Source organism: Streptomyces sp. NPDC004732 (assembly GCF_040609235.1).
Taxonomy (GTDB): domain Bacteria; phylum Actinomycetota; class Actinomycetes; order Streptomycetales; family Streptomycetaceae; genus Streptomyces.
The window spans coordinates 1-57,671 of the sequence record NZ_JBEXJR010000011.1 but is presented as its reverse complement, the minus strand read 5'-3'; the positions used below and the strand labels follow the sequence as shown (position 1 = coordinate 57,671).

The following is a 57,671-nucleotide window of genomic DNA, read 5'->3' as shown; positions in this document are numbered from 1 at the left end:
CCGGACGGAGTGCGCCGCGCGTCCACCGACAGGACGAGGACCTGGCGCCCGAACCGCTCCGCGATCTCGCGGATCAGGTCGGGGCGCGCGATCGCGGCCGTGTTGACGCCGACCTTGTCCGCGCCCGCGCGCAGCAGCTTGTCGACGTCCTCCGCGGTGCGTACGCCGCCGCCCACCGTGAGCGGGATGAAGACCTGCTCGGCGGTGCGGCGGACCACGTCGTACGTCGTCTCGCGGTTGCCGGACGACGCGGTGATGTCCAGGAAGGTGAGCTCGTCGGCGCCCTCGGCGTCGTACACCTTGGCCATCTCGACGGGGTCGCCCGCGTCGCGCAGGTTCTGGAAGTTGACGCCCTTGACGACGCGGCCGTTGTCCACGTCCAGGCAGGGGATCACGCGTACCGCGAGCGTCATGCGGGGGCTCCTCGGAAGGCTTCCAGTTCCACTTCGACCAGGATGCGCGGGTCGACGAAGCCGGAGACGACCGCCATGGTCAGCACCGGACGCACGGAGCCGAAGACCTCCTTGTGGGCCCGGCCCACCTCGTCGACGTCCCGCGCGTGAGTCAAGAGGATTCGGGTGCGGATCACGGACTCGGCCCCGAGGCCGAGCTCGCCGATCGCCTCCAGCGCGTTGTCCATGGCGACCCGCGCCTGTTCGTAGGGGTCGCCCTCGCCGTACAGGACGTCGCCCTTGAAGGAGGTGGTGCCGCCGACCACGACCCGGTCGCCCGCCTCGACGGCACGGGCGAAGCCGAAGGCCTCCTCCCAGGGGCTCCCGCTCTGCACTCGTCGCAGCCCGCTCATCGCGACACGGCCTCCAGCGCTTCCTCCAGCGTGAACGCCTTCGCGTACAGCGCCTTGCCGACGATCGAGCCCTCGACGCCCTGCGGCACGAGCTCGGCGATGGCGCGCAGGTCGTCGAGGCTGCTCACCCCGCCGGAGGCGACCACGGGGCGGTCCGTCGCCGCGCAGACGTTGCGCAGGAGCTCCAGGTTGGGGCCCTGCAGCGTGCCGTCCTTGGCAATGTCCGTGACCACGTACCGCGCGCAGCCCTCGGCGTTCAGGCGCTCCAGGGTCTCGTAGAGGTCGCCGCCGTCGCGGGTCCAGCCGCGGCCGCGCAGCGTCGTGCCGCGTACGTCGAGGCCGACCGCGATCTTGTCGCCGTACTCGGCGATGACCTTGGCGACCCACTCCGGGGTCTCCAGGGCGGCCGTGCCGAGGTTGACGCGGGTACAGCCGGTGGCGAGGGCCGCGGCGAGCGTGTCGTCGTCGCGGATGCCGCCCGACAGCTCGACCTTGATGTCCATGGCGCCCGCGACCTCGGCGATCAGCGCGCGGTTGTCGCCGGTGCCGAACGCGGCGTCCAGGTCGACCAGGTGCAGCCACTCGGCGCCCGACCGCTGCCAGGCGAGGGCGGCCTCCAGCGGGGAGCCGTAGGACGTCTCCGAGCCGGACTCGCCGTGGACGAGGCGTACGGCCTGGCCGTCGCGGACGTCGACGGCGGGAAGGAGTTCGAGGGTGCTCACAGGGTTCCGATCCAGTTGGTGAGGAGCTGGGCGCCGGCGTCGCCGGACTTCTCGGGGTGGAACTGGGTGGCGCTCAGGGCGCCGTTCTCGACGGCCGCCACGAAGGGCTCGCCGTGCGTGGACCAGTGCACGTGGGGGGCGCGCATCACCGGGTTCACGACCTCCAGGGACCAGTCGTGGACCGCATAGGAGTGCACGAAATAGAAGCGCGCGTCGTCGTCCAGGCCCTTGAAGAGCGGGGACCCCGCGGAGGCCTGGACCGTGTTCCAGCCCATGTGCGGCACGATCTCGGCCTTCAGCGGCGCGACCGTGCCGGGCCACTCGTCCAGGCCCTCGGTCTCCACGCCGTGCTCGATGCCGCGCGCGAAGAGGATCTGCATGCCGACGCAGATGCCCATGACGGGGCGGCCGCCGGACAGGCGGCGCCCGACGATCCAGTCGCCGCGCGCCTCCTTGAGCCCCTGCATGCAGGCGGCGAAGGCGCCGACGCCGGGCACGAGCAGGCCGTCGGCGTTCATGGCGGTGTCGAAGTCACGGGTGATCTCGACGTCGGCGCCCGCGCGCGCGAGGGCCCGCTCGGCGGAGCGCACGTTGCCGAAGCCGTAGTCGAAGACGACGACCTTCTTGGGAGTGCTCATGGTGCGTACGCCTCCCGTCAGTTCCAGTAGTCGAGCCGCAGGATGCCCGCGGCCAGACACATCACGGCGGCGATGGAGAGCAGCGTGATGAGGCTCTTCGGCATGCCCTGCTTGACGAAGGAGATGATGCCGCCGATCAGGAAGAGACCGACGACGATGAGGATGGTGTTGAGCCCGGTCATGGGTTACAGCGCACCCTTCGTGGAGGGGAGGATGCCTTCGGCGCGCGGGTCGCGCTCGGACGCGTACCGCAGGGCGCGGGCCAGGGCCTTGAACTGGCACTCCACGATGTGGTGGGCGTTGCGCCCGTACGGCACGTGGACGTGCAGCGCGATCTGGGCCTGCGCGACGAAGGACTCCAGGATGTGCCGGGTCATCGTCGTGTCGTACTCGCCGATCATCGGCGCCATGTTCTCGGGCTCGGTGTGCACGAGGTAGGGGCGGCCGCTCAGGTCGACCGTCACCTGGGCGAGCGACTCGTCCAGCGGGACGGTGCAGTTGCCGAAGCGGTAGATGCCGACCTTGTCGCCGAGCGCCTGCTTGAAGGCGGCGCCGAGGGCGAGCGCGGTGTCCTCGATGGTGTGGTGCGAGTCGATGTGCAGGTCGCCGTCGGTCTTGACCGTCAGGTCGAAGAGGCCGTGGCGGCCGAGCTGGTCGAGCATGTGGTCGTAGAAGCCGACCCCGGTCGACACGTCGACCTTGCCGGTGCCGTCGAGGTCGATCTCGACGACGACGGAGGTCTCCTTGGTGGTCCGCTCGATTCTTCCGACGCGGCCTTCGCGAGTCATGCGCTCTGCTCCTTCTTGAGTGTGCGTACCGCATCGAGGAACGCGTCGTTTTCGTCTGGGGTTCCGGTGGACACGCGCAGCCATCCCGGCACGCCGTTGTCCCGCACCAGAACGCCCCGGTCGAGGATCTGCTGCCACACCCGGTGGGCGGCCCCTTCGCCGTCGAACCGCCCGAACTGCACGAAGTTGGCGTCGGAGTCGGTCACTTCGTACCCCATCGCGCGCAGCTCGGTGACGATGCGGTCGCGCTCGGCCTTGAGCTGCTCGACGTACTTCAGGAGCGTGTCGGTGTGCTCCAGGGCGGCGAGCGCCGTGGCCTGGGTGACGGCCGACAGGTGGTAGGGCAGGCGCACCAGCTGCACCGCGTCGACGACCGCCGGGTCGGCGGCGAGGTAGCCGAGGCGCAGCCCCGCCGCGCCGAAGGCCTTCGACATGGTGCGGGAGACGACGAGGTTCGGGCGCCCCTCGATCAGCGGGAGCAGCGAGTCGCCGTGGCTGAATTCGACGTACGCCTCGTCGATCACGACCATGGACGGCTTCGCGGCCTGCGCCGCCTCGTACAGCGCGAGGACGGCCTCGGCCGGGACCGCGTTGCCCGTGGGGTTGTTGGGCGTGGTGATGAAGACGACGTCGGGCCGGTGCTCGGCGATGGCGCGCGTGGCCGCCTCGACGTCGATGGTGAAGTCGTCGTGGCGGGGGCCCGAGATCCAGCCGGTGCCGGTGCCGCGGGCGATGAGGCCGTGCATCGAGTACGAGGGTTCGAAGCCGATGGCCGTGCGGCCGGGGCCGCCGAAGGTCTGCAGCAGCTGCTGGATGACCTCGTTCGAACCGTTCGCCGCCCAGACGTGGGCGCGCGTCACCTCGTGCCCGCCGGTGCGGGTGAGGTAGCGGGCGAGTTCGGTGCGCAGCTCGACCGCGTCCCTGTCGGGGTAGCGGTTGAGGTCGCGGGCGGCCTCGCGCACCCGCTCGGCGATGCGTTCGACGAGCGCTTCGGGCAGCGGGTAGGGGTTCTCGTTGGTGTTCAGGCGTACGGGCACGTCGAGCTGGGGTGCGCCGTAGGGGGACTTGCCGCGCAGCTCGTCGCGCACGGGCAGGTCGTCGATGCGGGTCCCGGGTCGGGTCTCGGAGGCGCTCACTGGCCCGGCACCTTCCAGTCGAAGCGGGCCTTCACGGCCGCCCCGTGCGCGGGCAGGTCCTCCGCCTCGGCGAGCGTCACGACGTGGTGCGCGACGTCCGCGAGGGCCTCGCGCGAATAGTCCACGATGTGGATGCCGCGCAGGAACGACTGGACGCTGAGCCCCGAGGAGTGGCAGGCGCAGCCGCCGGTCGGCAGGACGTGGTTGGAGCCCGCGCAGTAGTCGCCGAGGGAGACGGGCGCCCACGGGCCGACGAAGATCGCACCGGCGTTCTTGACGCGCCCCGCGACGGCGGCCGCGTCCCCGGTCTGGATCTCCAGGTGCTCGGCGCCGTACGCGTCGACGACCCGCAGGCCCTCCTCCAGGCCGTCGACCAGGACGATCGCGGACTGGCGGCCGCTCAGCGCGGGGACGATGCGGTCCTCGACGTGCTTGGTGGCGGCGACCTGCGGCGCCAGCTCCTTCTCGACCGCGTCCGCGAGCGCGAGGGAGTCCGTGACGAGGACGGCGGCCGCGAGCGGGTCGTGCTCGGCCTGGCTGATCAGGTCGGACGCGATGTGCACCGGGTCGGCGGTGTCGTCGGCGAGGACCGCGATCTCGGTCGGGCCCGCCTCGGTGTCGATGCCGATGCGCCCGGTGAAGTAGCGCTTGGCGGCCGCGACCCAGATGTTGCCGGGGCCCGTGACCATGTTGGCGGGGGCGCAGCTCTCGGTGCCGTACGCGAACATCGCGACGGCCTGGGCGCCGCCGACCGCGTACACCTCGTCGATGCCGAGGAGCGCGCAGGCGGCGAGGATCGTCGGGTGCGGCAGTCCGCCGAAGTCGGCCTGCGGCGGGGAGGCGAGGGCCATCGACTCGACGCCCGCCTCCTGCGCAGGGACGGCGTTCATGATCACGGAGGAGGGGTAGACGGACCGGCCGCCCGGTGCGTAGAGCCCGACGCGCTCGACGGGCACCCACTTCTCGGTGACGGTGCCGCCGGGGACGACCTGCGTGGTGTGCGGGGCGCGGCGCTGCTCGCGGTGGACGGTGCGGGCGCGGCGGATGGATTCTTCCAGGGCCGCGCGCACGGCCGGGTCGAGGCCGTCCAGGGCCTCGGTGAGCGCGGCGGCGGGGACGCGGACCCGGTCCAGGCGCACGCCGTCGAACTTCTCCGCGTAGTCGATCAGCGCCGCGTCGCCACGATGATGCACGTCCTCGCAGATGGGCCGCACCTTCTCCAGGGCGGCCGCGACGTCGAAGTCGGCACGGGGCAGCAGGGCGCGCAGGGCGGACCCGGACGGAAATTCCGTGAGGGCGTCGCCGCGCAGATCGATTCGAGAGATCACATGGCCAATTCTCTCAGACCTTCATTCGGGGCCGGACGCGCGTATCACTGGCTGATATGGACCCCGGAAGACCGCGTTCACCACTAGGGTCTCGCTGGCGTTCAGCCGGTCACCGAGCGGGCATGAAACAGGTGTACGAGAGACGCGCACCGCAGGACGGAGGGGTACAGCAGTGGTCGACGACGCCGGCACCGGGGATCCGCCGGACGGGCTGACCGCCGCGGAGATCGGCATGTGGCAGGCCTTCCGCAACGGCAGTGTCTACGACCTCAGATCGGGCGATCCGGCGGTCGACGATCCGCACGGCGGGCACCCCTGGGGTCCCGAGCGGAGCGTGCGGGCGCGCATCGTGTGCTGGCTGCTGCTCGACGGTCCGCCCGCGCTCGCGGGCCGCGTCTCCTCCCTGAAGCTGGCGGGCGTGCAGATCACCGACCCGCTCGACCTCGCGGGCGGCACGGTCGTCCCGTACACCGAGATGAAGCACTGCCGCTTCGAGAAGGAGGTCCTGCTTCCCGAGGCCCGCTTCGCGACGCTGCGGCTCGTCGACTGCTCGATCCCGCGCGTCGAGGCGGCCAGGCTGCACACCGAGGGCGATCTGCACCTGCCGCGCTGCCGGATCCACAACGGCATCCGTCTCACCGACGCCCACATCGGCACCGACCTGCTGCTGAACCAGGCGGTGGTCTACCGCGACCGGCGCAGCCACTCGATCACCGGCGACGGCCTCACCGTCGGCCAGGATCTGCAGGCCGAGATGATGGAGTCGCACGGCGAGCTGAGCCTGCGCGGCGCGAAGATCGGCGTGTCGCTGAGCCTGCGCGGCAGCAAGCTGGTGAACCAGTACGGCAGGCATGCCCTCAACGCCCCGCAGATGACCGTCGAGCGCACGCTCTATCTGACCCCGGCGGCCGTCGGCAATCCCCCGCAGACCAGCGGCACCACCCCGGCCCGCGGCACCCGCGTGCAGCGCTTCGAGTGCGAGGGCGGCATCCGCCTCGACGACGGCCGCTTCGGCGACGCCATCGACTTCGCGCACGCCCGCCTCACGCTCCAGAGCGACCAGGAGATCTCGCTGCGCCGCGTCCAGACGCCCGAGCTCCGCTTCCTCGGCGAGGCGCCGCAGCGCGGGAAGGTCGTGCTGTCCGGCGCCAGGGTCGTCAACCTCATCGACCGGGCGACGAGCTGGCCCGGGCCCGGCGGCCTCCAGATGGGCGGATTCACGTACGAGAACCTGGTGCCGCAGGGCAGCTTCCCGCTGTCCAGGCGGCTGAGCTGGGTGATGGCCGCGACGGCCGAGTACAACCCCGAGCCGTACGAGAAGCTCGCCACCGTCCTGCGCAACGGCGGCGAGGACGCCGACGCCCGCGAGGTCCTCCTCGCCAAGCAGCGCAGGCGCCGCGAGACCCTGCCGCTGGCGGCGAAGCTCTGGGGGTACGCACAGGACTGGACCGTCGCCTACGGCTACCGGCCGGGCCGGGCCGCGGTCTGGATGGCCGTGCTGTGGGCGATCAGTGCGGTGGCGTTCTCGCGCGCCGAGCATCCGGCGATCAAACCGGGCGAGCACCCGAACTGGAACCCCGCCCTGTTCTCCCTCGACCTGCTGCTGCCGGTCATCAACCTCGGACAGGACACCTACTGGCAGCTGAACGGCGGCTGGCAGTGGTTCTCGACCGCGCTGATCCTCCTCGGCTGGGTCCTTGCGACCACGGTGGCGGCGGGCGCGACCAGGCTCCTGCGGCGCAGCTGAGCCCCCCTCCCCCGCGGCCGAAACCTATGGCCAAAGGCTGAACCGTTACGCAACGGCAGGCAACCATCCCCCGCCCCGGGCCGTCATCCCTGCGACCGACAAACAACCACGACGGTGACCGGCGGATCCGCGCGAGCGGCGCCGGTCGATGCGCAAAGGAGGGCACGGTGCTGCGTGCCTTCATCCGTACCGCCCGCATGGTCCGGCACACCCAGCGGCTCGCCGCCGGACTGACCCCGGACGACGAGGTGCTCCTCGACGTGCCCGACGAGCGGCTCGCCCCCGCCCTGGTGGCCGCGGGCCGCGGTGACCACGGCCCGGCCGCCAAGCTCCTCGCCACCACCCGCGAGGCCGCCGAGTGGGAGAACCGCGACCGCTACACCACGCGGCTCGCCGCCTTCGCGCGCTCGCGCCCCGAGTGGTTCGACGACTGGCTCGGCGCGTCCCCGCACGACCCGGACGCCCTGCTCGTCAAGGCCGAGCTCGCGGTGGTGCGCGGCTGGGAGTCGCCTGCCCGCGCCGAGCTCCTGCGGGACGCGGGCCCGCTGCTCACCGCGGCCGCCGAGGCCGACCCGCGCGACCCTGTGCCGTGGCGGATCGCCCTGGACCATGCCCGCGGCACGCACGCCCCGCACACCCTCTTCGAGCAGTTGTGGGAGGAGGCGGTGCGCCGCTCCTCGTACCACTACGGCTGCCATGCCTCGGCCCTGCAGTACCTGTCGGCCGCCTGGTACGGCTCGCACCGCGAGTGCTTCGACTTCGCCGAGCGCGCCGCGGGCGACGCACTGCCCGGCTCGTTGATACAGGTCCTTCCGGCGCGGGCCGCCTTCGCCTACCTGACCAGCCCCTCGGGGCACCTGCCGCGCGAGCGCCTGGACGCGGCGGCGGACCTGGCGATCGATCTGTCGCAGTCGTACGAGGCCGGGGACCCGTGGCCCGCCGAGGTCCGCAACCTCCTCACGTACGTCCTGGTCCGCCTGGAACGGTGGGACGACGCCCTGGAGCAGCTGCGCCTGATCGGACCGTACGCGACGTCCTTCCCCTGGGACCGGATGGCGGACGATCCGCTCGGCCAGTTCCTGGAGCTGCGCGACGGCGTGCGCATAGAAGTGGCGTCGATGACACCCCTGCGCGGTCCGCGGGGACGTGACCGCTCCGGCGACCATTAGGCTTGCCGGTCGTGACCACCCGGCTTCCGCTCTTCCCGCTCAACTCGGTGCTGTTCCCCGGCCTCGTGCTGCCGCTGAACGTCTTCGAGGAGCGATATCGCGCCATGATGCGCGAGCTGCTCAAGACTCCCGAGGAGGAGCAGCGCCAGTTCGCCGTCGTCGCGATCCGCGACGGCCAGGAGGTGGCGCCGAGCGCGCCAGGGCTCCCCGACCCGACGGCGCTGCCCGACCACGGCCCCGCCGCGGGGTTCGGCGACGACCCGCTCAAGGCCTTCCACACCGTGGGCTGCGTGGCGGACGCCGCGACGATCAGGGAACGCGACGACGGCGGCTTCGAGGTCCTCGCGACGGGCACGACGCGGGTGCGGATCCACTCGGTCGACGCGTCGGGGGCCTTCCTCACGGCCGAGGTCGAGGAGGTGCCCGAGGAGCTGGGCGAGGGCGCGGGCACGCTGGGCGAGGGCGTCCTGCGCGCCTTCCGCTCCTACCAGAAGCGGCTGGCCGGGGCGCGGGAGCGCTCGCTGTCGACGGGCGCCGAGCTGCCCGACGACCCGTCCGTCGTGTCGTACCTGGTCGCCGCGGCGGCCGTCCTCGACACCGGCACCAAGCAGCGGCTCCTGGAGGCGCCGGACACGGTGTCGCGGCTGCGGGAGGAGCTGACGTTGCTGCGCTCCGAGACCGCGATCATCCGCAATCTGCCCTCGCTGCCCGCGACGGACCTGACGCGCGGGACGACGAGCCTCAACTGACGACGGGTCTCCACTCACCTAAGGCGCGAGCACCATGGCGAAGAAGCAGAAGAAGCAGCCGGCCCAGGCCGGGGGGACACCCGCGACGGTCGCGCTCACCGCGGCCGGTACGCCCTTCACGGTCCACTCCTACGAGCACGACCCGTCCCACCCCTCGTACGGCGAGGAGGCCGCCGAGGCCATGGGCGTCTCGCCCGACCGGGTCTTCAAGACGCTGGTGGCCGAGGTCGACGGCACGCTCACCGTGGCGATCGTGCCCGTGGCGGGCTCCCTGGACCTGAAGGCCCTGGCCGCCGCGGTCGCGGGCAAGCGGGCCATGATGGCCGACCCGGCGGCCGCCGAGCGCACCACGGGTTACGTACGGGGCGGCATCTCCCCGCTCGGCCAGCGCAAGAAGCTGCGCACGGTCCTGGACGACTCGGCGTCCGCGCACCCCACGGTCTGCGTCTCGGCGGGCCGCCGCGGCCTGGAGGTCGAACTGGCACCGGGCGACCTGGCGTCCCTCACGGACGCGGTGCTCGCGCCGATCGGCCGGGGCTGAGCCCCCTCGTCCCTCCTGCCGCGGACGACGTGAAAGCGCCCTCGACACCCGTCCCGCACGGGACTAGTACCGAGGGCATGTCGAAAAAGACGCGCATGCGGAAGTGGCGGGCGAAGAAGCGCAAGGCCAACCACGGCAAACGCCCCGCCTAGGGCTTAGGGCCGGGGACCCGGCGACGGGACGGGGCTCGGGGCCGGGGACAAGGGCTCAGGGCGCCGGATACGGCTCCGGGTCCCGCGGGCCGAACAGACCGGTGAGGCCGAGGTGCACGGCGAGCGCGGCCACCGGCCAGGCGAGGACCGTGCCCATGGCCTTGAGTTCCAGCGGCGCGTCGAAGACGACACCCTTGCCGACGGCCCTGGCGTGCGCCGCGACGTCCGTCTCGGGTCCCAACCAGATGCCGACCCGCCACGCGAGCAGCGCGCCGAGCAGGCTGCCGACCGCGAGCCCCGCGACCAGCGGAATGCCGCCGCGCTTGCGCAGCAGGAAGACGACGACGCCGCTGACGAGACCGAAGCCGAGCGACAGGAGCGTAAACGTTCCGTCCACGCCTATGGCCTGCTCGCCCTCGGTGTCCTTGAGGTACACCAGCTTGCCGTCCGAGATGAGCGGCACCCGCGGCGAAAGCCACATCCACAGCAGTCCGAGCAGGACGCCGCCGACGGCCACCGCGACCATGATCACTGCAGCCTGCCGCACTTCGGTCTTCATGCCGGGACCCTCCTCCTCGTATCCGTGAGGAGACGTCGCTCCCGACGGCTGCGCGGGCGCCTGCCAGGGGTCGTGCGGGGGTTGTTCGTGCGGCGGTTGGGAGGGTGTCAACGGTGCGGTCACCCCCACATCGTGCCAGCACTCCCTGTGCGGCGCGTCACCGCACGGCCGCCCGGCGGAACGCCCAGGTGGCGACGGCCAGCGAGACCACGCCGACGCCCGCGCAGACCGCGAGGTCGAGGGCGACCACGGCCCAGTCCGGATCCGGCCCGAACGTACGGGCGAAGGCCTCCACGCCGTACGTCGAGGGCAGCAGGTCGCGCGCGTACTGCAGCGGCATCGGCATGCGGTCGGCCGGGAGCACCCCGAGCAGCAGCGCCGCCGACATGCCCATCTGACCGAGGAGCGTGGCCAGTTCGGGCCGTGGCGCGAGCAGCCCGAGGGCCGCGCCGAGCCCGGCCAGGGCTGCACCGGCGAGCGGAATCACCGCCAGGAGCACCCACAGGTGCGTGAAGGGCAGCCCGAAGAGCCCGCATCCGACGATCGCCGTCACGAACGTCCCCGGCACCGTGAAGGAGGCGTACGCGGCCGCGGCACCCAGGACCACGGCGGCGGGCGGCACGGGGAGCGTGGCGTAGTGGTCGAGGCCGCCGTCGGAGCGGAGCTGTCCGAAGTACTGGGCGAGCAGGTTGAGGGCGACGAACGCGACGACGAGCACGGAGGACCCGGCGACGACGGCCCGCGCCTCACCGCCCCCGTCGACGACGCCGCGCATCAGGATCATGATGCCGACGGACTGGAAGGTCGCCACGAAGAGCAGCGGTATCCGGGCGACCCGGGCCCGTGACAGCTGCGCGCGGTAGACGGCCGAGAGCGCCGGCAGCAGCCGGGCCGGCGGCCCGAGCGGCGCGGGGCCGATGTCGGCCGCCTCGGCACGCCCGTCGGCCCGCACCACGGCTTCGAGGGGAACGGCACTCACCGGGCAACCCTTCTGTCGCTGTTCCTACGCACTCTGCTCGGTGTCACGCCTTCACCAGCCCCCGCCCGCTCCCGCCCAGTGCGAGATAGACATCCTCCAGGCTGGGCGTGGCCAGCGTGAAGTCGTCCAGCGCGGCGAACGCCGCCCCGCCGGTGACCGCCGCGACGGCGGCCCGCGCCTCGTCCGGGGCGAGCCGCAGGGACCACCGCCGTCCCGACTCGACCGCGGAGGACCGCAGCGCGGCCACCTCGGGCACGTCGAGCGGCGCCCGCTCCCGCCACACCAGCTCCACCCTGACCTCGTCCGCGACCTGCTCCTTGAGCCCGGCCGGGGTGTCGCAGGCGATGACCTTGCCCTGGTCGAGCACGGCGACGCGGTCGAGGACGGTCTCGGCCTCGATGACGTTGTGGGTCACAAGGACCACCGTCGTGCCGCGCTCGGCCCTGCGCCGGTCGATCGCCGCCCAGACGGCGCGCCGCGCGACCGGGTCCATCCCGGTGGTGGGCTCGTCCAGGACGAGCAGCTGCCGCTCCGCCACCAGCGCGGTGGCGAAGCAGGCGAGCCGCCGCTGCCCGCCGGAAAGCTTCTTCAGCGGCCGCGAGGCCAGCGGCGTGAGCCCCAGCTCTTCGAGGACCGCGTCCCGCTCGGCCCGCGCCCGCGCCACTTCGAGGCCGCGCAGCCGTCCGGTCGTCTCGACGGCGAGCGACACGGTCAGCTCGTCCAGGGCGGTGGACTCCTGCCCCAGGTACGCGAGGATCCGCGCGGCCCGCTCGGGGTGGCGCACGATGTCGTGGCCGAGGATCTCGACGCTGCCGCTGTCGGGGCGCATCAGCCCGGTCAGCTGGCGTACGAGGGTGGATTTGCCGGCGCCGTTGGGGCCGAGCAGACCGAAGATCTCGCCGCGTCCGACCGTCAGACGGATCCCGTCGGTGGCGCGGACCTCGGGGGTCGCGGGCCTGCCGCGCCGGGCGCGGGCGGCGGGATAGGTCTTGACCAGGTCGCGCACCGCGCAGACGGCGTCGTTGCCGTTTTCCTGTCGGAGTCCCTGTCGGACTGCCGGTGTCGGACGCGTACTCACGAAGGACGAGCCTACGGGGTCCGCGGGCACGGACTGCGCCCGGGGCGCCCCGTACGTCCCGTGTCAGTCACCTGCGCGGTCCCCCGCGGGCGCGTGCTCGGCGGCCGTCCGCGAGTCGACCTCCCGCCAGAAACCCGCCCTGATCGCATACCGGTCGTGCTCGTCGATCTGGTCGTCCTTGTGGGCGAGCAGGCCGAACCGTGCGGCGTAACGGAGCAGCTCCCCGTCGACGCGGTGCGGGATGCGGGGGTACATCGTCGACAGCTTCTGCAGGTTGTGCTGTTCCGGGAGGCGCGCCATCCAGCGCCGCGCGAACACCTGTCCGACCTCGAAGGGGTCGCCGCCGACGGTGGTGATGTCCTCCTCACGGTCGGCCCAGCGCTGCTCGGCGGTCGTCAGCTGGGCGAGGGTGGGCAGCGCGGCGGCCTCGGCGCCCTCGGGGGCGCCGCCGGGGCGCTCGACCCAGCCCTTGTCGGAGGACCAGCGCAGCGTCGCGTTCGTGGGGTGCTGCGGGGGCTGGGTGCCGGGGCCGCGCAGGGCGGCCAGGTCCTTGGGGGTGGGCACGCCCTTTCCGGGCGGCATGCGGTGCTCGTCGGGCCGACTGCCGTTGGTGGCGGGCTCGGGGTGCCGGGCGGGGGCCTCTTCCTCGGTGTGCTGCGCGGCGGCGGCGAGGGCAGACTCCGGCAGTGGGGCGGAGAGGATCGCGGCGATCTCGGGGCGCGGCACGGGCGGGGGCGCGCAGATGCCGGAGAGCTCCTTGGGGCGCACGGCCTTGGTGATCCAGGCCCGGTCGAGCACGCGCCGCTCGTCGGCCTCCGCGACCAGGTCCTCGGACTGGTTGTAGTCGCCGTCGGCGGCCTGCACGGCCCACAGGTGGACGGCGACGCCGTGCTCCTTGGCGGCCATCATCCCGGGCAGCAGATCGCCGTCGCCGGTGACGAGCACGACGTCGGAACAGGCCCGGTTGCGGGCCAGCTCGGTCAGCTCGGCGTGCATCGCGGCGTCGACGCCCTTCTGCGCCCACCGTCCGTCGCTGCGGGTCAGGGCGCCCAGGCGGACGGTCACGCGCGGCATGACGCGCAGCCGCCGGTGCTCGGGCTGAGGGACGCGGTCGGGGGCCCCGTCGAACCAGTAGATGCGCAGCAGGGGGCGCTCGGTGTCGGATTCCGCGCGCTCGCGAAGGCCCTGGATCAGAGCGGAGTGATCGACGGTGATCCGGGACCTGGACGGTTCGCCTGCGAGGAGACTCGCGGCGGCACCCAGCAGATACCCGGCGTCCACCAGGACGATGCAGCGATCCACGCGGTCCACCCTCTTTCCCTGGAGGTTCCCTGACGTACCTGGAGGTTCCAGCACAGTGCGACGTGCCTGGAGGTCTCTGGACGTTCCCTCGAAGGCCCACGAAGACACCCTGTCTGGACAACGAATAGGGGTGCGGGTCCGCGTCGGGTTCCCTTCGAGTCTGCCCGACCCGGCGGAGGTTAACGGCCGGAACTCGATCTTCGGCGTGGCGCATCGGCGGATCGTTCTCCGACCGGCCTTATTACGCACGGTAATTCTCCGAAATGCACACTTTGCAGCCATATGTGAATCTGGTCGCATCCTGGCCCCCAGATCCCCCTCAGGAGGAAGATCACCATGGCCAAGAACAAGAACCGCAAGCAGGGCGGCCAGCAGAACCGCTCCTCGCAGGCCGAGCAGGCGCAGGAGCAGGCCAAGTCGACCGCGGTGGAGGCACAGTCGCCGCTGCAGTCGCAGGCCCAGGGCAGCCCTGCCGATGTTGCTCGTAAGCACCAGCGCCGCTTCGGTCACAACTGACGCACATCCAGGCGCATATGGCACGCATGAGGGGCGCACCCGGTTCGGGTGCGCCCCTCATGGCATGGACCGCTCCATGCAGGACGGAGGCCGGTCCATTCAGCCCGCTCAGTCCGTGAAGCCGTGCCGCTCGTGCGCGACCATGAACGAGCTCGGCCTCTCCAGCTCGGAGGGGATCGGCCGCACGACCTTGCGGCCGCCCTGGATGACGGCGTACGCGGCGCGCACGTGCCGCACGCGGTCGGTGAACTCCATCCGCGGGAAGTAGTCCCGCAGCGCCCGGCGGGTCGCCTCCGGGGACTGGTGCGTCTCACGCATCAGGAATACGGCCTTGTCGACAGCGGCACCGTTCACGGCACTCCACCCTCACCCACGAGAAGAATTAGATGCACTCTGCATCTTACTCTCCGACATGTCCGGTTTGGATAAGTAAGGGGCAGGTCAGCCCGCCAGGCAGGACGGGCCGAGCAGCACCTTCAGGTCACCGAAGAGCGCCGGGTCCGGCTTCACCCGGTGCCGGTCGAGCCGCAGCACGGTGGTCTTCTGCGCCCCCTGGAGCTTGATCCGCACCTCGCTGTTGCCGCGGTGGTGGCTGAGGACCTCGCCGAGGCGGGTGATCATCGGCGGGCTCACCTTGACCGTCGGGATGGTGATGATCACGGGTGCGTTGGTGCCCGCGTTCGACAGGTCGGGGACCTGCATCTCCATGGCGACGAGCCGGGGCACGTCCTCGCGCTTGTCGAGGCGTCCCTTGACGAAGACCACGGCGTCCTCGACGAGTTGGGTCGACACCAGCTGGTAGGTGGCCGGGAAGAACATGCACTCGATGGAGCCCGCGAGGTCCTCGACGGTGGCGATGGCCCAGGCGTTGCCCTGCTTGGTCATCTTCCGCTGCAGGCCCGAGATGATGCCGCCGATGGTGACGACGGAACCGTCGGAGAAGTCACCGCCGGTCAGCTGCCCGATGCCCGCGTCCGCCTTGTCGGAAAGCACGTGCTCCAGGCCGAAGAGCGGGTGGTCGGAGACGTACAGACCGAGCATCTCCCGCTCCTGGGCGAGCAGATAGGTCTTCTCCCACTCGTCCTCGGAGAACTCCACGTCGAGCCCGAAGCCCGGCTCGTCGCCGCCGGTCTCCTCGCCCATCCCGCCGAAGAGGTCGAACTGGCCCTCGGCCTCCTTGCGCTTGACCGCGACCACGTTGTCGATCATCGGCTCGTACTGCGCGGTCAGGCCCTTGCGGGTGTGCCCCATGGTGTCGAAGGCGCCCGCCTTGATCAGGGACTCCGTGGTGCGCTTGTTGCAGGCGGTGGCCTCGACCTTGTCCAGGTAGTCGGGGAAGGAGGTGAACTTCCCCTTCGCCTTGCGCGACCGGATGATCGACTCGACCACGTTCGTGCCGACGTTGCGGACGGCCTCCAGGCCGAAGAGGATCTCGTCGTCGCCCTGGGCGGCGAAGTTGTGCACCGACTCGTTCACGTTCGGCGGGAGCACCTTGATGCCCATGCGGCGGCACTCGTTGAGGTAGACGGCCGACTTGTCCTTGTCGTCCTTCACCGAGGTGAGCAGTGCGGCCATGTACTCGGCGGGGTAGTTCGCCTTCAGGTACGCGGTCCAGTAGGTGACCAGGCCGTACGCGGAGGAGTGCGCCTTGTTGAACGCGTATCCGGCGAAGGGGACCAGGACGTCCCACAGGGCCTGGATCGCCGCGTCCGAGTACCCGTTCTTCTTCGCGCCCTCCTGGAAGAGGACGAAGTTCTTCGCCAGCTCCTCGGGCTTCTTCTTGCCCATCACACGGCGCAGGATGTCGGCTTCGCCGAGCGAGTACCCCGCGATGATCTGCGCGGCCTTCTGCACCTGCTCCTGGTACACGATGAGGCCGTAGGTGAGGCCGAGCGTCTCCTTCAGGGGCTCTTCGAGCTCCGGGTGGATCGGCGTGATCTCCTGGCGGCCGTTCTTGCGCTCGGCGTAGTTCGTGTGCGAGTTCATGCCCATCGGGCCCGGCCGGTACAGGGCCGAGACGGCGGAAATGTCCTCGAAGTTGTCGGGCTGCATCTGGCGCAGCAGCGAGCGCATCGGGCCGCCGTCGAACTGGAAGACGCCGAGCGTGTCACCGCGGCAGAGCAGTTCGAAGGTCTTGGGGTCGTCCAGTTCGAGGGAGAGCATCTCCAGGTCGATGCCCTTGTCGTTCCGCACCATCTTGACGGCGTCGTCCATGATGGTGAGGTTGCGCAGGCCCAGGAAGTCCATCTTGAGCAGGCCGAGCGACTCGCACTGGGGGTAGTCCCACTGCGTGATGGTCACGCCGTCGGTGTGCCGCGTCCAGAGCGGGGCGTGATCGACGATGGGCTCGCTGGACATGATCACGCCGGCCGCGTGCACACCCATCTGCCGGACCAGGCCCTCGACGCCCTTCGCCGTGTCGATGACCTTCTTCACGTCGGGCTCGTTCTCGTACATCCCCCGGATCTCGCCCGCTTCGCTGTAGCGCGGGTGCTTGGGGTCGGTGATGCCGGAGAGGTCGATGCCCTTGCCGAGGACGTCGGCGGGCATCGCCTTGGTGAGGCGGTCGCCCATCGCGTACGGATATCCGAGCACGCGCGCGGAGTCCTTGATCGCGTTCTTCGCCTTGATCTTTCCGTACGTACCGATCATGGCGACCTTGTCGGCGCCGTACTTCTCGGTCACGTACCTGATCACTTCGACGCGCCTGCGCTCGTCGAAGTCGATGTCGACATCGGGCATGGAGACGCGCTCGGGGTTGAGGAACCGCTCGAAGATCAGTCCGTGCGTGATCGGGTCGAGGTCGGTGATGCCCATGGCGTACGCGACGATCGACCCTGCCGCGGAGCCTCGGCCCGGACCCACCGCGATGCCGTTGTTCTTGGCCCACATGATGAAGTCGGCGACCACGAGGAAGTACCCCGGGAAGCCCATCTGGATGATGATGTCCATCTCGTACTCGGCCTGCTTCTGCCGGTCGTCGGGGACACCGGCCGGGTAGCGGCGCTCCATGCCGACCCGGACCTCCTCCTGGAACCACGTGACCTCGGTGAAGCCCTCCGGGATCTCGAACTTCGGCATCAGGTCGCGCTTCTCGAACATGCCCGTGGTGTCGATCTGCTCGGCCACCAGGAGCGTGTTGCGGCAGCCCTCCTGCCACGCGTCCGAGGAGTCGATGGCGTACATCTCGTCCGTGGACTTCAGGTAGTAGCCCGTGCCGTCGAAGCGGAAGCGGTCCGGGTCCGAGAGGTTCTTGCCGGTCTGGATGCAGAGCAGCGCGTCGTGCGCGACGGACTCGTGCGCGTACGTGTAGTGCGAGTCGTTCGTCACCAGGGGCGGGATGCCGAGCTTCTTGCCGACCCGGAGCAGGTCGTCGCGGACCCGGCGCTCGATGTCGATGCCATGGTCCATCAGCTCCAGGAAATACCGGTCCTTGCCGAAGATGTCCTGGTAGTCCGAGGCCGCCTGCACCGCCTCGTCGAACTGTCCGAGCCGCAGCCGCGTCTGCAGCTCGCCCGAGGGGCAGCCGGTGGAGGCGATCAGCCCCTCCGACCACTGCGAGATGGTCTCCTTGTCCATGCGCGGCCACTTCTGCAGCCAGCCCTCGGCATAGGCGTCCGAGGACAGCTTGAAGAGGTTGTGCAGGCCCTTCTCGTTCGCCGCCCAGATCGTCTTGTGGGTGTAACCACCCGAACCGGACACGTCGTCGCGCTTCTGGTGCGGCTGTCCCCACTTGATCTTGCGCTTGTTCCGCCGCGACTCCGGCGCCACATACGCCTCGATGCCGATGATCGGCGTCACGCCCGCCTTCTGCGCCGAGTGGAAGAAGTCGTACGCACCGTGCAGGTTGCCGTGGTCGGACATGGCGATATGCGTCATGCCCATCTCATTGGCGGCGTCGAACATGTCCTTGAGCCGCGCGGCACCGTCAAGCAGCGAGTACTGGGTGTGCACGTGCAGGTGCGTGAAGGGCGGCTTGGTCACGGTGGAAGGCCTCCGGCGAACGAGGGGTGACAGGCTGCGGGCAGTCTGGGGGGACAGCGTGGAAGTCTAATCCGGAGCGCTGACAGCCGACGGGCACTCGGGGGTACGGTCGAGCGTTGGAAGGGACGGAACATCTGTCCCGAGGGGCGGAGCGGCCCTCTGTCCCAGGGGGCGGAGCACCCGCCCCCTGTCACGCATCACCCCTGTACCAGGAGGCACCCAGCGATGTCGGTCCCGCAGCCCACGGCTGAGCAGCGCGGCGAGGAGATCCTCGCCGTCTTCGACACCGCCTTCGGCGAGCTGCTCGCCGCGGACCCCGCCGCGTTCCGGGTGAAGTTCCGGAAGATGGCCTCCTCCGCCTTCGCGTTCTACCGCGGCACGGCCTGCCTGTTCTACGGCGACCTGGAACGCGAGCAGCACGGCGGGCCCTACCTGGACGACCGCACGGGCCGGGTGTGGATCCACGGCGACCTGCACGCCGAGAACTTCGGCACGTACATGGACGCGCAGGGCCGCCTGATCTTCAACGTGAACGACTTCGACGAGGCGTATGTCGGCCCCTTCACCTGGGACCTGAAGCGCTTCGCCGCCTCCGTGGCCCTGATCGGTTACACGAAGGCGCTCGGCGACGACCAGATCACCGACCTGGTGCGGACCTACGCAGCGGCGTACCGCGAGCGGATCCACGACCTGTCGACGGGCGCCAAGAGCGACGAGGTGCCGCCCTTCACGCTGGACACCGCCCAGGGCCCCCTCCTGGACGCGCTGCGCGACGCCCGCTCCCTGACCCGCTTCGGGCTGCTCGACTCGATGACCGAGATCCGCGACTTCGAGCGCCGCTTCGCGTCGGGCGGCGGCTCCATCGAGCTCGACGCCGCCACGCGCTACAAGGTGCTCGCCGCGTTCGACGGCTATCTGGAGACGCTGCCGGAGTCCTCGCTCACCCGCCCCGACTCGTATCGCGTGAAGGACGTCGTCGGCCGTCGCGGCATCGGCATCGGCTCCGCGGGCCTGCCCTCGTACAACATCCTCCTGGAGGGCAACAGCGACGCCCTGGAGAACGACGTCGTGATCTACCTCAAGCAGGCGCAGACCCCCGCGGTCTCGCGGCACATCACGGACCCGGCGGTCCGTGGGTACTTCCAGCACGAGGGCCACCGCACGGTCATCTCGCAGCGCGCGCTCCAGGCGCACGCCGACCCGTGGCTGGGCTGGACCGAGCTGGACGGCGCGGGCCAGCTGGTCGCCGAGGTCTCGCCGTACGCCGTGGACCTGGACTGGTCGGACATCGACGACCTGGACGAGATCTCCTCGGTCGTCGCCGACCTGGGCCGCGCCACCGCCACGATGCACGCCGCGGCGGACGACGAGAGCGGCCACTCGGACCTGGTGCCGTTCTCCACGGAGCGGGCCATCGACGCCGCGATCGCCGCCGACGAGGACGGCTTCGCGGGCCTGCTCGTCGACTTCGCACACTCGTACGGCGCACGTGCGCGTGCGGACCACCAGATCTTCGTCGACCTGTTCCGCAACGGCCGGATCCCGGGGCTGTAGAGGTCACCCACAGGAACGCATGACACACTCCTCCGCGATGGACATATCCGGGAATCAGCTCAGAGTGGTGCGCGCGGCGCTCTTCACGGCACTCGTCGTGACGCTGTCCGCCGCGTCGCACGTGCTGCTGTCCCGCGTCCCCCTGCCGCTGACCACCGTCGCGGCCATCGCCGCCGCCGTCTTCCTCATCGCGTATGCGATGGCGGGGCGCGAGCGTGGGTACGGACGGATCGCGACCCTGCTGATCCCCCTGGAGCTGGCCGCCGACACGGTCTTCACCGCGGGGCAGCACGTCTGCTACGGCGAGGCGGGCGGCCCCGTCGCGGGCCCGCTGCGCGCCGTCGGCTTCGACGTGCTGTGCGGCGGGGCGCCCGTGGGGACGCCGCTGGCCCGGATGACCGCGGAGGGGCACGGCGCGGCCGCGCTGCTCGCCGACGTGGACCCGACGGCCGCCTGGCTGCTGCTCGGGGCGCACGTCGGGGTGGGTCTCCTCGCGGCGGCCTGGCTGCGGCGCGGCGAGCGGGCCCTGGCCCAGCTCCTGCGCGCGGTCGCCGCCGCGACGTTCCGGCCCCTGCTGATCGCGGTCGCCGCGGTCACCACCTCCCGCATGCCCGTACGCCGCCTGCCGCGCCCCGCGCGCCGGGTGCGGACGGCGCGCACGCGGCTCCTCGTGCACTTCGTGGGGCGGCGTGGACCGCCGTGCTCGGCCGTCTTCGCCTGAGCACAGCACCCCACGCAGTCACCCACACGGAGAAAAAGATCATGAGCAAGCGCAACAGTCAGGCCGCCAAGTCCGCAGCACGCGAGCGCATCCGCGCCCAGCAGGAGGCCGAGCGCAAGCGCGAGAAGCGGAAGCGGGGCATCATCGTCGGCGTCTCGATCGTCGGCGTGCTCGCCATAGCCGGTGGTGTCGGCTATGCCGTCATGCAGTCCAACAAGCCCGGCTACTGGGAAGAGGCCAAGGACGCCAAGCTCGTCAAGCCGGCCAACACCTCGGGCACGAACGGCACGACCGTCGTCCTCGGCAAGGAGTCCGCGAAGAAGACCCTGAAGGTCTACGAGGACCCGCGCTGCCCCGTGTGCGCCGCCTTCGAGCAGACGGTCGGCCCGACCGTCGAGAAGGACATGAAGGACGGCAAGTACAAGATCGAGTTCATCGGCGCCACCTTCCTCGACCGGAACATCCCGGGCGAGGGCTCCAGGAACGCCATGAGCGCGCTCGGTGCGGCCCTGAACGTCAGCGACGAGGCGTTCCTCGAGTACAAGAAGGTGCTCTTCTCGGCGAAGATCCACCCCTCGGAGCAGGACGACAAGTTCAAGGACGACTCGTACCTCCTCAAGGCCGCCGACCAGGTGCCGGACCTCAAGAAGAACGCCGCCTTCAAGAAGGCCGTCAAGGCCGGGACCTACGACCGGTGGGCCCTGGAGATGTCGAAGAAGTTCGACGACAACAAGGACGGCGTCGAGGGCACGCCCTCCTTCGTCATGGACGGCAAGCAGCTGACGGGCCCCGGTTCGAAGAACGCGCCCAGCACGGTCGAGGACTACAAGACCGCGATCGACAAGGCCCTCAAGGGCTGAACAGCGCCCTTTGACAGGGCGCGTGGGAAAAGAGCGGGCGAACTCCTCGGGTTCGCCCGCTCTTTGCGATTACCACTGAGTAAGGTGATCGCCCGTGACCAGTCGAAACGATGTTCAGCCGCCGCTCAACACCCGTGCGCCAAGCCGCCGCACGGTCGTCAAGGCCGCCGCCGCCACCGCCGCGCTCGGCGCCCCGCTCGCCGCAGCCATACCCGCGTACGCCGCCGAAGGACCCGCCTTCCACCACGGAGTCGCATCGGGCGACCCGCTGCCCGACGGCGTCCTGCTGTGGACCCGCGTGACGCCCGCCCCGGATGCCGTGCCCGGCTCCGGCAAGGGTCCCGACACCGAGGTGAGTTGGGAGGTGGCCGAGGACAAGGGGTTCACCCGGGTCGTCGGCCGCGGCAGCACCACCGCGCAGGCCGGGTCGGACCACACGGTCAAGGCCGACGTAAGGGGCTTGCGCCAGGCGACCACGTATTACTTCCGCTTCTCCGTAGGGGACGTGCGCTCCCCCGTGGGCCGCACCCGCACCACCCCCGCCCACGACGCGTCCGCGCACGGCGTCCGCTTCGGTGTGGTGTCCTGCGCCAACTGGGAGGCCGGCCACTTCTCGCCCTACCGCCACCTCGCGGCCCGCACCGAGCTCGACGCGGTCCTCCACCTCGGCGACTACATCTACGAGTACAAGAGCGGCGAGTACCCGTCCGCCGAGTACGTCGTACGTCAGCACGAGCCGAAGCACGAGATCACCACGCTCGCCGACTACCGCACCCGGCACGGCGTCCACAAGACCGACCCCGACGCGCAGGCGATGCACGCCACGCATCCCGTCATCGCGATCTGGGACGACCACGAGTTCGCCGACAACGCCTGGTCGGGCGGGGCCGTGAACCACTCGCCGGAGACCGAGGGCGACTGGGCGGGCCGCATGGCGGCGGCCAAGCAGGCGTACTTCGAGTGGATGCCCGTACGCCCCTCGACCGAGGGCACCGTCTACCGCCGCGTCCGCTACGGCAAGCTGGCCGATCTGCACCTGCTCGACCTGCGGTCCTTCCGCTCCGAGCAGGCGGGGTTCGGCAGCGGCGAGGTCGACGACCCGGACCGCACGATCACCGGCCGCGCGCAGCTCGACTGGCTGAAGTCGGGCCTGGCCTCATCGGACGCGGCCTGGAAGCTGGTCGGCACCTCGGTGATGATCACGCCGGTCGCCTTCGGCTCGCTGCCCGCCCATCTCCTCAAGCCCCTCGCGGAGTTGCTCGGCCTGCCCGGTGAGGGACTCGCGATCAACACCGACCAGTGGGACGGCTACACGGACGACCGCAAGGAACTCATCGCCCACCTGCGCGACAACAAGATCCGCAACACCGTCTTCCTGACCGGTGACATCCACATGGCCTGGGCGAACGACGTACCGGCCAAGGCGGCCACGTACCCTCTGTCGGCCTCGGCCGCGACGGAGTTCGTCGTCACCTCGGTGAGCTCCGACAACATCGACGACATGCTCCACGTCGCCCCGCACACGGTCTCCCTCGTGGCGGCGGGCGCCATCAAGGCGGCCAACCGGCACGTGAAGTGGCTGGACATGGACTCGCACGGCTACGGCGTGCTCGACGTCACCGCCGAGCGCTCGCAGATGGACTACTACGTCGTCTCGGACCGGACCGACCCCGGGGCGACCTCGTCCTGGGCCCGTTCGTACCGCACGCTCACCGGCACGCAGCAGGTCGAGCGGGTGCACGCACCGGTCCGCTGACCACCCTGGGCCAGAGCCCTAGAGCGTCTCCAGGAAGCCGAGCGCCGTGCGCCACGTCGCCTCCGTGGCCTCGGCGTCGTAGTCGTCGAGGTCCGGGTCGGTGTAGAGGTGGCCCGCGCCCGCGTAGCGGTAGATCTCCACGTCGGCCCCGGCCCGGCCCATCTGGAGGTACCAGGCGCTCAGCCAGTCGTCGGACTCGAACGGGTCGGGCTCGGCGACGTGCAGCTGCACGGGCAGCTCGTCCACGGACACGTTCTCCGCGAGGTCGGAGGTGCCGTGCAGGAGCAGCAGGCCGCGCGCCTTCTCGTCGCCGAGGGCGAGGGTCTGCGCGGTCGCGGCGCCGAGCGCGAAGCCCGCGTAGACGAGACCCCGCTCCGAGTAGGGCGCGGCGGCGAGGATCGCGCGCTTCAGGATCTCGTCCTTGCCGAGCTCGTTCTGAAACGTCCTGCCTTCCTCGACGCTGTCGAAGACGCGGCCCTCGAAGAGGTCGGGGGTCCACACCTCGTGCCCGGCGGCACGCAGCCGGTCCGCCGCCGCGTGCACCGCGGGCCGCAGACCGTACGTCGAATGGAAAAGCACGATGTTCATGGGGCCATCGTGCCATCCGTGCCCTACCCCTACCCTCGGAGGCATGGAGAACGTACTGCGTCCGTTGATCGTGGTCGGCGGCTCGGTCGTGCTCACGGTGGTCGTCGGCTGGCTGGTCGACGTCCTGCTGCGCCGGGCCGACGAGCGGCACCACGAGACCCCGCTGTGGGGGCTGCTGCGCCGCTGCCGCGTACCCCTGCAAGTCGTCCTGTGCACCGCCATCCTGAGAGGCTCGTACCAGCAGACCAAGATCGCCGATGACCACTCCGCGGGCATCGGCCGCACCCTCACCCTCATCCTCATCGGCTCCACCGCCTGGCTCGTCGTGCGGATCGCGGTGGCCGTCGTCGAAGCGTCGTACGCGCGCTACGCCACTATGCACCGCGACCCGGCCCGCGTCCGCCGGGTGCGTACGCAGGTGACCCTCATCCAGCGGGTGGTCACCGCGATCGTCGGTGTCGTGGCCGTCGCCGCGATGCTCCTGACGTTCCCCGCGATGCAGGCCGCGGGCGCCTCGCTGCTCGCGTCGGCGGGCGTCCTCGGCATCGTCGCCGGTGTCGCCGCCCAGTCCACCCTCGGCAACCTCTTCGCGGGGCTGCAGATCGCCTTCGGCGACATGGTGCGGCTCGGGGACACGGTGGTGGTGGACGGCGAGTGGGGCACGATCGACGAGATCACCCTGACCTTCCTGACCGTCCGCACCTGGGACGAGCGCCGGATCACCATGCCGGTGTCGTACTTCACCTCGAAGCCCTTCGAGAACTGGTCGCGGGGCGGCGCCGAGATGACCGGCACGGTCTTCTTCCAGCTGGACCACTCCGCGCCCGTCGTGCGGATGCGCGAGCGGCTCCACGACATCCTGCGCGACTGTGCCGCGTGGGACGGCAGGGACTGGGGCCTCGCGGTGACAGACACCACACCGACCACCATCCAGGTCCGCGCCCTGGTCACCGCGAAGGACGCGGACGACATATGGACGGTGCGGGTCACGGTGCGCGAGCAGATGATCCGCTGGCTCGCCGAGCACCACGCCTACGCGCTGCCGCGGGTCACCACCGGCACCGCGGAGCCGGTGCCGAACGGCCACCGGCCGCGCCTGGAGCAGTTCTCGCCGGACGTCCCCCGGACGGGCCGCGGCTGAGCGCGGACCGCCCGGCGGTCACCTCAGGCTGCGTACGTCGAGGTGGTGCAGGACCCGGTCGACGACCTCCGGGTCGGCGCCGGGCTCGCTGCGCGCGGCGAGCACTTCGTGGCGGGCGGCGGACATCATCTCGCGCTGGATGCGCTGGACCGCCTTCAGCCGGTCGACGCGCTTGGCGTACCGCTCGCGGCGCTCGTCGTCGAGCAGATCCGGGCTGATCCTGGCCCCGATGTCGAACGCGCCGCGCAGCAGCCGCTCGGAGACGTCCTCGGGGAGCTCCTCGACCTCCTCGATCTCCTTGAGGCGGCGCTTGGCGGCCTTGGCCGCGCGGAGGGCGAGCGCGTGCTCCAGCTCGCGCTCCGCACCGGCGTCGGCGCGCACATCGAGCTTGCGCACCAGCCAGGGCAGGGTGAGTCCCTGGGCGACGAGGGTCGCCATGATGACGCAGAACGCGATGAAGATGATCTCGTCGCGGGCCGGGAACGGAGTTCCGTCGTCCGTCTTGAGCGGAATCGCGAGCGCCAGCGCCACCGAGGCCACGCCCCGCATCCCCGACCACCACATGACGACCGTCTCGCGCCAGGTGGTCGGGATTTCCTCGTCGACGTCCCGCAGCTTGTGGAGCCGCTTGGCCAGCCAGGTCGCGGGCAGCAGCCAGAGCAGTCGTACGCCGACGACGACGGCGACGATCGCCGCGCCCCAGCCGAACATCTCCCACGGGCGGCCGCTCGCGATGCCGAAGACGTTGTGCAGCTCCAGGCCGATGAGCCCGAACGCGATGCCGGTGACCAGGGTGTCGACGATCTGCCAGAAGGTCTGTCCGGTGATCCGCCCGAGCACGTCGTCGGCGTCGACGGCGTTCTCCGCGAGGTAGAGCGCGGTGGTGAGGACGGCGAGCACGCCGGAGCCGAGCAGCTCCTCGGCCAGCACATAGCTGACGAACGGCACCAGGAGCGTCAGGCCGGTCTGCAGGGTGGCGTCGCCAAGGAGACCCATGAGTTTGTTGGTGAGCCAGCCGAGCACGAGGCCGACGATGACGGCGACCACGGCCGACAGCACCAGGAGCCCCACGGCGGAGGGCCAGGAGAAGGTCCCGCTCATCGCCGCCGCGATCGCCACGTGGTAGAGCACGATCGCCGTGACGTCGTTGAAGAGCCCCTCGCCCTCCAGGATCGACACGAGCCTGCGCGGCAGCCCCAGCGATCCGGCGACCGCGGTGGCGGCGACGGGGTCGGGCGGCGCGACGAGCGCCCCCAGCGCCACGGCCGCCGCGATCGGCAGCCCGGGGACGACGGAGTTGGCGACCGCGGCGACCGCCGCCGTGGTCACGAACACCAGCGCCACGGCGAGCAGCAGGATGGGGCGGATGTTGGCCGTGAACTGCCGCCAGGAGGTGCGCTGCACCGAGGCGTAGAGCAGCGGCGGGAGCACGAGCGGAAGGATGTAGTCCGGCGGGATCTCCACATTGGGCACGAACGGCAGCAGGGCCATGCCGATCCCGACCAGCGTCATCAGGACCGGCGCGGGCAGTCCGAGGCGGTCCCCCAGGGGCACGGTGACCACGGCACCGAGCAGCAAGATGAGCACCAGCGCCAGTTGATCCACGTGTGCACTCCGGCAGTCGAGACTTGGACGATCAAGACCTCAACCCTGCCACGCATTCCCCGCCAACCGGAGCGACACGTTCTACGAACCTGCCCGGCCCGCTCTGTGGTTCTACGGGTTCTGCTGGTTCTACGGGTTCTGCTGGTTCAGCGGCTTGCGCATCGCGCGGTGCGGGATCCCGGCGTCGGGGAACTCCGGGCCGTACACCTCGTATCCGAGGCGCTCGTAGAAACCCAGGGCGTGGGTCTGCGCGTGCAGGTCCACCGCCGTCAGGCCACGCGCGCGTGCCACGTCCTCGATGGCCCGCACCAGGGCGGCGCCCACCCCGAGGCCCCGCGCGGCCCGCGTCACCGCGAGCCGTCCGAGCGCGCCCACTCCGGTGTCCCCGCCGTTCTTGGCGGCCGCCGCGGCGCCGGTCAGGAGCCGCCCGGTGCCCAGCGGGACGCCGTCCTCGCGGATGGCCAGGACGTGCACCGCCCTGGCGTCGTGCTCGTCGTACTCAAGCTCTTCCGGGACCTGCTGCTCGACCACGAAGACGTCCTTGCGGACGGCGAAGCAGGCCTCCAGGTCGTCCGTGCCCTCGGCGGTCCGGACCGTCACACCGGTCACGAGCTCTCCGCGCGGACCCGGTCGAGGGCCTTCTGAAGGTCCTCGGGATAGCCGCTCTCGTACTCCACCCACTGGCCGTCGCCCGGGTGCTCGAAGCCGAGCCGGACGGCGTGCAGCCACTGGCGGGTGAGGCCGAGGCGCTTGGCGATCGTGGGGTCCGCGCCGTACGTCAGGTCGCCCACGCACGGGTGCCGGTGGGCCGACATGTGGACGCGGATCTGGTGCGTGCGCCCCGTCTCCAGCTTGATGTCGAGCAGGGAGGCGGCGCGGAAGGCCTCGATGAGGTCGTAGTGCGTCACGGAGGGCTTGCCCTCGGCCGTGACCGCCCACTTGTAGTCGTGGTTCGGGTGGCGGCCGATGGGGGCGTCGATGGTGCCGCTCATCGGGTCGGGGTGGCCCTGGACCAGCGCGTTGTAGCGCTTGTCGACCGTGCGCTCCTTGAACTGGCGCTTCAGGGAGGTGTACGCGCGCTCCGACTTGGCGACGACCATCAGGCCGGACGTGCCGACGTCGAGGCGGTGCACGATGCCCTGGCGCTCGGCCGCGCCGGAGGTGGAGATCCGGTACCCCGCGGCGGCGAGGCCGCCGATCACGGTCGTCCCGGTCCAGCCCGGGCTCGGGTGCGCGGCCACGCCGACCGGCTTGACGATCACGACGATGTCGTCGTCGTCATGGACGATCTCCATGCCCTCGACGGGCTCGGCGACGATCTGCACCGGAGCGGCCGCCTGCGGCATCTCCACTTCCAGCCAGGCGCCGCCGTGCACCCGCTCGGACTTGCCGACCACCGAGCCGTCGACCGAGACCTTCCCCGCCGCGGCAAGCTCGGCGGCCTTCGTACGGGAGAACCCGAACATGCGCGAGATGGCGGCGTCGACGCGCTCGCCCTCCAGGCCGTCCGGCACGGGCAGGGTACGGATCTCGGGAATCGTGCTCACCCATTGAGTATGCAGGAGTGCACCGACACTCCCGCACCACAGGCCCGCACCACAGGCCCGCTGCCGCCCCCGGCCTCAGTCCTTGTGGACCGTGCCGTCCGGGTCCAGACCGCGGAAGGAGAGCAGCACGATCAGGATGCCGCCGCAGACGATCGCCGAGTCCGCGAGGTTGAAGACCGCGAAGCCCTTCGGGGCGATGAAGTCGACGACCGCGCCCTCGAAGACGCCGGGCGCACGGAACAGGCGGTCGGTGAGGTTGCCCAGCGCGCCGCCGAGCAGCAGGCCGAGCGCGATCGCCCACGGCAGGCTGTACAGCTTGCGGGCGAGCCGCGCGATCACCACGATGACCGCCGCGGCGATGCAGGTGAAGATGATGGTGAAGGCCTCGCCGAAGCCGAAGGCCGCGCCCGCGTTCCGGATCGCGGAGAGGCGCAGCCAGTCGCCGACCAGCTCGATCGGCTCGTGGTGCTCCAGCTTGGCCACCACGATCATCTTGCTGATCAGGTCGAAGGCGTACGCGACGACGGCCACCGCGAAGAGCACGGCGATCTTGCGCTTGCCCTTGTCCGCGGCCGCACCTTCGGCCGCGGTCGCACCGTCGGCCGCAGTCGCACCTTCGGCCCCGGCCTCGGCCTGCTGCCCGTCCTGTTCGGCCGCCGCCGTCTTCTCGGAGTCCGGACCGGACTGCTCCGGCTCGTCCCCGGCCGTCTCAGGGATGTCCGGCGTACCGATGATGCGCTCCGCCTCTGCCACGTGAGTCCCTCAACCTAGGTACCTGACTGGGGACGAGAGTACGGCACACACGTACGGTCCCCGGCGCCCAGGCCGGGCTCAGTAGCGGCGCTCCTGCTTCTGCTTGCACTCCACGCACAGCGTCGCGCGGGGGAAGGCCTGCATCCGTGCCTTGCCGATCGCATTGCCGCAGTTCTCGCAGAGGCCGTACGTCCCCGCATCGAGGCGCTCCAGGGCACGCTCGGTCTGCACGAGCATCTCGCGCGCGTTGGCGGCGAGCGCCATCTCGTGCTCCCGCGTGATGTTCTTCGTGCCGGTGTCCGCGTCGTCGTCGCCCGCCCCGTCACCGGAGTCCCGCATCAGGCCCGCCAGGGACTCCTCGGAGGAGTTGATCTCGCTGCCCAGCCTCAGCGCCTCGCTCTGGAGCTCCGCGCGGGCCTCCGCGACCTCTTCCGGCGTCCAGGGGTCCTCCCCGGGCCGGACCGCGAGCTCGCCGGGCTCCACCGCCGCGGCGCGCGCCTTGGGCACTGCCGTCGGCTGCTTCGCTGCTGTCGCCGTGCCCGGAGTCTTCTTCGCAACCACCGTCGTGGCTCCCGTCGTCTCCGCGGCCTCAGCCGCATCATCGGCCGCGGACGCGGCCGTCTTCTTGGCCGTGCTCTTCTTGGCCGTGCTCTTGTGCGCGGTGCTCTTCTTGGCGGCCGTCTTCTTCGCGCTCTTCGCGTTCTTCGCGGGGACGGCCTTGGCAGCGCTCTCAGGGGCCTCGTCGATCCCTGTGTCCTGAGCGGCCACCTCCTGGTCGACCGCCTTGGCGGCGGTCTTCTTGGCCGCCGTCTTCTTGGTGGCGGTCTTCTTCGCGACGGCTTTCTTGGCCGTGGCCTTGCTCGTCGTGGCCTTGCTCGGCGTGGCCTTGGCGGTCGTCGCCTTGGCCGTCGTCGCCTTCGTCGCCTTCTTGGCAGCCGTCTTCTTGGCCGCCGTCTCCTTGGCCCCGTGCGTGCTCTTCTTGCCGCTCACATCCTTGGCCGTCGCTGCGGCCGCGCCTGTGGATCTGCCGGACGCCGACTGCTGTACGGCGGTCTTCTTCGCCACCATGGCCGCGGCCCCTTCACATATTGTGATCTTGCTCGCGAATCGTGCTGGGACGATAAATCGACTCCAGGCCCGCGGCAACGGGGCACGCCGCCCGATTCCCCCGCCCCACGGGTGCCGCGAGGCGAGTCTGCATGCGTTGTGCCCAACTCCCTGCCGGGTAATCCGCCGTCCGGAGCGCGCCAGGAACCGCCCGCCCCGCATGTCGCCATTCGGGTCAGTCACCGCCTCCTCCCCCACCCGCCACAGGACTCCCGGAAAACCGGTCGGCGCCCCCTTCCCGCGCGCCGTACACTGGACGGCAGCGAGAAGCGTGGATGGGGACGAGTAGCGGCGCACGCAGCCATGAGCGACCCGGGGACGGTGCGAGCCCGGGGGCCGGCACGACGCGAAGATCACCCCGGAGCCGCCGGAAGAACGCCGAAGCGTCCCAGCCGAGGCAAGTAGACCCGGTATCGCGACCCCAATGAGGGGGCTCACCGGCGCGGACCCCGTTCCGGAGAGCCAAGGAGGGTGGTACCGCGGGAGCGCGCCGCACCAGGCGCACACGGCTCTCGTCCCTCCGACGGAAGGCAGCACATCCGCCGGAGGACTCGTTGAATACGCCGCCGCAGTACCGTCAGGTGCCCGCCCAGGTCGACCTGCCCGCCCTCGAGCACGCCGTGCTCGACTTCTGGAGCGAGCAGAAGATCTTCGCCAGGAGCCTCGAGCAGTCCGAGGGCCGCCCCGAGTGGGTGTTCTACGAAGGCCCGCCGACCGCCAACGGCATGCCGGGCGCCCACCACATCGAGGCCCGCGTCTTCAAGGACGTCTTCCCGCGCTTCCGCACCATGCGGGGCTACCACGTGGCCCGCAAGGCCGGCTGGGACTGCCACGGCCTGCCCGTGGAGCTCGCGGTCGAGAAGGAGCTCGGGTTCAACGGCAAGAAGGACATCGAGGCGTACGGCATCGCCGAGTTCAACGCCAAGTGCCGTGAGTCCGTGACCCGGCACACCGACGCCTTCGCCGAGCTCACGACCCGCATGGGGTACTGGACGGACCTCGACGGCGCCTACCGCACGATGAACCCCGAGTACATCGAGTCGGTCTGGTGGTCGCTGAAGGAGATCTTCGACAAGGATCTCCTCGTCCAGGACCACCGCGTCGCCCCCTGGTGCCCGCGCTGCGGCACGGGCCTGTCGGACCACGAGCTGGCGCAGGGCTACGAGACGGTCGTCGACCCCTCGGTCTATGTCCGTTTCCCGCTCACCTCCGGACCTCTCGCGGGCGAGGCCGCCCTCCTGGTCTGGACGACGACCCCCTGGACCCTGGTCTCCAACACCGCTGTCGCCGCGCACCCGGACGTGACCTACGTCGTCGCGACGAACGGCGAGGAGAAGCTGGTCGTCGCCCAGCCGCTCGTCGAGAAGGCGCTCGGCGAGGAGTGGGAGACGACCGGCGAGACCTTCACCGGCGCCGAGATGGAGCGCTGGAACTACCAACGTCCCTTCGAGCTCGTAGAGTTCCCGGCTCCGGCGCATTACGTCGTGAACGCCGACTACGTCACGACCGAGGACGGCACCGGTCTGGTCCACCAGTCCCCCGCCTTCGGTGAGGACGACCTCAAGGTCTGCCGTGCGTACGGCCTGCCGGTCGTGAACCCGGTCCGCCCGGACGGCACCTTCGAAGAGGACGTACAGCTTGTAGGCGGTGTCTTCTTCAAGAAGGCGGACGAAACCCTCACCAAGGACCTCGACGACCGCGGCCTGCTCTTCCGGCACATCGCCTACGAGCACAGCTACCCGCACTGCTGGCGCTGCCACACGGCACTGCTCTACTACGCGCAGCCGTCCTGGTACATCCGCACCACGGCCATCAAGGACCGCCTCCTCCAGGAGAACGAGAAGACCAACTGGTTCCCCGACTCGGTCAAGCACGGCCGCTTCGGCGACTGGCTGACCAACAACGTCGACTGGGCGCTGTCCCGCAACCGCTACTGGGGCACCCCGCTGCCCATCTGGCGCTGTGAGGAGGACCACCTCACCTGTGTCGGCTCGCGCGCAGAGCTCTCCGACCTGACGGGCACCGACCAGTCGGAGCTCGACCCGCACCGCCCGTTCATCGACGCGGTCACCTTCACCTGCCCGCAGGAGGGCTGCGGATCCACGGCCACGCGCGTGCCCGAGGTCATCGACGCCTGGTACGACTCGGGCTCGATGCCGTTCGCGCAGTGGGGATACCCCCACAAGAACAAGGAGCTCTTCGAGAGCCGCTACCCCGCACAGTTCATCTCGGAGGCCATCGACCAGACCCGCGGCTGGTTCTACACGCTGATGGCCGTCGGCACCCTGGTCTTCGACAAGTCGTCCTACGAGAACGTGGTCTGCCTCGGCCACATCCTCGCCGAGGACGGCCGCAAGATGTCCAAGCACCTGGGCAACACCCTGGACCCCGTCCCGCTCATGGACCAGCACGGCGCCGACGCGGTCCGCTGGTTCATGGCGGCCGGCGGCTCCCCGTGGGCGGCCCGCCGCGTGGGCCACGGCACCATCCAGGAGGTCGTCCGCAAGACGCTCCTCACGTACTGGAACACGGTCGCCTTCCAGGCGCTCTACGCCCGTACGTCGAAGTGGGCCCCCAGCGACGCCGACCCGGCGCCCGCCGACCGCCCGCTCCTGGACCGCTGGCTGCTCAGCGAGCTGCACGCGCTGACCGACCAGGTCACCCAGGCCCTGGAGAGCTACGACACCCAGCGCGCGGGCAAGCTCCTGTCCGTCTTCGTCGACAACCTCTCGAACTGGTACGTCCGCCGCTCCCGCCGCCGCTTCTGGCAGGGCGACAAGGCGGCCCTGCGCACCCTGCACGAGGTCGTCGAGACGGTCACGCGTCTGATGGCCCCGCTGACGCCGTTCATCACGGAGCGCGTCTGGCAGGACCTGATCGTGCCGGTCACGCCCGACGCCCCGGAGTCGGTGCACCTCTCCTCCTGGCCGGAGGCGGACCTCTCCGCCATCGACCCCCAGCTGTCCCAGCAGATGGTTCTCGTCCGCCGCCTCGTCGAGCTCGGCCGCGCCACGCGCGCGGAGTCGGGCGTCAAGACCCGCCAGCCGCTGTCCCGCGCGCTGATCGCGGCGACGGGCTTCGAGTCGCTCAACCCGGAGCTGCACGCCCAGATCACCGAGGAGCTCAACGTCTCCTCGCTGGCTTCGCTCTCCGACGTCGGCGGCTCGCTGGTCGACACCACGGCCAAGGCCAACTTCCGTGCCCTCGGCAAGCGGTTCGGCAAGGGCGTCCAGGCGGTCGCCAAGGCCGTCGCCGAGGCGGACGCGGCCGCGCTGTCCCTCGCCCTGCGCGAGGGCACCGCCTCGGTCGAGGTCGACGGCGAGACGGTGACGCTGGCCCCGGACGAGGTCATCATCACGGAGACCCCGCGCGAGGGCTGGTCGGTGGCGTCCGAGTCCGGCGCCACGGTCGCCCTTGACCTGGAGATCACCGAGGAGCTGCGCCGTGCGGGCCTGGCCCGGGACGCGATCCGGCTGATCCAGGAGGCCCGCAAGAACAGCGGCCTGGACGTCGCGGACCGGATCGCCCTGCGCTGGACCTCCACGGACCCGGCGGTCGGCACGGCCCTGTCCGAGCAGTCCGAGCTCATCGCGGACGAGGTCCTCGCCACGACGTTCCTGAACGAGGACGGCGCCCCGGGTGAGGCGGACGACACATTCGGGCAGCCGTTCACCGACGACGCCCTGAAGCTGACGTTCCGCCTCCGCAAGGCGTAACGCCTCAGGACCGACCGAAGGCCCGGCCCCGCCAAAGATCTTGGCGGGGCCGGGCCTTCGGCGTTGCGTACCCACGTACAGATGAACGTTTCTGCACGGCGGCGACGGCAGAAGGTGGCACATGACGGCAAAAGGGCCGGGCCCCCAGAAACTCTGGGGGCCCGGCCCTGAATGCTGCCGACGCCTACGGCGTGGTCATGCCCGTCAGTTGTCGTCCTCGTCGATGAGGAAGCCGCGCATCGGCGACGGAGCCTGCTGCATCGGGGCGGGGCCCTGCGGCCGCACCGGCGCCATCGGCTGCGTCATGGCGGGAGACATCTGCTGCTGGCCGCCATAGGACGGGCCGCCGGCGGGCTGGTTGTTGCCGCCCATCGACTGGTTGCCGCCGTAGGACGGGGCACCCGCACCGGCCGGAGCCATCGACGGCGCCGGGGACGGCGGCAGCGAGGCAGTGGCCGGAGTGCGCGGCGGAGCCAGCGAGTCGTCGGCCTGGGTCTCCAGCTGACGCAGCTGCGACTCCAGGTACGACTTCAGACGCGTGCGGTACTCGCGCTCGAAGCCGCGCAGGTCCTCGACCTTGCGCTCCAGCGTGGCGCGAGCGGACTCCAGGGAGCCCATCGCGACGCGGTGCTTCTCCTGCGCGTCCCGCTCCAGGGCGTCGGCCTTGGCACGGGCGTCACGCTCGAGACCCTCGGCGCGCGAACGGGCCTCGCCGACGATCTTGTTGGCCTCGGAACGGGCCTCCGCGATCGCCTGGTCGGCGGTCTGCTGCGCAAGGGAGAGCACACGGGCGGCGCTGTCGCCACCGGGGCCCTGACCGGGCTGCGGCATCTGCGGCGGGCCACCCATGGGGCCGCCCATCGGACCGCCCATGGAGCCGCCCATCGGACCCTGCCCCATCGGACCCTGACCCATCGGGCCGGGACCCTGCGGGCCGCCCTGCGGACCGTGTCCGCTGGGGCCTGCGGGCAGCTGCGGAGCGCCACCGGGCAACTGCGGCGGGCCACCCATGGGGCCGCCCATCTGCTGTTGCTGCTGCGGCGGGACCGGCTGCGGACCCGATATTGCGGCAGGCACGGGGGCGCCGGGACCTCGCTGGTCCTGGGGGCCGGGCCCGTCGGGGCCCTTGCGCATGCCGCCCTGCTGCTGGTTCTGTGCGGCGGCACGGGTGGCCGCGGCAAGCTTGGCGCGCAGGTCCTCGTTCTCACGGAGGAGTCGCGTCAGTTCGGCTTCGACCTCATCGAGGAAGGCATCGACCTCGTCCTCGTCATAGCCTTCTCGGAGGCGGACGGTCGTGAACTGCTTGTTCCGCACGTCCTCGGGGGTCAACGGCATCTCTTCACCTCAACGTAGTCGTCGGCATTCGGCAAGACCGTATTAGACATCTCGCTCACACCTGGCTCACGACGGTGATCAGGATGTAGACGATGATCATCAGTACGAAGAAGGACAGGTCGAGCGCCACGCCCCCGAGACGCAGCGGCGGAATGAACCGCCGCAGAAGCTTGAGCGGTGGATCAGTGACAGTGTAGGTGGCCTCCAGAACGACCACCATCGGCTTGCCGGGTTGCCATGAGCGGGCGAACTGGAAGACGTAGTCCATGACCAGCCGGAAGATCAGCACGATGAGGAAGCACATCAGCGCGATGTAAAGCACTTGCGTGACCACGCCCATGTTCGCGGTTCCCTCTCCCCTGTTACTTCGTGCTCGTTGTTCCGGTACTGCGTCTACGGCATCTGCTACATCACTGCGTCTCAGCTCTGGTTGAAGAACCCGCCCTCTGCGATGCGAGCCTTGTCCTCCGCCGTTACATCGACGTTAGCAGGCGACAACAGGAACACCTTCTGCGTCACTCGCTCAATGCTGCCATGCAGGCCGAAGACCAGACCGGCGGCAAAGTCGACAAGTCGCTTCGCATCCGTGTCGTCCATCTCCGTCAGATTCATGATCACCGGAGTGCCTTCACGGAAGTGTTCCCCGATGGTACGGGCCTCGTTGTAGGTCCGGGGGTGCAATGTGGTGATGCGGTAGGGCTCCCGCTCGGACACGACCTTGGGCATGATCACCGGTGCGTTCTTCTCCAGGCTCTGGCGTTCAGGTGTGATGGATGCCACGGGGGCGATTCGTGCCGGACGTCCCGATTCCGCGGCTAGCGAAGCGGAATGGGATGCCGGTTCACGCGGGGCAGGCGGCTGCACCACTCGCACCGATTCGTCCCTTTGTGACTGGTGGGACTGGTGCGACTGATGCGAGGGTTCGTGCCTCCTGCGGTCACGCTCGGGCTCCGGCTCGGGTTCGAACTCGTCATCGGGGTCGAACCCCGGACCGTCGTACCCATCGTCCTCCACGAGGCCGAGGTAGACCGCCATCTTGCGCATCGCGCCGGCCATGCTCTGAGTCCTCCGCTCTGTGGTGGATCGGCTGTCGTCACCAACTGCTCGCGATCCACGAGGTATCCCCGCCCAACAGCGAGAATGACCATATTTTCTGCTGTGGTCCGACTTCTTGGCGACGTTACCCGAGCCCGGGTCGGACTCCGAGTACCGCCGTTCCGACGCGCACATGTGTCGCTCCGGCCGCAACAGCCTGTTCGAGGTCCGCACTCATCCCTGCCGAGACCATGTTCGCAGCAGGATGAGCCGCGCGCATGAGGGTTGAGAATTCCATCAACCGCTCGAACGCCGCCTGTTGCCGACCCGCGTACGGACCGGTGAGCGGCGCGACGGTCATCAGACCATCGAGCCGCAGTCCCGGCGCCCCGGCCACGAGACCGGCCAACTCTTCGATTCCGCCCGGGCCCACGCCCCCGCGCTCGCCCCGGCCGTTCTCCTCGGCGTCGAGCGCGACCTGGATCAGGCAGCCGAGCTCGCGCTCCTCGCGCTCCGCGGCCGTCGAGAGAGCCGTGACGAGCTTGGGACGGTCCACGGACTGCACCACGTCGGCATAACCGACCACGGAACGGACCTTGTTGGTCTGCAGCTGACCCACGAAGTGCCAGCTGAGGGGGAGATCCGCGCAGTCGGCCGCCTTCGGGGCCGCGTCCTGGTCGCGGTTCTCCGCGACGTGCCGCACACCGAGTTCGGACAGGATCCGCACATCGCTCGCGGGATAGGTCTTCGTGACCACGATCAGGGTCACTTCCTCCCGCTTGCGCCCGGCCGCGGCGCAGGCCGCGGCGATGCGCTCCTCGACCTTCGCGAGGTTTGCGGCGAGTTGAGACTTTCGCTCCGTCATGCCCTATCAGTCCAGCCAGACATAGCCCGCGAGGCGACCGGTGGACCGGTCCCTGCGGTACGAGAAATGGTCACCGGACTCCAGGGTGCACACCGGCGACTGCTCCCGGTCGCACACCCCGAGCCGCTCCAGCTGGGCGTGCACTCCGGCGGTCACGTCGACCGCGGGCGTACCCCAGCTCGTTTCGGCGTACGCCGCGGGCTCGACGGCGGCGACATCGGCGCGCATCGCTTCCGGCACTTCGTAACAACGCCCGCAGACCGCGGGACCGGTGCGGGCGACGATGCGGCCGGGCTCGGCGCCGAGCCGCACCATGGCCTCGACAGCGGCGGGCACGACGCCCGCCACCATGCCGGGGCGGCCCGCGTGGGCCGCGGCGGCTACTCCCGCCACCGGATCGGCGAGCAGGACGGGGGTGCAGTCGGCGGTGAGGACCGCGAGGGCGAGGCCCCTGCGGGCCGTCACCACCGCGTCGACGGACGGGATCTCGGTGTCCGGGTCCCAGGGACCTTCGACCACCGCTACATCGCGGCCGTGCACCTGGTTCATCCAGACGACCCGGACCGGGTCGATGTCCAGGGACTTGGCGGCCAGCGTGCGGTTGGTGCGCACGGCCTCCGGGTCGTCACCGACCGCGCCGCCGAGGTTGAGCTCTTCGTACGGAACGGCGCTCACCCCGCCCCACCTGTCGGTGAAGGCGAAGTGCGCGCCGCTCACGTTGCTGTGCTTGCTTATCACTTCAAGAAGTCCGGCACGTCCAGCTCTTCTGCCTGGCTGTCCTGGTAGGGACGGGCCGGCGGAACCTGCGGCGGGGCCGAGGGCGCGGACGGTGCCTCGCTCGCCGGGGCCGCCTCTGCGGGCTCCGGGGTGGCGGGCTCGTCGCGCGGGGTGACGGAGCCGAGGCCACCGAAGGCCGGGCGGGACGATTCCGCGGGCCTGGCGGGCGTCGCGGGCTCCTCGCGCTTGGCCGAGCCGGACGATGCCGAGCCGAGGACGTTGTCCCGCTTGGACGGTGGCTGTCCGCCGTCGAAGCCCGCCGCGATGACGGTGACCCTGACCTCGTCGCCGAGTGCGTCGTCGATGACCGCACCGAAGATGATGTTCGCCTCGGGGTGTGCCGCCTCGCTGACCAGTTGGGCCGCTTCGTTGATCTCGAAGAGGCCGAGGTCCGAGCCACCGGAGATGGAGAGCAGCACACCGCGGGCGCCGTCGATGGACGCCTCCAGGAGCGGCGAGGAGATCGCCATCTCGGCGGCGGCCACCGCGCGGTCGTCGCCGCGGGCCGAGCCGATGCCCATGAGCGCCGAACCGGCCTCGGACATGACCGACTTGACGTCGGCGAAGTCGAGGTTGATCAGGCCGGGCGTGGTGATGAGGTCGGTGATGCCCTGGACACCGGAGAGCAGGACCTGGTCCGCCGACTTGAAGGCGTCGAGGACGGAGACCTGACGGTCCGAGATGGACAGGAGCCGGTCGTTGGGGATGACGATGAGGGTGTCGACCTCTTCGCGCAGCTCCGCGATGCCGTCCTCGGCCTGGTTGGCACGGCGGCGGCCTTCGAAGGTGAAGGGCCGGGTGACCACGCCGATGGTGAGGGCGCCGAGCGAGCGCGCGATGTTGGCGACGACGGGTGCGCCGCCGGTGCCGGTGCCGCCGCCTTCGCCGGCGGTGACGAAGACCATGTCGGCCCCCTTGAGGACCTCCTCGATCTCCTCGCGGTGGTCCTCTGCGGCCTTGCGGCCGACGGCCGGGTTGGCGCCGGCGCCGAGTCCGCGGGTGAGTTCACGGCCGACGTCGAGCTTGACGTCGGCGTCGCTCATCAACAGGGCTTGCGCGTCGGTGTTGATGGCGATGAACTCGACGCCCTTGAGACCGACCTCGATCATCCGGTTGATGGCATTGACACCACCGCCGCCGACACCGATGACTTTGATGACTGCGAGGTAGTTCTGCGGTGCTGCCACGTCGAAGGCCTCTCGCCTCGAGTTACGTGTCGCCGTTTCGCATCGATGCGATGCGGCGACTGATGCCGAATGGGACGGTCCGAACGCCGACCCGAACCCTAACGCTGAAGTTTAGGGTTACCAGTGTGTCTGTTCCTTGGACTCTTCCGAACAGGACACTAAGTCGACAAGTGGCGCACGTTCAACGAACACGCCGAACCTCCCGTTTTTCTTTTCACCCTATGTGATCAGCCATAGCGCTGCCGAACCAGGGTGCTGGCCTGCGACGATATGCGTCAACTCCCCGTTGATGCGGGGGCGGTGGGGACGCTCACGTCGAAGTGCCGTGCCTTGGGTACCGCTTTCATGAGCGCGGTGAGGGTAGTGGCCTTGGAACGCCCCTTCTCACCACTGCCCCAGTCGACGGTGCGCCCGCCGCGCAACTCAAGCGAGATGGAGTCGTACGAACGGACCTTGACGTTCCGGGTATCGCGGGCGACCGCTTCGGGCAGGTCACCGGCGACCCGGACCGCCTCGCGCAGCAGGCGGTCGGTGCCGAAACGGCGCAGACTGGCCGGTGCGCTCTCCCGGTCCACCCGCAATTCGAGCTTCGGCACTCCGCCGGGCGCGCGTCCGACCGTGGCGAATCGCACTCCCTTGGCGTCCACTTCGACGAACTTTCCGCCCTTCTCGATGAGCAGAACCGGCTTGCGTTCCGTCACTTTGAGTCCGATTGTGTGCGGCCACGAGCGGACGACATCAACCGAGTCAATTCGGGGCAATTTCGAGCGCAGCCGCTCTTCGAGCGCATCCGTATCGACCGAAATCAGTGGTGCCCCGACGGGTGCGTCGGCCGCCTTGCGGACTTCTTCGGGCGTCAGGACGCGGGTTCCCGACGTCTTCACGCGCTCCAGACGCAGCCACTGCGATCCGTAGAGCACCCAGACCGCCCCGGCGCCGAGCAGTACGACGAGCACCAGGACGATGATCAGAGTGCGTGAACGCGGCAGCCCGGGGCGGCGCATGCGCTGCGGGCGGGGCGGGCCGGACTTCTTCTGCTGCCGTTCGGCGGTGGTCGGTCCGGCCACGGTCCCCTGCCTTCTCACGCGTTGCGGCGTGACGCAATCGCCTCGTACACCATGCCGACGAGCAGCTCGTCGGCGTCCCTGCGGCCGAACTCCGAGGCCGCACGGGACATCTCGTACAGCCGGTGCGGGTCGGCGAGCACGGGCAGGACGTTGCCCTGGACCCACTCGGGCGTCAGTTCCGCGTCGTCGACCAGCAGTCCGCCGCCGGCCTTGACCACCGGCTGGGCGTTGAGCCGCTGTTCGCCGTTGCCGATCGGCAGCGGGACGTAGGCGGCGGGGAGCCCGACGGCGGAGAGTTCGGCCACGGTCATCGCGCCCGCGCGGCAGAGCATCATGTCCGCAGCGGCGTACGCGAGGTCCATCCGGTCCACGTACGGTACCGGGATGTACGGGGGCATTCCCGGCATCTGCTGCACATACGGCAATTCGTTCTTCGGGCCGACCGCGTGCAGGATCTGGATGCCCGCGCGCTGCAGCACGGGGGCGGCCTGCTGGACGACCTCGTTGAGCCGCCGTGCGCCCTGGGATCCACCGGACACCAGCAGCGTCGGCAGGTTGGGGTCGAGGCCGAAGGCGGCACGCGCCTCCGGACGGACCCGGGCCCGGTCCAGCGTGGCGATGGTGTGCCGCAACGGGATGCCGATGTAGCGGGAGTTGCGCAGCTTGCTGTCGGGGGTGGCGACGGCCACCCCGGAGGCGTACCGCGAACCGATCTTGTTGGCGAGGCCGGGGCGCGCATTGGCCTCGTGCACGACGATCGGCGTCCCGGTCCGCTTGGCCGCCAGATAGCCCGGCAGGGCCACATAGCCGCCGAAGCCGACGACGCAGTCCGCCTTGGTGCGCTCCAGGATCTGCTCGGCCGCCTTGATGGTGCCGCGCAGCCTTCCTGGGACGGTGATCAGTTCAGGGGTGGGCTTGCGCGGCAGCGGGACGGCCGGGATCAGCGCGAGTTCGTAGCCCCGCTCGGGTACGAGCCGGGTCTCGAGTCCACGCTCCGTGCCCAGGGCCGTGATGCCCACGGTCGGGTCCTGCCTCCGCAGGGCGTCCGCGAGGGCGAGCGCGGGCTCGATGTGGCCGGCGGTCCCCCCACCGGCGAGTACGACATGCACCGAAATTCACCGCTCTCCGGACGAACGCGCCTTGACGCGCCGTCGCATCGTGTTCCATCTCACCCGAGGTTGCCGCATGGCCAGGGCCGCCTTCGCCGCCGGGTCCGATCGCGCGAAGGCGATGAGGAGTCCGATGGCGAACATGGTCGGCAGCAGGGCCGAACCCCCGTAGGAGAACAGCGGGAGCGGGACACCGGCGATCGGCAGCAGACCGAGCACCGCACCGACATTGACCACGGCCTGCGCCGTGATCCAGGTGGTCACGCCTCCCGCGGCATACCTCACGAAGGGGTCCTCCGTGCGTCCGGCCACGCGGATACCCGCATAGCCTAGAGCCGCGAACAGAGCGAGCACCGACAGTGTCCCTGCCAGGCCGAGTTCCTCCCCGGTGATGGCGAAGATGAAGTCGGTGTGCGGTTCAGGCAGTTGACCCCATTTTTCCACACTCGCGCCGAGTCCAGAACCGAAGAATCCGCCGGAGGCCAGGGCGTAGATCCCGTGCACGGCCTGCCAGCACTGGTCGCCTGGTCCCGGATCCGTGGCGCCGATGCACCCGAGCCTGGCCATGCGGTTGGGGCTGGTCTTGATGAGAATCACACCGAGGAGCGCCGCGATGCTGAGCACCCCCGCGAAGAGCCGGGTGGGCGCTCCGGCCAGCCAGAGCAGTCCGAAGAGGATTGCGGTGAGGATGATCGCCGTGCCCATGTCGCCGCCGAGCATGATGAGTCCGAGCAGCATGAAGGCGACGGGGACGAGCGGCACCAGCATGTGTTTCCACTGGGTCAGGAGCCGCTTGTCGTGCTTGCGCGCGAGCAGGTCGGCGCCCCACAGGACCAGGGCGAGCTTGCCGAACTCGCTGGGCTGGAGTTGGAACGGGCCGCCCAGGTAGATCCAGTTCTGGTTGCCGTTGACGCTGCGCCCTATCCCCGGGATCTGCACGAGGGCCATCAGGAAGACGGTCACCGCGAGGATCGGGTAGGCGAGCGCCCGGTGCAGTTTGATCGGCATCCGCATGGCGACCAGGAGCAGGATCGTGCCGAGCACGGCCGCCACGAACTGCTTGCGGAAGAAGTAGGAGGCGGGCAGGTTCAGCTGCAGCGCCTGGATCATCGAGGCCGAGTAGACCATCACCAGGCCGAGCACGGTGATCAGCAGGCTGCTGCCGAAGATGAGGTAATACGCCGTGAGCGGCCTGTCCCAGGCCTTGCGTGCCCTGTTGTAGAGCCGCCTGGGCCCGCTCTCGCCCGGAGGGTGGGAGGCACCTCTGGCGCGTACCGGAGCCGGTCGTTTGGCGACCCGCACGGAAGACCTGGCCACGTTCCCCTCCCAAGGGTGTGCCCGGCGCCCCGCCGGGCGGAAAGCCCGGTCAGGCGCTCGTGGAGCCGAGCTCGCGGACGGCGTCCGCGAACGCTTCACCACGCTTGTTGTAGTTGGTGAACATGTCCATCGACGCACAGGCCGGAGCCATCAGCACGGTGTCCCCCGGCTGAGCCAGCTCCGCCGCCCGGCGTACCGCCTCGGACATCGCCCCAGTGTCGGTCCGGTCGAGGTCGACGACCGGGACCTCGGGCGCGTGTCGCGCAAGGGCTTCGCGGATCAGTTCACGGTCGGCGCCGATGAGGACGGCGCCGCGCAGCCGCTTCGCCGCGTTTCCGACGAGCTCGTCGAAGGTGGCGCCCTTGGCGAGCCCGCCCGCGATCCAGACGATCGACTCGTACGCGGCCAACGACGCCTCGGCGGCGTGGGTGTTGGTGGCCTTGGAGTCGTCGACGTACGCGACGCCCTCGACGTCGGCGACGTGCTCGATGCGGTGGGCGTCCGGGCGGAAGGCCCGCAGGCCGTCGCGGACGGCCGTCGCCGGTACGCCGAAGGCGCGGGCGAGGGCCGCCGCGGCCAGCGCGTTGGCGATGTTGTGCGGCGCGGGCGGCTGGACGTCGGAGACCTCGGCGAGCTCCTGGGCCTGCTTCTGGCGGTCCGGCACGAAGGCACGGTCGACCAGAATGCCGTCCACGACGCCCAGTTGCGAGGGCGCGGGCGCATTCAGCGTGAAACCGATGGCGCGGCAGCCCTCTTCGACGTCGGCCTCGCGGACCAGGTCCTCGGTCGCCGCGTCGGAGACGTTGTAGACGCAGGCGACCTGGTTGCCTTCGTAGATGCGGCCCTTGTCGGCGGCGTACGCCTCCATGGAGCCGTGCCAGTCGAGGTGGTCGGGCGCGAGGTTCAGGACGGCCGCGGAGTGGGCGCGCAGCGAGGGCGCCCAGTGCAGCTGGTACGAGGAGAGCTCGACGGCGAGCACGTCGTACGCGTCGTCGCCCGCCAGGATCACGTCCACGATCGGGGTGCCGATGTTGCCGACGGCCGCCGTGCGCAGACCGCCCGCCGTCAGGATCGAGGCGAGCATCTGGGTGGTCGTGGTCTTGCCGTTGGTGCCCGTGATGGCGAGCCAGGGTGCCGCGTCGGGGCCGCGCAGGCGCCAGGCGATCTCGACGTCGCCTACGACGTCCACCCCCGCGTCCGCGGCCGCCGCGAAGAGCGGCGAAGAGGGCTTCCAGCCGGGCGAGGTGACCACCAGGTCGGTGCCCCCGGGAAGCGTCTGAGCGTCCCCGAGCCGTACGGAGATGCCCTCGCCCTTGAGCGAGGCGGCACGCTCCTGGTGCGCCTCCGACGAGCCGCCGTCCACGACGGTCACCGTCGCGCCGAGGCCGGCCAGGGCGCGGGCGGCGCTGATGCCGCTCACGCCGAGACCGGCGACGGTGATGCTCTTGCCCTGCCATTCGGACCCAGTGGTCACTTTTCGGCTGCCCATCCCGCGTAGAAGAGACCGAGACCGACGATCACGCACATGCCCTGGATGATCCAGAAGCGGACCACCACAAGGACTTCGGACCACCCCTTGAGTTCGAAGTGGTGCTGCAGTGGTGCCATCCGGAAGACGCGCTTGCCGGTCAGCTTGAACGAGCCGACCTGGATGACGACCGACATGGTGATCATCACGAAGAGGCCGCCGAGGAGCGCGAGGAGCAGCTCCGTGCGGGAGCAGATCGCGAGTCCGGCGAGCGCGCCGCCGAGGGCGAGCGAGCCGGTGTCACCCATGAAGATCTTGGCGGGCGAGGTGTTCCACCACAGGAAGCCGAAGCAGGCACCCATGAGTGCGGAGGCGACCACCGCGAGGTCGAGCGGGTCTCTCACCTCGAAGCACGCCTGGGGGTTGGTCAGCGTGACCGCGTTGGCGCAGGACTCCTGGTACTGCCAGACACCGATGAAGGTGTAGGCGCCGAAGACCATCACGGAGGCGCCGGTGGCGAGGCCGTCCAGACCGTCGGTGAGGTTCACGCCGTTCGACATCGCGAGGATCATGAACAGCGCCCAGACCACGAACAGGACCGGGCCGATCGACCAGCCGAAGTCCGTGACGAACGACAGCTTGGTGGAGGCCGGGGTCTGGTTGCGGTTGTCCGGCCAGTTGAGCGCGAGCACGGCGAAACCGATGCCGACGATCAGCTGACCGGCCATCTTCGCCTTGGCGCGCAGACCGAGCGAGCGCTGCTTGACGATCTTGATGTAGTCGTCGAGGAATCCGACGAGGCCCATGCCCGCCATCAGGAAGAGCACCAGGAGGCCGGAGAGCGTCGTCTCCGTGCCGGTGATGACCTTCGTGAGGAAGTACGCGATGAGCGTGGCCAGGATGAAGGCGATGCCACCCATGGTCGGCGTACCGCGCTTGCTGTGGTGCTCGCGCGGGCCGTCGTCCCGGATGAACTGGCCGTAGCCCTTGCGGGCCAGGAGCTTGATCAGCAGCGGGGTACCGACCAGGGTCAGGAAGAGCCCGATCACACCCGCGAAGAGGATCTGCCTCATCGGCCGGAGACCTGCCCCTCAGAAGACACCGCGGCGTCGTCGAGAAGCGCCGTGGCGACCTTCTCGAGACCGACCGATCTGGACGCCTTCACCAGTACGACGTCTCCTGCGCGCAGCTCGCTGCGCAACAGGTCGATCGCCGCCTGTGCGTCGGACACGTGCACCGACTCCTCACCCCACGAACCCTCGTTGTATGCGCCCAGTTGGAGCCAGGACGCTTCCCTGCCCCCGACTGCCACGAGCTTGCTCACGTTGAGCCGGACGACCAGGCGTCCGACCGCGTCGTGCTCGGCGAGCCCCTCGTCCCCGAGCTCGGCCATGTGACCGAGCACCGCCCACGTACGGCGCCCCTTGCCCATGGCCACGAGCGCGCGCAGGGCGGCTCGCATGGACTCGGGGTTCGCGTTGTAGGCGTCGTTGACGATAGTCACGCCGTCCGGGCGCTCGGTGACCTCCATCCGCCAGCGGGACAGCGTGCCCGCCTCGGAGAGCGCGAGGGCGATCTCGTCCACGGACATGCCCAGCTCATGGGCGACGGCGGCCGCGGCAAGCGCGTTCGACACGTGGTGCTCACCGTACAGCCGCAAGGTCACGTCGCTGCACCCGGAGGGTGTGTGCAGCGTAAAAGCGGGCTGTCCGTTCTCTGTGAGCCGGACATTTTCCGCGCGGACGTCGGCGTCGTCGGACTCTCCGAAGAGGAGGACGCGCGCCTTCGTGCGGGAAGCCATGGCGCGGACGAGGGGGTCGTCGGCGTTGAGGATCGCGGCCCCGTCCGCGGGCAGCGACTCCACCAGCTCACCCTTCGCGACCGCGATCTGCTCGCGCCCGCCGAACTCGCCGATGTGGGCGGTGCCGACGTTCAGGACGAGGCCGATCTTCGGCGGGGTGAGTCCGGTGAGGTACTTGATATGGCCGATTCCGCGCGCCCCCATCTCCAGGACGAGGAAGCGCGTCTCGTCGGTGGCGCTCAGGGCGGTCAGCGGCAGGCCGATCTCGTTGTTGAGCGATCCCGGCGTGAAGACCGTCGGCGCCTTGCGCTGCAGCACCTGCGCGAGGAGGTCCTTGGAGCTGGTCTTGCCGACCGATCCGGTCAGCGCGACCAGCGTCGCGCCGAGCCGCTCCACGACGTGGCGTGCGAGGGCTCCGAGCGCGGCCTGCACATCGTCGACGACGATGGCGGGCACGCCGACGGGCCGCGACGCGAGCACGGCGACCGCGCCCGCGGCGACCACGTCGGCCGCGTAGTCGTGGCCGTCGACGCGCTCGCCGACGAAGGCGACGAAGAGGCTGCCGGGCTCCACCTCACGGGAGTCCCGGACGACGGATCCGGTGACCGATACGGCCGGATCCGGTATGTCGTACGTCTGCCCGCCGACGACGGTGGCGATCTCGGCGAGGGAGAGGGCGATCACAACTTCATCCCTGGGTTTGCTGGATAGCTTCGCGAAGCACCTGGCGGTCGTCGAAGGGACGCACCACCCCGGCGATGTCCTGTCCCTGCTCGTGGCCCTTGCCCGCGACCAGGACGGTGTCGCCCGGCCGGGCGCGGACGACGGCGGCGCGGATGGCGGCGGCCCGGTCCTCGAAGACGGCGACGTCGCCGCGCTCGTGGGCCGGCACGTCGGCGGCGCCGGCGAGCATCGTGGCGAGGATCGCGAGGGGGTCCTCGCCACGGGGGTTGTCGGAAGTCAGTACGGCGGTGTCGGCGAGGCGGGCCGCGGCCGCGCCCATCGGCATCCGCTTGGTCTTGTCCCGGTCGCCGCCGCAGCCGAGCACGATGTGCAGCTTGCCCTCGGTGACCTTGCGCAGGGCGCGCAGGACCGATTCGACGGCGTCCGTCTTGTGGGCGTAGTCGACGACGGCGAGGTAGGGCTGGCCCGCGTCGATGCGCTCCAGGCGGCCCGGCACGCCGGGCACCGCGCCGACGCCGTCGGCGGCCTGCTGCGGGTCGATGCCCGCGACGGCCAGCGAGACGATCGCGGCGAGCGTGTTGGCGACGTTGAAAGGACCCGCGAGCGGCGACTTGGCGGTGATCCGCTCACCCTTGGGGCCGACCGCGACGAACGTCGAGTCGAGCGGGCCGACCTCGACGTCCTCGGCGCGCCAGTCGGCGTCGGGGTGGCCCTCGGCGGAGAAGGTGGTGACGGGCACCTCCGACTCGGTGATGAGCCGACGCCCGTACTCGTCGTCGAAATTGACCACACCGAGTCGCGAGCGGTGCTTGGTGAACAGCTGCGCCTTGGCCTGGAAGTAGTCCTCCATGCCGGAGTGGAACTCCATGTGCTCCGGGCTGAGGTTGTTGAAGACGGCGACGTCGAAGACGCAGCCGTCCACCCGCCCGAGCACCAGCGCGTGGCTGGAGACCTCCATGGCGACCGCCTCGACGCCACGCTCGCGCATCACCGCGAACAGCGCCTGGAGATCGGTGGCTTCGGGGGTCGTCCGCTCCGACTTGATGCGCTCGTCGCCGATGCGCATCTCGACCGTGCCGATGAGCCCGGTCGAGCGCACGCCCTTGAGGCCGCCCTCGATCAGGTACGCGGTCGTGGTCTTCCCGGACGTGCCGGTGATGCCGATCTGCAGGAGGTCGCGGCCGGGGTGGCCGTAGACCGTCGCCGCCAGCTCGCCCATGCTGCCGCGCGGGTCGTCGACGACCATGACCGGCAGACCGGTGGCGGCGGCGCGCTCGGCGCCCGTCGGATCGGTGAGCACCGCGGCGGCGCCGAGGTCGGCGGCCTGCGCGACGAAATCGGCGCCGTGCATGCGGGCACCGGGCAACGCGGCGTAGATGTCGCCCGGGCGCACGGCGCGCGAGTCGTGCGTGATGCCCGTGATCTGCGCACTGCCCGGGGCGGCGACGCCCAGCTGGCCTGCGAGCTCGGTCAACGAGGTCGTGGAGACCCGGTCCGGCCGCGGCGGCCCCGGATATGTCACGGGAACGCCCTTCTGGGTGGTTTGGGACTGATCAGCGTGTGGCACGGCGGTGAGCGTACCGGGCGTACCCCTCTCGGAGCGAAGTGAGGGGCGTGCCGGGCGGCGGTTCCCCGGGTCGGGGGTGATCGTTGTCACGGGTGGTTCCTGGTCGGTCTCAGGGCTTGAAGGACACCGGCAGGCGGGCCGGGCCGCTTCCGGTGGGCGGGACTTGGAGCGTCTTGAGGGCGAACTCCATGACTTCCTTGTAGATGGGGCCGCAGATCTGGCCGCCGAAGTAGCTGCCCTTGGTGGCGTTCTGGATCGCGCAGTAGACCGTGACGCGCGGCTTGTCCGCGGGCGCGAAGCCGGCGAACGACGAGGTGTAGCCCTTGTAGCGGCCGGTCTCCGGATCGACCCGGTTGGCCGTACCCGTCTTGCCCGCGACGCGGTAGCCGGGGATGCGGGCCTTGGTGCCGGTGCCCTCTTCGTCGTCGACGACGGACTCCAGCATCTTCGCCACGGTCTTCGCGGTCCCGTCGCTCACGACCCGGCTCTTCTTCGGCTTGGCCGCGGGCGTGAAGCGGCCGTCCGGTCCCTTCGTGCCGCGCACCAGGGTGGGTTCGATGCGTACGCCCCCGTTGGCGATGGTCGAGTAGACCGATGCGGCCTGCATGGCGTTGATGGAGACGCCCTGGCCGAAGGGGATCGTGAACTGCTGCGAGGTGGACCACTTGTCGGGGCGCGCCAGGATGCCGGACGTCTCGCCGGGGAAGTCAAGGCCGGTCTCCTTGCCCAGGCCGAACTTGCGCAGGTACGAGTAGAGGACCTTGTTGGCCTCCTTCTGCGTCTTGCCCAGTTCGCCGGTGGCGAGGATCGTGCCGATGTTGGAGGACTTGGCGAGGACGCCGTTGAGCGTCAGGTGCCAGGTGGGGTGGTCGATGTCGTCCTGGAAGAGGCGGTCGCCGCGGTGCAGCCGGTTGGGCACCGTCACGCGCGTGCCGGGGGTGGCCACCTTCTCCTCCAGGACGGCGGCCATCGACATGATCTTGGCGGTGGAGCCGGGCTCGAAGGCGTCCTGGAGCGAGGCGTTGCCGAGGGCCGCGCCGTTGGCCTGCGAGAGGTCGTTCGGGTCGAAGCCGGGGGCATTGGCCATGGCCAGCACCTCGCCGGTCTGGGTGTCCTGCACTATCACGTAGCCGCGGTCCGCCTTGGACTTCTTGACCTGCTCGCTGATGGCGTTCTGCGCGGCCCACTGGATGTCGCGGTCGATGGTGAGCTCGACGTCGGAGCCGGGCACGGCGGGCGTCTCCGTGGAGCCCGCGGTCGGCACGCGGCGGCCGCCGGACTGGGCGTAACGGATCTTGCCGTCCTCGCCCGCCAGCTGCTTGTCGAGCTGCGCCTCCAGGCCGCCCGCCCCCTTGCCGTCGGAGTTGACCCAGCCCAGTATCCCGGCGCCGAGGCCGTCGTTCGGGTAGATCCGCTTGCTGCTCGGGTCGGCCAGCACACCGGCCAGCACGTTCGGGGCGGCCGGGTCCGTGCCCGCCCGCTCGGCGAGCGCGCCGCGCAGGTCCTTGATCTGCTTCCACACCTGGGGGGTCTGCCTGCGGGCGAGCAGGACGTACCGCGTGTCCGGGGTCTTGAGCTTCTTGGTGATCTCGGCGGTGTCCTTGCCGAGGATCGGGGCCAGGAGCGCGGCCGCCTGCTCGGGCCCGTCCTTGGTCTTCATCTCCTTCGGCGTGAACAGCGTGGGGTCCGCCGTGATGTCGTACGCGTCCACGCTGGCGGCCATCTCGACGCCGCCGCGGTCGGTGATGCGCCCGCGCTCGGCGGCCAGGGTGTGCGTGAAGTAGCGGTTCTTCTCCGCCTTGGCTGCGTACGCGCTCGCGTCGACGGCCTGCACCTGCAGCAGCCGTACGACGAAGGCGAGCATCACCAGCGTGAGGCCGAGGCTGACCATGCGCAGGCGCGGCCGCGGGCTGCCGAGGCGGATGGTGCGGGCCCTGCTCTTGCCCTTGGCCGCGGGGCGGCGGCTCGCGGGGCGGCCGCCCGGGGCCGGGCGGCGGGGTGCGCCGGGCCGTGCGGGGCGGACGGGCCTCGCGGGTCCTGGCACCCGGCGCCGCGGGGGTTCCCTGTCGGACACTTGCGTCACCTGCCGGAGGTCGTCGTGGGCCGGGGAGTCGTGGGGGCCGGGGCAGCGGGGGTTCCTGCGGGCTGCGCGGGCGGGGGTGTGGCGGCTGCCGTGGGGGCCGGGTCGGGGGCCGCGGGCGACGCCGGGGGCGTGGCCGGGGGCGTGGCCGGGACCGAGACGGTGGCGGCCGGGGACGCCACCTCCTGCGGGCGGGGCGCGGGGTAGGACAGCGACGAGGGGCGGGCCGCGGTGCCGGGCACGCCGTGCACGCTCCCGTCGGGGTCGAGGAAGGCCGGGTCGCCGCCGGGGACCATGCCGAGCTCCTGGGCGCGGCGCTGCAGGGCGTCGGGGGCGGCAAAGCCGTCGACCTCGCGCTGGAGCTCCTGCTCCTCCTCGGTGAGGTCCTTGGTCTGCTTCTTCAGCTCGCTCAGCTGGAAGGAGCCCTCGTTGAGGGAGGAGTTCAGGATGAGCAGCGTGATCAGGCCACCGCCGAGGAGCAGGACGACGAGGAGCACGAAGGGGGTGCGCGCGGCCTGGCTTGGGCCCTGTGGCAGCAGCCGCGCGAGGCGGGCGGCCCTCCCCCGCAGCTCGGGCTTCTTGCTCATGGAGCCTCCTCGCGGCCTGTGATCAGGGGTTCTGCGTGGGGCAGCGGCTATCCGACGTCCTCGCGGATGCGCTGCGCGCCCCGCAGCCGGGCAGGTGCCGCCCTGCGGTTCTCGGCGACCTCTTCCTCGGTGGGGAGTTCGGCACCTCGGGTCAGAAGCTTGAGCCGCGGCTGGTAGCGCTCGGGGACGACGGGCAGGCCGGGCGGCGCGGTCGTGGTGGCACCGGCCGCGAGCACCTGCTTGACGAGGCGGTCCTCCAGCGACTGGTAGGAGAGGACGGCGATCCTGCCGCCGACGGCGAGCGCCTTCACGGCCGCCGGAACGGCCCGCTCCAGGACGCTCAGTTCACCGTTGACCTCGATGCGCAGGGCCTGGAAGGTGCGCTTGGCGGGGTTGCCGCCGGTGCGCTTGGCGGCCTGCGGCAGGGAGTCGCGGATGAGCTCGACGAGCCGGGCGCTGTTGCTGAACGGCTCCTTCTCGCGCTCGCGCACGACGGCGCTGACGATGCGCTTGGCCTGCTTCTCCTCGCCGTACGCCCGCAGGATCCGCACCAGTTCGCCCGGTGCGTAGGTGTTGAGGACCTCGGCCGCGCTGACGCCGGTCGTCTGGTCCATGCGCATGTCGAGGGGCGCGTCCTGGGCGTACGCGAAGCCGCGGTCCGCCTCGTCGAGCTGCATGGAGGAGACGCCGAGGTCGAAGAGGACGCCCTGGACGCGCGGGATGCCGAGGCGGTCGAGTACGTCGGGGAGCTCGTCGTAGACCGCGTGCACCAGGGTGGCCCGGTCGCCGTAGGGGGCGAGCCGCTCGCCGGACAGGCGCAGCGCTTCCTTGTCGCGGTCCAGGGCGACGAGGCGGGCCGCGGGGAAGGTGGCGAGGAGTGCCTCGCTGTGGCCGCCGAGGCCCAGGGTGCAGTCGACGACGACGGCGCCCGGCTCGGCGAGCGCGGGGGCCAGCATGTCCAGGCACCGCTGGAGCATCACCGGGACGTGTCGGCTGTTGTCGCTCAAGGGGCCCTCTCAGGTCCGGCGCGGCGTGCGTACGCACCGCCGGGTCCCCACCCGCTCCGTGAAGGGGAATGGACCGCTGGCGCCGGGGAAGTGGCGTCAGCCGACCGGGAGCGGGAGGAGGCCGAGCCGTACGTACGCGCCGCGCACGTGGGGGGATTCAGGGAATCCCCGGGATGTGCGGTCCAGCAGGGAGCAGGTCGCGTCTCCCGCTTCGCGTCACTTTAGTCCACCGTGTCTCCCGGTCAATCAACCGGCCTGCGCGTCGCGGAAGGGTCCCGGACGGGGGTGCGCAACCGGCCCCGTCACCCGTTCGGCGGCATCCGCGGGGCCCCTTGTGGGTTAGCTCACAACAAGAGTCTTTGACGTTCTTTGTCCCTCCTCACAGCGGGCCCGGACGATCAGCGCGCACTAACGTCATAGCCATGTCGACTTCCGCAGCCTCCTCGGACCGCACCCCCGAGACGACCGGCGCCATATCCGTCGGAACGGTCACCGAACGCCTCGTCGAAGCCAACGGGAAGTACGCCTCCCGCTTCACCGACCCCGGGATGGACGCCCGCCCCGTCCTCCAGGTCGCCGTCGTCGCGTGCATGGACGCCCGCCTCGACCTGCACGGCGCGCTCGGCCTCGAGCTGGGCGACTGCCACACCATCCGCAACGCGGGCGGTGTGGTCACCGATGACGTCATCCGCTCCCTGACCATCAGCCAGCGCGCGCTCGGCACCCGCAGCGTCGTGCTGATCCACCACACCACCTGCGGCCTGGAGTCCCTCACCGAGGAATTCCGGCACGACCTGGAGATGGAGGTCGGCCAGCGTCCCTCGTGGGCGGTGGAGGCCTTCCGCGACGTCGACCAGGACGTACGGCAGTCGATGGAGCGCGTGCGGACCTCGCCGTTCCTGCTGCACACCGATGACGTCCGCGGATTCGTGTTCGACGTGAAGACCGGTCTGCTGCGGGAGATCGACCCTGCGTGACCGACAAAGGATCGCAAGAAGCCACAAATCGCCGCCAGTTATCCACAGGCGAGTGACACGACCCGGTATGCCCAACAACAATGCGGGGGTGGCATCACGCAGAACCATTCATGCGTGGTGCCGGTGAATTCTGGGTGGACCGGGTCTGCGCGTGAGCGTCGGCCCGGAAATGGGGTATCCCCTGCTCCTCGCGAGCGTTGGGGAAGGGCCGAGGAGGGCCGGGTGACGACCTATGACGATCGAGCGAGCCTCACAGATCTGACCACGACCGCGGAGCGTGTCCGCAGGTCGGTGGAGGGTGTGATCGAGGGCAAGCCAGAGGTCGTACGGCTTTCGCTGACTGTGCTCCTGGCCGAGGGGCACCTGCTCATCGAGGATGTGCCGGGCGTGGGCAAGACCATGCTCGCCAAGGCACTTGCGCGGTCCATCGACTGCTCCGTGCGGCGGATCCAGTTCACACCGGATCTGCTGCCGTCGGACATCACCGGCGTGTCCATCTTCGATCAGCAGCGCAGGGACTTCGAGTTCAAGCCGGGCGCGATCTTCGCGCAGATCGTGATCGGCGACGAGATCAACCGTGCGTCTCCGAAGACACAGTCCGCGCTGCTCGAGTCGATGGAGGAGCGCCAGGTCACCATCGACGGACAGACGTACGAACTGCCGAGTCCCTTCATGGTGGTGGCCACGCAGAACCCCGTCGAGATGGAGGGGACCTATCCCCTGCCCGAGGCGCAGCGCGACCGTTTCATGGCGCGCGTCTCGATCGGCTATCCGGGGCCGGAGGCGGAGCTGCAGATGCTCGACATCCACGGCGGCGCCTCACCCCTCGACGACCTCCAGCCGGTGGCGCACGCGCACGAGATCGTGAAGCTCATCGACGCCGTGCGCACGGTCCACGTGGCCGAGCCCGTGCGGAGGTATGCGGTGGACCTGGTCGCCGCGACCCGCAACCACCCGGACCTCAGACTCGGGGCCTCCCCGCGCGCGACGCTGCACCTGCTGCGCGCCGCCAAGGCCTCCGCCGCGCTCAGCGGCCGTGAGTTCGCCCTGCCGGACGACGTGCAGGCCTTGGCCGTCGCGGTCCTGGCGCACCGGCTGCTGCCCACGGCACAGGCCCAGTTGAACCGGCGCACGGCCGAATCCGTCGTCCTTGAGATCCTGCAGCACACCCCGGTGCCCGCCGCCGTGCAGCCGGGCTCCGGCGCCTACTTCAGCCAGCAGCCGCCCGGCGCCCGGAGGCTTTGATGACGGCCGGGGGAAGGCCGGCGGACCCCGCCGAAACCGAGAAGGGCGGGGTGCGCACGGCCCTCGCGGGCCTGACCACCCGCGGACGTTCCTTCCTCGCGGCCGGTATCGCCGCCGCCATCTGCGCCTATGTCCTGGGCCAGAGCGACCTGCTGCGCGTCGGGCTGCTGCTCGCCGTGCTGCCCCTGGTGTGCGCCACCGTCCTGTTCCGCACCCGGTACCGCGTCGCGGGCAGCCGCAGGCTCTCCCCCGGGCGCGTGCCCGCCGGTTCGGAGGCCCGCGTCCACCTGCGGATGGACAACGTCTCGCGGCTGCCCACCGGGCTGCTGATGCTCCAGGACCGGGTGCCGTACGTGCTCGGCCCGCGCCCCCGGTTCGTGCTGGACCGCGTGGAGGCGGGCGGGCGGCGCGAGGTGTCCTACCGCGTCCGCTCCGACCTGCGCGGCCGCTATCCGCTGGGACCGCTGCAGCTGCGCCTGACCGACCCGTTCGGGATGTGCGAGCTGACGCGTTCCTTCTCGACGTACGACACCCTGACGGTCATCCCGCGCGTGGAGGCACTGCCCGCGGTGCGGCTGACCGGCGAGGCGAAGGGGTACGGCGACGGACGGAACCGCTCGCTGGCCCTGGCCGGTGAGGACGACGTCATCCCGCGCGGGTACCGCCACGGCGACGACCTGCGCCGGGTGCACTGGCGCTCCACCGCGCGCTACGGCGAGCTGATGGTGCGCCGCGAGGAACAGCCGCAGCGCGCCCGCTGCACGGTGCTCCTGGACACCCGGGGCGCGGGCTTCCGGGGCGCGGGCCCGGACTCGGCCTTCGAGTGGGCGGTGTCGGGCACGGCGTCCACGCTGGTCCACATGCTCGAACGGGGCTTCTCGGTGCGCCTCCTGACCGACACGGGCGCCTCGGTGCCGGGCGAGGGCTCGGACGGCTTCGCGGGTGCAAGCCAGGAGTCGGCGGACGCGGCCGGACTGATGATGGACACGCTCGCGGTGGTCGACCACTCGGACGGAGCCGGGCTCTCCCGGGCCTACGACGTGCTGCGCGGCGGGAACGAGGGCCTGCTCATCGCCTTCCTGGGCGACCTGGCGGAGGATCAGGCCGCGGTGGTCGCCAAGATGCGTCGGCGCAGCGGCGCCGCAGTCGCCTTCGTGCTGGACAGCACGGCCTGGGCGCAGGGCCAGGGCGCCCTGCCGTCCGGAGCCGGTGACGCACGCGTACAGATGCTCCGCGAGGCGGGCTGGACGGCTCTGGTGGTACCGCCGGGGGCGGGCTTCGCGGACCTGTGGCGGCAGGCGGACCACGCCCGTACGAGCGCGGGCCCGGCGCCCGTGGCGGGCACGACGACCGGGGGATGGGCATGAACGGCCGGGGCCGTACGAACGCGGGGGGACCTTCATGAGCGGACGCGCGCGGCTCGCGGTGTGCGCCACGACGGCCACGCTGATGGCGTCGGGCTCGCTGCTGCCGCTCGTCGATCCGGCGACGTGGTTCCTGCAGGCGATCGTCCTGCTCGTGCTGCAGAGCGGGGTGGGCGCGCTGGCCAGGCGGGTGCCGCTGGCCAGGCCGCTCACGGTGGCGGTGCAGGCGCTGTTTTCGCTGTTCCTGCTGACGCTGGTGTTCGCCCGCGAACAGGCCCTCGCGGGGATCGTGCCGGGACCCGATGTGTTCCACCGGTTCGGCGTGCTCCTGGAGGCGGGCGGCAACGACGTCAGTCAGTACATGATCCCCGCGCCGCTCAGCGACGGCATCAGGCTGATGCTGGTCGGCGGCGTGCTGGTGATCGGCCTGGCGGTGGACGCGCTCGCGGTCACCTTCCGCACGGCGGCCCCCGCGGGGCTTCCGCTGCTCGCCCTGTACTCGGTCGCGGCGGGGCTCTCCGACGGCGGCGCCGGATGGCTGTGGTTCCTGCTGGCCGCCGCCGGATATCTGCTGCTGCTCCTGGCCGAGGGCAGGGACCGGCTCTCGCAGTGGGGCCGGGTCTTCGGTGGCGCGGCGCGCGCGCCGGGCCGGGTCACCGGCGGCCTGGAGAGCGACAGCGGGGCGCTCGCCCCGGTCCGCACGGGACGGCGCATCGGGGCCGTCGCCCTGGGCATCGCCCTGGTGGTGCCGCTCGCGCTGCCCGCCCTGGACGGCGGTCTGCTGGACGGCTCCGGCGGTGCCGGCGGTGACGGCTCGGGCGGCGGCGGGACGATCTCGGCCGTGAATCCGCTGGTGGCGCTCCAGGACAGCCTGAACCAACCAGAGGACCGCGAGGTCCTCTCGTACCGCACGAACGCCGAGGCGACCGACGAGCTGTATCTGCGGATCGTCTCGCTCGACCAGTTCGACGGCACCACGTGGAAGACCACGGTCCGGCGCATCCAGGACGTGCCGTCACCGCTGCCGACCCCGCAGGGTCTGCGCCCCGACGTCCGCAGGACCGAGATCCAGACGAACCTCGCGGCCGCCGACAGCTATGCGCAGAACTGGCTGCCGATGCCGTTCCCCGCCAGCCAGGTGAAGATCGACGGCCGCTGGCGGTACGAGCCGGTGGGCCGCGCCCTCGTCGGTGACCGGGGCCAGACCACGCGGGGCTCGCAGTACCAGGTCAAGAGCCTGGTCGTGGAGCCCACGGCCGAGCAGCTCGCGGCCGCGCCGGCGCCGCCCGACGATCTGCGGCGCGAATTCACCAAGGTGCCGGACTCGCTGCCCGGGATGGTCGCGGACCGGGCCCGCCAGGTCACCAAGGGCGCCGCGAATCCGTACGAGCAGGCGGTCAAGCTCCAGGACTACTTCGCGTCGGACGGCGGGTTCACGTACAACACCCAGGTGCGGGCGGGCAGTGGTCCCTCCGCGATCGAGCGGTTCCTGAAGCAGAAGGAAGGGTTCTGCGTCCACTTCTCCTTCGCCATGGCCTCCATGGCGCGGACGCTGGGGATCCCGGCCCGGGTCGCGGTGGGCTTCACGCCGGGCACCGTTCAGGGGGACGGTTCGATGTCGGTCGGGCTGCGGGACGCGCACGCCTGGCCCGAGCTGTACTTCGAGGGCGTGGGCTGGACCCGTTTCGAGCCGACGCCGAGCCGTGGCACGGTGCCGGACTACACCCGCTCGGACGTCCCGTCCGGGAACACGGACGACCCGGACGCGCCGGAGCCTTCCGCCTCCTCCGAGCCCTCCACGGCGCCCTCCGCCTCGGACACCTGCCCGCCCGACGTGAAGAAGCAGGGCGGCTGCGCGAGCGCCGCACCTGCGGTGGCGGCAGGTTCGGGCGGCGACGGGCCGCCCATCGGGATGATCGTGGGCATCGCTCTGGCGGCGCTGCTCGTCCTCGCCGTGCCGTTGCTGCCCTTCCTGTGGCGGACCCGGGTCCGGGCCGTGCGCCTGGGCTCCGGCGGCCGGGACCCGGCGGACGCGGCGGCGCGGACGCTGGCGGCCTGGCTGGAAGTGACCGACACGGCCTGGGACCACGGCATTGCGCCGGACGAGTCACAGACCCCGCGGAAGGCCGCCGCCCGGATCGTCCGCGTGGGGCAGCTGACGACCGGTCCCGCGGAGGCCGTCCACCGGGTGGCTGCCGCGGTGGAGCAGGTGCTGTACGCGCCGCACCCGCAGCCCACGGCGGGGCTGGCCGAGGACGTCCGGCGGGTGCAGGACGGGCTGAATGCCCCGGTGGGCCGGGTGACACGGCTGCGGGTGATGCTCGCGCCGCGTTCGGCCGCGCGGGTGGTGTGGGCGGTCTCGGACCGGTGGACAGCGTTCGGGGCACGCTGGCGCGAGCGGGCCGCGAAGCGGTGGTCGGTGCTCGCACGGAAGCTGCCGCGGCGGGCCGGTCAGGAGAGCTGAGGAGGCCGCGGGCTCCGGCCCGCGGCCCCGCGCATACAGCTGTGACCTGCACAGACAGCGGTGAGGGTGCGACCTGCGCAGACAGCTGTGAGGGGTGGGGGCCCCCGGGGGGGGCCCCCCCACCCAAAAAAAATAAAGAGGAAGGGGGAGGCGGGGGTGGGGGTAGTGGGTTGTGGGTGTGGGGTGATGAGGTA

51 protein-coding genes (1 of these 51 running past the window's edge) are annotated in these 57,671 nt (G+C 70.7%); 15 read left to right on the top strand and 36 right to left on the bottom strand.

Going from position 1 to position 57,671, the window contains the following annotated elements; genetic code table 11:
- The 8 genes in view from hisF to hisD are tightly spaced (at most 29 nt apart) and all read right to left on the bottom strand, a layout consistent with a single transcriptional unit that may run on beyond the window.
- Nucleotides 1-413, bottom strand: partial view of an imidazole glycerol phosphate synthase subunit HisF gene (hisF, locus tag ABZV77_RS30760; RefSeq protein ID WP_356263768.1) — the 5' portion only. Its footprint begins 343 nt before the window's first position; only the first 413 of its 756 coding nucleotides appear in the window; the start codon lies at nt 411-413; its stop codon lies beyond the left edge, outside the window.
- A complete protein-coding gene (locus ABZV77_RS30755) occupies nt 410-805 on the bottom strand; it encodes a RidA family protein (protein ID WP_356263766.1) in 396 nt (131 codons plus the stop codon). The genes hisF and ABZV77_RS30755 overlap by 4 nt, the downstream gene beginning before the upstream one ends.
- A complete protein-coding gene (priA, locus tag ABZV77_RS30750; RefSeq protein WP_356263763.1) occupies nt 802-1,527 on the bottom strand; it encodes a bifunctional 1-(5-phosphoribosyl)-5-((5-phosphoribosylamino)methylideneamino)imidazole-4-carboxamide isomerase/phosphoribosylanthranilate isomerase PriA in 726 nt (241 codons plus the stop codon). Before priA ends, ABZV77_RS30755 begins: the two co-directional genes overlap by 4 nt.
- Nucleotides 1,524-2,165 (bottom strand): imidazole glycerol phosphate synthase subunit HisH, encoded by a 642-nt coding sequence (hisH, locus tag ABZV77_RS30745; RefSeq protein WP_356263760.1) that lies wholly within the window; start codon nt 2,163-2,165, stop codon nt 1,524-1,526. The genes priA and hisH overlap by 4 nt, the downstream gene beginning before the upstream one ends.
- Nucleotides 2,166-2,182: 17 nt before the next feature.
- Nucleotides 2,183-2,347 (bottom strand): hypothetical protein, encoded by a 165-nt coding sequence (locus ABZV77_RS30740; RefSeq protein WP_055527442.1) that lies wholly within the window; start codon nt 2,345-2,347, stop codon nt 2,183-2,185.
- Nucleotides 2,348-2,350: 3 nt separating this feature from the next.
- Nucleotides 2,351-2,953, bottom strand: coding sequence for an imidazoleglycerol-phosphate dehydratase HisB (gene hisB / locus ABZV77_RS30735; protein ID WP_356263757.1), 603 nt, complete (start codon nt 2,951-2,953; stop codon nt 2,351-2,353).
- Nucleotides 2,950-4,056: a histidinol-phosphate transaminase gene (locus ABZV77_RS30730; RefSeq protein WP_356264486.1), complete on the bottom strand. Its 1,107-nt coding sequence runs from the start codon at nt 4,054-4,056 to the stop codon at nt 2,950-2,952. The genes hisB and ABZV77_RS30730 overlap by 4 nt, the downstream gene beginning before the upstream one ends.
- A 29-nt stretch (nt 4,057-4,085) precedes the next feature.
- On the bottom strand, nt 4,086-5,417 hold the full coding sequence (gene hisD, locus ABZV77_RS30725) for a histidinol dehydrogenase (protein WP_356263754.1): 1,332 nt from the start codon (nt 5,415-5,417) through the stop codon (nt 4,086-4,088).
- A gap of 232 nt (nt 5,418-5,649) precedes the next feature.
- Here hisD and ABZV77_RS30720 point away from each other — a divergent pair, with 232 nt between their 5' ends.
- The 4 genes from ABZV77_RS30720 (at nt 5,650) to ybaK (ending at nt 9,623) form a co-directional block, all read left to right on the top strand.
- On the top strand, nt 5,650-7,164 hold the full coding sequence (locus tag ABZV77_RS30720; protein ID WP_356264483.1) for an oxidoreductase: 1,515 nt from the start codon (nt 5,650-5,652) through the stop codon (nt 7,162-7,164).
- Nucleotides 7,165-7,361: 197 nt separating this feature from the next.
- On the top strand, nt 7,362-8,333 hold the full coding sequence (locus ABZV77_RS30715; protein WP_356264481.1) for a hypothetical protein: 972 nt from the start codon (nt 7,362-7,364) through the stop codon (nt 8,331-8,333).
- A gap of 2 nt (nt 8,334-8,335) precedes the next feature.
- A complete protein-coding gene (locus ABZV77_RS30710) occupies nt 8,336-9,082 on the top strand; it encodes an LON peptidase substrate-binding domain-containing protein (protein WP_356263751.1) in 747 nt (248 codons plus the stop codon).
- A 34-nt stretch (nt 9,083-9,116) separates the two neighbouring features.
- Nucleotides 9,117-9,623: a Cys-tRNA(Pro) deacylase gene (ybaK, locus tag ABZV77_RS30705; protein ID WP_356263748.1), complete on the top strand. Its 507-nt coding sequence runs from the start codon at nt 9,117-9,119 to the stop codon at nt 9,621-9,623.
- Nucleotides 9,624-9,830: 207 nt separating this feature from the next.
- Here ybaK and ABZV77_RS30700 read toward each other — a convergent pair whose 3' ends face one another.
- The 4 genes from ABZV77_RS30700 to ABZV77_RS30685 all read right to left on the bottom strand — a co-directional run bounded on the left by ABZV77_RS30700 (nt 9,831) and on the right by ABZV77_RS30685 (nt 13,693).
- A complete protein-coding gene (locus ABZV77_RS30700) occupies nt 9,831-10,457 on the bottom strand; it encodes a DUF2567 domain-containing protein (RefSeq protein WP_356263745.1) in 627 nt (208 codons plus the stop codon).
- A 34-nt stretch (nt 10,458-10,491) separates the two neighbouring features.
- Nucleotides 10,492-11,289 (bottom strand): ABC transporter permease, encoded by a 798-nt coding sequence (locus tag ABZV77_RS30695; protein ID WP_356264478.1) that lies wholly within the window; start codon nt 11,287-11,289, stop codon nt 10,492-10,494.
- Between the two features lie 67 nt (nt 11,290-11,356).
- Nucleotides 11,357-12,319: an ABC transporter ATP-binding protein gene (locus ABZV77_RS30690; RefSeq protein ID WP_356264476.1), complete on the bottom strand. Its 963-nt coding sequence runs from the start codon at nt 12,317-12,319 to the stop codon at nt 11,357-11,359.
- Nucleotides 12,320-12,454: 135 nt separating this feature from the next.
- Nucleotides 12,455-13,693 (bottom strand): NYN domain-containing protein, encoded by a 1,239-nt coding sequence (locus tag ABZV77_RS30685; protein ID WP_356263742.1) that lies wholly within the window; start codon nt 13,691-13,693, stop codon nt 12,455-12,457.
- Between the two features lie 336 nt (nt 13,694-14,029).
- On the opposite strand from ABZV77_RS30685, the gene ABZV77_RS30680 reads away from it, so the two are divergent.
- On the top strand, nt 14,030-14,209 hold the full coding sequence (locus ABZV77_RS30680; RefSeq protein ID WP_356263740.1) for a hypothetical protein: 180 nt from the start codon (nt 14,030-14,032) through the stop codon (nt 14,207-14,209).
- A gap of 108 nt (nt 14,210-14,317) precedes the next feature.
- Here ABZV77_RS30680 and ABZV77_RS30675 read toward each other — a convergent pair whose 3' ends face one another.
- Together ABZV77_RS30675 and dnaE are read right to left on the bottom strand one after the other, a co-directional pair.
- Nucleotides 14,318-14,563 (bottom strand): hypothetical protein, encoded by a 246-nt coding sequence (locus tag ABZV77_RS30675; protein WP_356263737.1) that lies wholly within the window; start codon nt 14,561-14,563, stop codon nt 14,318-14,320.
- Between the two features lie 87 nt (nt 14,564-14,650).
- On the bottom strand, nt 14,651-18,193 hold the full coding sequence (gene dnaE, locus ABZV77_RS30670; protein WP_356263734.1) for a DNA polymerase III subunit alpha: 3,543 nt from the start codon (nt 18,191-18,193) through the stop codon (nt 14,651-14,653).
- Between the two features lie 225 nt (nt 18,194-18,418).
- On the opposite strand from dnaE, the gene ABZV77_RS30665 reads away from it, so the two are divergent.
- The 4 genes from ABZV77_RS30665 to ABZV77_RS30650 all read left to right on the top strand — a co-directional run bounded on the left by ABZV77_RS30665 (nt 18,419) and on the right by ABZV77_RS30650 (nt 23,084).
- The gene (locus ABZV77_RS30665; RefSeq protein WP_356263732.1) at nt 18,419-19,747 is read left to right on the top strand and encodes a DUF2252 domain-containing protein; all 1,329 of its coding nucleotides are present in this window, start codon (nt 18,419-18,421) and stop codon (nt 19,745-19,747) included.
- Between the two features lie 37 nt (nt 19,748-19,784).
- Nucleotides 19,785-20,468, top strand: coding sequence for a hypothetical protein (locus ABZV77_RS30660; protein WP_356264473.1), 684 nt, complete (start codon nt 19,785-19,787; stop codon nt 20,466-20,468).
- Nucleotides 20,469-20,509: 41 nt separating this feature from the next.
- On the top strand, nt 20,510-21,328 hold the full coding sequence (locus ABZV77_RS30655; RefSeq protein WP_356263729.1) for a DsbA family protein: 819 nt from the start codon (nt 20,510-20,512) through the stop codon (nt 21,326-21,328).
- Nucleotides 21,329-21,422: 94 nt separating this feature from the next.
- Nucleotides 21,423-23,084 (top strand): alkaline phosphatase D family protein, encoded by a 1,662-nt coding sequence (locus ABZV77_RS30650; RefSeq protein ID WP_356263726.1) that lies wholly within the window; start codon nt 21,423-21,425, stop codon nt 23,082-23,084.
- Between the two features lie 18 nt (nt 23,085-23,102).
- On the opposite strand, the gene ABZV77_RS30645 is transcribed toward ABZV77_RS30650, so the two are convergent.
- Nucleotides 23,103-23,672 carry a dienelactone hydrolase family protein gene (locus ABZV77_RS30645; protein WP_356263723.1) on the bottom strand — a complete coding sequence of 190 codons (570 nt, stop codon included), beginning with the start codon at nt 23,670-23,672 and terminating at the stop codon, nt 23,103-23,105.
- 43 nt (nt 23,673-23,715) lie between these two features.
- Between ABZV77_RS30645 and ABZV77_RS30640 the strand changes: the two genes are divergently transcribed.
- Nucleotides 23,716-24,813, top strand: coding sequence for a mechanosensitive ion channel domain-containing protein (locus tag ABZV77_RS30640; protein ID WP_356263721.1), 1,098 nt, complete (start codon nt 23,716-23,718; stop codon nt 24,811-24,813).
- Between the two features lie 18 nt (nt 24,814-24,831).
- On the opposite strand, the gene ABZV77_RS30635 is transcribed toward ABZV77_RS30640, so the two are convergent.
- The 5 genes from ABZV77_RS30635 to ABZV77_RS30615 form a co-directional block, all read right to left on the bottom strand.
- Nucleotides 24,832-26,418 (bottom strand): Na+/H+ antiporter, encoded by a 1,587-nt coding sequence (locus ABZV77_RS30635; protein ID WP_356263718.1) that lies wholly within the window; start codon nt 26,416-26,418, stop codon nt 24,832-24,834.
- Between the two features lie 129 nt (nt 26,419-26,547).
- Nucleotides 26,548-27,027 (bottom strand): GNAT family N-acetyltransferase, encoded by a 480-nt coding sequence (locus ABZV77_RS30630; protein WP_356263715.1) that lies wholly within the window; start codon nt 27,025-27,027, stop codon nt 26,548-26,550.
- Complete coding sequence (locus ABZV77_RS30625) at nt 27,024-27,965, bottom strand: RluA family pseudouridine synthase (RefSeq protein WP_055565226.1); 942 nt, start codon at nt 27,963-27,965, stop codon at nt 27,024-27,026. Before ABZV77_RS30625 ends, ABZV77_RS30630 begins: the two co-directional genes overlap by 4 nt.
- 75 nt (nt 27,966-28,040) lie before the next feature.
- A complete protein-coding gene (lspA, locus tag ABZV77_RS30620) occupies nt 28,041-28,718 on the bottom strand; it encodes a signal peptidase II (RefSeq protein WP_356263712.1) in 678 nt (225 codons plus the stop codon).
- Nucleotides 28,719-28,796: 78 nt separating this feature from the next.
- Complete coding sequence (locus ABZV77_RS30615; RefSeq protein WP_356263710.1) at nt 28,797-29,786, bottom strand: TraR/DksA C4-type zinc finger protein; 990 nt, start codon at nt 29,784-29,786, stop codon at nt 28,797-28,799.
- A gap of 593 nt (nt 29,787-30,379) precedes the next feature.
- Between ABZV77_RS30615 and ileS the strand changes: the two genes are divergently transcribed.
- A complete protein-coding gene (gene ileS, locus ABZV77_RS30610; protein WP_356263707.1) occupies nt 30,380-33,541 on the top strand; it encodes an isoleucine--tRNA ligase in 3,162 nt (1,053 codons plus the stop codon).
- A 204-nt stretch (nt 33,542-33,745) separates the two neighbouring features.
- Here ileS and ABZV77_RS30605 read toward each other — a convergent pair whose 3' ends face one another.
- From ABZV77_RS30605 to rsmH, 16 genes are all read right to left on the bottom strand, one after another.
- On the bottom strand, nt 33,746-34,876 hold the full coding sequence (locus ABZV77_RS30605) for a DivIVA domain-containing protein (protein WP_356263704.1): 1,131 nt from the start codon (nt 34,874-34,876) through the stop codon (nt 33,746-33,748).
- 55 nt (nt 34,877-34,931) lie between these two features.
- On the bottom strand, nt 34,932-35,216 hold the full coding sequence (locus tag ABZV77_RS30600; RefSeq protein WP_356263701.1) for a YggT family protein: 285 nt from the start codon (nt 35,214-35,216) through the stop codon (nt 34,932-34,934).
- Nucleotides 35,217-35,296: 80 nt separating this feature from the next.
- On the bottom strand, nt 35,297-35,932 hold the full coding sequence (sepF, locus tag ABZV77_RS30595) for a cell division protein SepF (protein WP_356263698.1): 636 nt from the start codon (nt 35,930-35,932) through the stop codon (nt 35,297-35,299).
- A gap of 124 nt (nt 35,933-36,056) precedes the next feature.
- Nucleotides 36,057-36,776 carry a YggS family pyridoxal phosphate-dependent enzyme gene (locus ABZV77_RS30590; RefSeq protein ID WP_356263695.1) on the bottom strand — a complete coding sequence of 240 codons (720 nt, stop codon included), beginning with the start codon at nt 36,774-36,776 and terminating at the stop codon, nt 36,057-36,059.
- A 6-nt stretch (nt 36,777-36,782) separates the two neighbouring features.
- Nucleotides 36,783-37,493 (bottom strand): peptidoglycan editing factor PgeF, encoded by a 711-nt coding sequence (gene pgeF / locus ABZV77_RS30585; protein WP_356263692.1) that lies wholly within the window; start codon nt 37,491-37,493, stop codon nt 36,783-36,785.
- A 17-nt stretch (nt 37,494-37,510) separates the two neighbouring features.
- A complete protein-coding gene (gene ftsZ / locus ABZV77_RS30580; RefSeq protein ID WP_306333884.1) occupies nt 37,511-38,740 on the bottom strand; it encodes a cell division protein FtsZ in 1,230 nt (409 codons plus the stop codon).
- Nucleotides 38,741-39,015: 275 nt separating this feature from the next.
- Nucleotides 39,016-39,807, bottom strand: coding sequence for an FtsQ-type POTRA domain-containing protein (locus ABZV77_RS30575; protein ID WP_356263689.1), 792 nt, complete (start codon nt 39,805-39,807; stop codon nt 39,016-39,018).
- 14 nt (nt 39,808-39,821) lie between these two features.
- Nucleotides 39,822-40,916, bottom strand: coding sequence for an undecaprenyldiphospho-muramoylpentapeptide beta-N-acetylglucosaminyltransferase (murG, locus tag ABZV77_RS30570; RefSeq protein WP_356263686.1), 1,095 nt, complete (start codon nt 40,914-40,916; stop codon nt 39,822-39,824).
- A gap of 6 nt (nt 40,917-40,922) precedes the next feature.
- Nucleotides 40,923-42,233, bottom strand: a complete 1,311-nt coding sequence (gene ftsW, locus ABZV77_RS30565) for a putative lipid II flippase FtsW (RefSeq protein WP_356263683.1) — start codon at nt 42,231-42,233, stop codon at nt 40,923-40,925.
- A gap of 49 nt (nt 42,234-42,282) precedes the next feature.
- The gene (gene murD, locus ABZV77_RS30560) at nt 42,283-43,707 is read right to left on the bottom strand and encodes a UDP-N-acetylmuramoyl-L-alanine--D-glutamate ligase (protein WP_356263680.1); all 1,425 of its coding nucleotides are present in this window, start codon (nt 43,705-43,707) and stop codon (nt 42,283-42,285) included.
- Nucleotides 43,704-44,774, bottom strand: a complete 1,071-nt coding sequence (mraY, locus tag ABZV77_RS30555; protein WP_055565239.1) for a phospho-N-acetylmuramoyl-pentapeptide-transferase — start codon at nt 44,772-44,774, stop codon at nt 43,704-43,706. The genes murD and mraY overlap by 4 nt, the downstream gene beginning before the upstream one ends.
- Complete coding sequence (murF, locus tag ABZV77_RS30550; protein WP_356263677.1) at nt 44,771-46,186, bottom strand: UDP-N-acetylmuramoyl-tripeptide--D-alanyl-D-alanine ligase; 1,416 nt, start codon at nt 46,184-46,186, stop codon at nt 44,771-44,773. The genes mraY and murF overlap by 4 nt, the downstream gene beginning before the upstream one ends.
- A 4-nt stretch (nt 46,187-46,190) precedes the next feature.
- On the bottom strand, nt 46,191-47,843 hold the full coding sequence (locus ABZV77_RS30545; protein WP_356263674.1) for a UDP-N-acetylmuramoyl-L-alanyl-D-glutamate--2,6-diaminopimelate ligase: 1,653 nt from the start codon (nt 47,841-47,843) through the stop codon (nt 46,191-46,193).
- Nucleotides 47,844-47,862: 19 nt separating this feature from the next.
- Entirely contained in the window at nt 47,863-49,827 is a 1,965-nt protein-coding gene (locus ABZV77_RS30540) for a penicillin-binding transpeptidase domain-containing protein (protein ID WP_356263671.1), read from the bottom strand.
- A gap of 5 nt (nt 49,828-49,832) precedes the next feature.
- Nucleotides 49,833-50,420 carry a septum formation initiator family protein gene (locus ABZV77_RS30535; RefSeq protein ID WP_356263668.1) on the bottom strand — a complete coding sequence of 196 codons (588 nt, stop codon included), beginning with the start codon at nt 50,418-50,420 and terminating at the stop codon, nt 49,833-49,835.
- Nucleotides 50,421-50,467: 47 nt separating this feature from the next.
- On the bottom strand, nt 50,468-51,427 hold the full coding sequence (gene rsmH, locus ABZV77_RS30530) for a 16S rRNA (cytosine(1402)-N(4))-methyltransferase RsmH (protein WP_356263665.1): 960 nt from the start codon (nt 51,425-51,427) through the stop codon (nt 50,468-50,470).
- Nucleotides 51,428-51,849: 422 nt separating this feature from the next.
- Here rsmH and ABZV77_RS30525 point away from each other — a divergent pair, with 422 nt between their 5' ends.
- The 4 genes from ABZV77_RS30525 (at nt 51,850) to ABZV77_RS30510 (ending at nt 57,477) form a co-directional block, all read left to right on the top strand.
- A complete protein-coding gene (locus ABZV77_RS30525) occupies nt 51,850-52,404 on the top strand; it encodes a carbonic anhydrase (protein WP_356263662.1) in 555 nt (184 codons plus the stop codon).
- A gap of 222 nt (nt 52,405-52,626) precedes the next feature.
- The gene (locus ABZV77_RS30520; protein WP_356263659.1) at nt 52,627-53,649 is read left to right on the top strand and encodes a MoxR family ATPase; all 1,023 of its coding nucleotides are present in this window, start codon (nt 52,627-52,629) and stop codon (nt 53,647-53,649) included.
- Nucleotides 53,649-55,016 carry a DUF58 domain-containing protein gene (locus tag ABZV77_RS30515; RefSeq protein ID WP_356263656.1) on the top strand — a complete coding sequence of 456 codons (1,368 nt, stop codon included), beginning with the start codon at nt 53,649-53,651 and terminating at the stop codon, nt 55,014-55,016. Before ABZV77_RS30520 ends, ABZV77_RS30515 begins: the two co-directional genes overlap by 1 nt.
- 34 nt (nt 55,017-55,050) lie before the next feature.
- Nucleotides 55,051-57,477 (top strand): DUF3488 and transglutaminase-like domain-containing protein, encoded by a 2,427-nt coding sequence (locus tag ABZV77_RS30510; RefSeq protein WP_356263653.1) that lies wholly within the window; start codon nt 55,051-55,053, stop codon nt 57,475-57,477.
- Nucleotides 57,478-57,671: the final 194 nt, after the last annotated feature.

Coding starts and splice junctions, on each gene's coding strand:
- ABZV77_RS30615 (WP_356263710.1), bottom strand. CDS start 29,786: ATGGTGGCGAAGAAGACCGCCGTACAGCAGTCGGCGTCCGGCAGATCC.
- ABZV77_RS30645 (WP_356263723.1), bottom strand. CDS start 23,672: ATGAACATCGTGCTTTTCCATTCGACGTACGGTCTGCGGCCCGCGGTG.
- ABZV77_RS30535 (WP_356263668.1), bottom strand. CDS start 50,420: ATGAGCAAGAAGCCCGAGCTGCGGGGGAGGGCCGCCCGCCTCGCGCGG.
- ABZV77_RS30525 (WP_356263662.1), top strand. CDS start 51,850: ATGTCGACTTCCGCAGCCTCCTCGGACCGCACCCCCGAGACGACCGGC.
- ABZV77_RS30665 (WP_356263732.1), top strand. CDS start 18,419: ATGTCGGTCCCGCAGCCCACGGCTGAGCAGCGCGGCGAGGAGATCCTC.
- hisH (WP_356263760.1), bottom strand. CDS start 2,165: ATGAGCACTCCCAAGAAGGTCGTCGTCTTCGACTACGGCTTCGGCAAC.
- ABZV77_RS30715 (WP_356264481.1), top strand. CDS start 7,362: ATGGTCCGGCACACCCAGCGGCTCGCCGCCGGACTGACCCCGGACGAC.
- ABZV77_RS30740 (WP_055527442.1), bottom strand. CDS start 2,347: ATGACCGGGCTCAACACCATCCTCATCGTCGTCGGTCTCTTCCTGATC.
- ABZV77_RS30720 (WP_356264483.1), top strand. CDS start 5,650: ATGTGGCAGGCCTTCCGCAACGGCAGTGTCTACGACCTCAGATCGGGC.
- ABZV77_RS30590 (WP_356263695.1), bottom strand. CDS start 36,776: ATGACGGAGCGAAAGTCTCAACTCGCCGCAAACCTCGCGAAGGTCGAG.
- ABZV77_RS30510 (WP_356263653.1), top strand. CDS start 55,051: ATGAGCGGACGCGCGCGGCTCGCGGTGTGCGCCACGACGGCCACGCTG.
- ABZV77_RS30660 (WP_356264473.1), top strand. CDS start 19,785: ATGGACATATCCGGGAATCAGCTCAGAGTGGTGCGCGCGGCGCTCTTC.
- sepF (WP_356263698.1), bottom strand. CDS start 35,932: ATGGCCGGCGCGATGCGCAAGATGGCGGTCTACCTCGGCCTCGTGGAG.
- ABZV77_RS30755 (WP_356263766.1), bottom strand. CDS start 805: ATGAGCGGGCTGCGACGAGTGCAGAGCGGGAGCCCCTGGGAGGAGGCC.
- ybaK (WP_356263748.1), top strand. CDS start 9,117: ATGGCGAAGAAGCAGAAGAAGCAGCCGGCCCAGGCCGGGGGGACACCC.
- ABZV77_RS30655 (WP_356263729.1), top strand. CDS start 20,510: ATGAGCAAGCGCAACAGTCAGGCCGCCAAGTCCGCAGCACGCGAGCGC.
- ABZV77_RS30680 (WP_356263740.1), top strand. CDS start 14,030: ATGGCCAAGAACAAGAACCGCAAGCAGGGCGGCCAGCAGAACCGCTCC.
- ABZV77_RS30640 (WP_356263721.1), top strand. CDS start 23,716: ATGGAGAACGTACTGCGTCCGTTGATCGTGGTCGGCGGCTCGGTCGTG.
- ABZV77_RS30515 (WP_356263656.1), top strand. CDS start 53,649: ATGACGGCCGGGGGAAGGCCGGCGGACCCCGCCGAAACCGAGAAGGGC.
- ABZV77_RS30605 (WP_356263704.1), bottom strand. CDS start 34,876: ATGCCGTTGACCCCCGAGGACGTGCGGAACAAGCAGTTCACGACCGTC.
- hisB (WP_356263757.1), bottom strand. CDS start 2,953: ATGACTCGCGAAGGCCGCGTCGGAAGAATCGAGCGGACCACCAAGGAG.
- ABZV77_RS30600 (WP_356263701.1), bottom strand. CDS start 35,216: ATGGGCGTGGTCACGCAAGTGCTTTACATCGCGCTGATGTGCTTCCTC.
- mraY (WP_055565239.1), bottom strand. CDS start 44,774: ATGAGGCAGATCCTCTTCGCGGGTGTGATCGGGCTCTTCCTGACCCTG.